The organism is Vibrio sp. SNU_ST1 (assembly GCF_030563405.1).
In the GTDB taxonomy this organism is placed as follows: domain Bacteria; phylum Pseudomonadota; class Gammaproteobacteria; order Enterobacterales; family Vibrionaceae; genus Vibrio.
In genome coordinates this window covers 3055342-3113012 of sequence record NZ_CP130748.1, presented here as the reverse complement: position 1 = coordinate 3113012, position 57671 = coordinate 3055342, and the positions used below count along the sequence as shown (strand labels likewise).

44 protein-coding genes, 5 tRNA genes, 9 rRNA genes and 1 riboswitch (1 of these 59 running past the window's edge) are annotated in these 57671 nt (G+C 45.5%); of the genes, 44 read left to right on the top strand and 14 right to left on the bottom strand.

Annotated features, from left to right (window positions below; translation table 11 throughout):
* Positions 1-4: 4 nt before the first annotated feature.
* Both Q5H80_RS13865 and Q5H80_RS13860 read right to left on the bottom strand, forming a co-directional pair.
* Entirely contained in the window at positions 5-601 is a 597-nt protein-coding gene (locus Q5H80_RS13865) for a tRNA-uridine aminocarboxypropyltransferase (protein WP_304565774.1), read from the bottom strand.
* Between the two features lie 2 nt (positions 602-603).
* Complete coding sequence (locus Q5H80_RS13860) at positions 604-2148, bottom strand: COG3650 family protein (RefSeq protein WP_304565772.1); 1545 nt, start codon at positions 2146-2148, stop codon at positions 604-606.
* Positions 2149-2187: 39 nt separating this feature from the next.
* On the opposite strand from Q5H80_RS13860, the gene Q5H80_RS13855 reads away from it, so the two are divergent.
* Positions 2188-2655: an EVE domain-containing protein gene (locus Q5H80_RS13855; protein WP_304565771.1), complete on the top strand. Its 468-nt coding sequence runs from the start codon at positions 2188-2190 to the stop codon at positions 2653-2655.
* An 88-nt stretch (positions 2656-2743) separates the two neighbouring features.
* Here Q5H80_RS13855 and Q5H80_RS13850 read toward each other — a convergent pair whose 3' ends face one another.
* Positions 2744-3571: a Cof-type HAD-IIB family hydrolase gene (locus Q5H80_RS13850; RefSeq protein ID WP_304565769.1), complete on the bottom strand. Its 828-nt coding sequence runs from the start codon at positions 3569-3571 to the stop codon at positions 2744-2746.
* 206 nt (positions 3572-3777) lie between these two features.
* Positions 3778-4758 (bottom strand): alpha/beta fold hydrolase, encoded by a 981-nt coding sequence (locus Q5H80_RS13845; RefSeq protein WP_304565768.1) that lies wholly within the window; start codon positions 4756-4758, stop codon positions 3778-3780.
* A gap of 81 nt (positions 4759-4839) precedes the next feature.
* Between Q5H80_RS13845 and rhtB the strand changes: the two genes are divergently transcribed.
* The 7 genes from rhtB to Q5H80_RS13810 all read left to right on the top strand — a co-directional run bounded on the left by rhtB (position 4840) and on the right by Q5H80_RS13810 (position 11428).
* A complete protein-coding gene (gene rhtB, locus Q5H80_RS13840; protein WP_029223014.1) occupies positions 4840-5457 on the top strand; it encodes a homoserine/homoserine lactone efflux protein in 618 nt (205 codons plus the stop codon).
* A gap of 45 nt (positions 5458-5502) precedes the next feature.
* A complete protein-coding gene (locus Q5H80_RS13835) occupies positions 5503-6723 on the top strand; it encodes an EAL and HDOD domain-containing protein (RefSeq protein WP_304565764.1) in 1221 nt (406 codons plus the stop codon).
* Positions 6724-6821: 98 nt separating this feature from the next.
* A complete protein-coding gene (locus Q5H80_RS13830) occupies positions 6822-7163 on the top strand; it encodes a metalloregulator ArsR/SmtB family transcription factor (protein WP_304569423.1) in 342 nt (113 codons plus the stop codon).
* A 39-nt stretch (positions 7164-7202) separates the two neighbouring features.
* Positions 7203-8204, top strand: a complete 1002-nt coding sequence (locus Q5H80_RS13825; protein ID WP_304565762.1) for an ArsJ-associated glyceraldehyde-3-phosphate dehydrogenase — start codon at positions 7203-7205, stop codon at positions 8202-8204.
* Between the two features lie 198 nt (positions 8205-8402).
* On the top strand, positions 8403-8912 hold the full coding sequence (locus Q5H80_RS13820; protein WP_304565760.1) for a cyclin-dependent kinase inhibitor 3 family protein: 510 nt from the start codon (positions 8403-8405) through the stop codon (positions 8910-8912).
* Positions 8913-9009: 97 nt separating this feature from the next.
* The gene (gene arsJ, locus Q5H80_RS13815) at positions 9010-10230 is read left to right on the top strand and encodes an organoarsenical effux MFS transporter ArsJ (protein WP_304565758.1); all 1221 of its coding nucleotides are present in this window, start codon (positions 9010-9012) and stop codon (positions 10228-10230) included.
* 184 nt (positions 10231-10414) lie between these two features.
* Positions 10415-11428, top strand: a complete 1014-nt coding sequence (locus tag Q5H80_RS13810; protein WP_304565756.1) for an acyltransferase — start codon at positions 10415-10417, stop codon at positions 11426-11428.
* Positions 11429-11488: 60 nt separating this feature from the next.
* Here Q5H80_RS13810 and Q5H80_RS13805 read toward each other — a convergent pair whose 3' ends face one another.
* On the bottom strand, positions 11489-11818 hold the full coding sequence (locus Q5H80_RS13805) for a DUF2500 domain-containing protein (RefSeq protein WP_009848228.1): 330 nt from the start codon (positions 11816-11818) through the stop codon (positions 11489-11491).
* Positions 11819-12062: 244 nt separating this feature from the next.
* Between Q5H80_RS13805 and Q5H80_RS13800 the strand changes: the two genes are divergently transcribed.
* The 4 genes from Q5H80_RS13800 to Q5H80_RS13785 all read left to right on the top strand — a co-directional run bounded on the left by Q5H80_RS13800 (position 12063) and on the right by Q5H80_RS13785 (position 15107).
* Positions 12063-12437 carry a DUF4145 domain-containing protein gene (locus Q5H80_RS13800; protein WP_304565752.1) on the top strand — a complete coding sequence of 125 codons (375 nt, stop codon included), beginning with the start codon at positions 12063-12065 and terminating at the stop codon, positions 12435-12437.
* Between the two features lie 925 nt (positions 12438-13362).
* Positions 13363-13983, top strand: a complete 621-nt coding sequence (locus Q5H80_RS13795) for a lysoplasmalogenase (protein ID WP_304565750.1) — start codon at positions 13363-13365, stop codon at positions 13981-13983.
* A 90-nt stretch (positions 13984-14073) separates the two neighbouring features.
* Complete coding sequence (locus Q5H80_RS13790; protein WP_009848231.1) at positions 14074-14310, top strand: YecH family metal-binding protein; 237 nt, start codon at positions 14074-14076, stop codon at positions 14308-14310.
* 212 nt (positions 14311-14522) lie between these two features.
* On the top strand, positions 14523-15107 hold the full coding sequence (locus tag Q5H80_RS13785) for a YhgN family NAAT transporter (protein ID WP_009848232.1): 585 nt from the start codon (positions 14523-14525) through the stop codon (positions 15105-15107).
* A 117-nt stretch (positions 15108-15224) separates the two neighbouring features.
* Here the strand turns inward: Q5H80_RS13785 and Q5H80_RS13780 are convergent, their stop codons facing one another.
* A complete protein-coding gene (locus Q5H80_RS13780; protein WP_009848233.1) occupies positions 15225-15491 on the bottom strand; it encodes a DUF1145 domain-containing protein in 267 nt (88 codons plus the stop codon).
* 10 nt (positions 15492-15501) lie between these two features.
* Entirely contained in the window at positions 15502-16104 is a 603-nt protein-coding gene (gene rsmD, locus Q5H80_RS13775; RefSeq protein WP_017061036.1) for a 16S rRNA (guanine(966)-N(2))-methyltransferase RsmD, read from the bottom strand.
* 230 nt (positions 16105-16334) lie between these two features.
* Here rsmD and ftsY point away from each other — a divergent pair, with 230 nt between their 5' ends.
* The 6 genes from ftsY to glpG all read left to right on the top strand — a co-directional run bounded on the left by ftsY (position 16335) and on the right by glpG (position 21999).
* The gene (gene ftsY / locus Q5H80_RS13770; protein WP_304565714.1) at positions 16335-17594 is read left to right on the top strand and encodes a signal recognition particle-docking protein FtsY; all 1260 of its coding nucleotides are present in this window, start codon (positions 16335-16337) and stop codon (positions 17592-17594) included.
* A gap of 77 nt (positions 17595-17671) precedes the next feature.
* Positions 17672-18349, top strand: coding sequence for a cell division ATP-binding protein FtsE (ftsE, locus tag Q5H80_RS13765; protein ID WP_009848236.1), 678 nt, complete (start codon positions 17672-17674; stop codon positions 18347-18349).
* The gene (gene ftsX / locus Q5H80_RS13760; protein ID WP_304565712.1) at positions 18336-19304 is read left to right on the top strand and encodes a permease-like cell division protein FtsX; all 969 of its coding nucleotides are present in this window, start codon (positions 18336-18338) and stop codon (positions 19302-19304) included. The genes ftsE and ftsX overlap by 14 nt, the downstream gene beginning before the upstream one ends.
* 177 nt (positions 19305-19481) lie before the next feature.
* Positions 19482-20339 carry an RNA polymerase sigma factor RpoH gene (gene rpoH / locus Q5H80_RS13755; RefSeq protein WP_029223159.1) on the top strand — a complete coding sequence of 286 codons (858 nt, stop codon included), beginning with the start codon at positions 19482-19484 and terminating at the stop codon, positions 20337-20339.
* A gap of 441 nt (positions 20340-20780) precedes the next feature.
* Positions 20781-21101: a thiosulfate sulfurtransferase GlpE gene (gene glpE / locus Q5H80_RS13750; RefSeq protein WP_009848240.1), complete on the top strand. Its 321-nt coding sequence runs from the start codon at positions 20781-20783 to the stop codon at positions 21099-21101.
* A gap of 55 nt (positions 21102-21156) precedes the next feature.
* Entirely contained in the window at positions 21157-21999 is an 843-nt protein-coding gene (gene glpG / locus Q5H80_RS13745) for a rhomboid family intramembrane serine protease GlpG (RefSeq protein ID WP_304565708.1), read from the top strand.
* Between the two features lie 87 nt (positions 22000-22086).
* Here the strand turns inward: glpG and Q5H80_RS13740 are convergent, their stop codons facing one another.
* Positions 22087-22494 (bottom strand): flagellar basal body-associated protein FliL, encoded by a 408-nt coding sequence (locus tag Q5H80_RS13740; protein ID WP_009848242.1) that lies wholly within the window; start codon positions 22492-22494, stop codon positions 22087-22089.
* Between the two features lie 162 nt (positions 22495-22656).
* Between Q5H80_RS13740 and Q5H80_RS13735 the strand changes: the two genes are divergently transcribed.
* Together Q5H80_RS13735 and ubiA are read left to right on the top strand one after the other, a co-directional pair.
* Positions 22657-23199 carry a chorismate lyase gene (locus tag Q5H80_RS13735; RefSeq protein WP_304565706.1) on the top strand — a complete coding sequence of 181 codons (543 nt, stop codon included), beginning with the start codon at positions 22657-22659 and terminating at the stop codon, positions 23197-23199.
* Entirely contained in the window at positions 23200-24054 is an 855-nt protein-coding gene (gene ubiA / locus Q5H80_RS13730) for a 4-hydroxybenzoate octaprenyltransferase (RefSeq protein WP_304565704.1), read from the top strand. It begins immediately after the preceding gene.
* 104 nt (positions 24055-24158) lie between these two features.
* Here ubiA and plsB read toward each other — a convergent pair whose 3' ends face one another.
* Positions 24159-26582 carry a glycerol-3-phosphate 1-O-acyltransferase PlsB gene (gene plsB / locus Q5H80_RS13725; RefSeq protein WP_304565702.1) on the bottom strand — a complete coding sequence of 808 codons (2424 nt, stop codon included), beginning with the start codon at positions 26580-26582 and terminating at the stop codon, positions 24159-24161.
* Positions 26583-26801: 219 nt separating this feature from the next.
* Between plsB and Q5H80_RS13720 the strand changes: the two genes are divergently transcribed.
* The 4 genes from Q5H80_RS13720 to dinF all read left to right on the top strand — a co-directional run bounded on the left by Q5H80_RS13720 (position 26802) and on the right by dinF (position 30352).
* Complete coding sequence (locus Q5H80_RS13720) at positions 26802-27164, top strand: diacylglycerol kinase (RefSeq protein WP_029223019.1); 363 nt, start codon at positions 26802-26804, stop codon at positions 27162-27164.
* Between the two features lie 94 nt (positions 27165-27258).
* Positions 27259-27879 carry a transcriptional repressor LexA gene (gene lexA / locus Q5H80_RS13715; RefSeq protein WP_009848249.1) on the top strand — a complete coding sequence of 207 codons (621 nt, stop codon included), beginning with the start codon at positions 27259-27261 and terminating at the stop codon, positions 27877-27879.
* A gap of 97 nt (positions 27880-27976) precedes the next feature.
* On the top strand, positions 27977-28855 hold the full coding sequence (locus tag Q5H80_RS13710) for a class I SAM-dependent methyltransferase (protein ID WP_304565698.1): 879 nt from the start codon (positions 27977-27979) through the stop codon (positions 28853-28855).
* Between the two features lie 141 nt (positions 28856-28996).
* Entirely contained in the window at positions 28997-30352 is a 1356-nt protein-coding gene (gene dinF / locus Q5H80_RS13705) for an MATE family efflux transporter DinF (RefSeq protein WP_304565695.1), read from the top strand.
* Between the two features lie 180 nt (positions 30353-30532).
* Here the strand turns inward: dinF and sthA are convergent, their stop codons facing one another.
* On the bottom strand, positions 30533-31933 hold the full coding sequence (sthA, locus tag Q5H80_RS13700; RefSeq protein WP_009848252.1) for a Si-specific NAD(P)(+) transhydrogenase: 1401 nt from the start codon (positions 31931-31933) through the stop codon (positions 30533-30535).
* A gap of 327 nt (positions 31934-32260) precedes the next feature.
* Between sthA and fabR the strand changes: the two genes are divergently transcribed.
* Entirely contained in the window at positions 32261-32902 is a 642-nt protein-coding gene (gene fabR, locus Q5H80_RS13695) for an HTH-type transcriptional repressor FabR (RefSeq protein WP_010438693.1), read from the top strand.
* Positions 32902-33273, top strand: a complete 372-nt coding sequence (locus Q5H80_RS13690) for a YijD family membrane protein (protein WP_017061049.1) — start codon at positions 32902-32904, stop codon at positions 33271-33273. The genes fabR and Q5H80_RS13690 overlap by 1 nt, the downstream gene beginning before the upstream one ends.
* Positions 33274-33346: 73 nt before the next feature.
* Here the strand turns inward: Q5H80_RS13690 and trmA are convergent, their stop codons facing one another.
* Entirely contained in the window at positions 33347-34456 is a 1110-nt protein-coding gene (gene trmA, locus Q5H80_RS13685; protein ID WP_304565650.1) for a tRNA (uridine(54)-C5)-methyltransferase TrmA, read from the bottom strand.
* Between the two features lie 154 nt (positions 34457-34610).
* Positions 34611-34814, top strand: a riboswitch (cobalamin riboswitch).
* Between the two features lie 39 nt (positions 34815-34853).
* On the opposite strand from trmA, the gene Q5H80_RS13680 reads away from it, so the two are divergent.
* Genes Q5H80_RS13680 through murI form a run of 3 tightly spaced genes read left to right on the top strand, consistent with a single transcriptional unit; the run spans position 34854 to position 38297 of the window.
* Complete coding sequence (locus Q5H80_RS13680; RefSeq protein ID WP_304565649.1) at positions 34854-36716, top strand: TonB-dependent receptor domain-containing protein; 1863 nt, start codon at positions 34854-34856, stop codon at positions 36714-36716.
* 48 nt (positions 36717-36764) lie between these two features.
* Positions 36765-37430, top strand: a complete 666-nt coding sequence (locus tag Q5H80_RS13675) for an ATPase (RefSeq protein WP_304565648.1) — start codon at positions 36765-36767, stop codon at positions 37428-37430.
* 60 nt (positions 37431-37490) lie between these two features.
* On the top strand, positions 37491-38297 hold the full coding sequence (murI, locus tag Q5H80_RS13670; protein WP_304569422.1) for a glutamate racemase: 807 nt from the start codon (positions 37491-37493) through the stop codon (positions 38295-38297).
* Here the strand turns inward: murI and Q5H80_RS13665 are convergent.
* On the bottom strand, positions 38260-38712 hold the full coding sequence (locus tag Q5H80_RS13665; RefSeq protein ID WP_304565647.1) for an RNA-binding protein: 453 nt from the start codon (positions 38710-38712) through the stop codon (positions 38260-38262). The two genes, murI and Q5H80_RS13665, sit on opposite strands and share 38 nt — an antisense overlap.
* 640 nt (positions 38713-39352) lie before the next feature.
* Here Q5H80_RS13665 and Q5H80_RS13660 point away from each other — a divergent pair.
* The 15 genes from Q5H80_RS13660 to Q5H80_RS13590 all read left to right on the top strand — a co-directional run bounded on the left by Q5H80_RS13660 (position 39353) and on the right by Q5H80_RS13590 (position 56145).
* Positions 39353-40907 (top strand): 16S ribosomal RNA (locus Q5H80_RS13660).
* Between the two features lie 91 nt (positions 40908-40998).
* Positions 40999-41074 (top strand) — tRNA-Glu (locus Q5H80_RS13655).
* Between the two features lie 320 nt (positions 41075-41394).
* Positions 41395-44287: ribosomal RNA gene (locus Q5H80_RS13650) — 23S ribosomal RNA — on the top strand.
* 90 nt (positions 44288-44377) lie between these two features.
* Positions 44378-44493, top strand: a 5S ribosomal RNA gene (gene rrf / locus Q5H80_RS13645).
* A gap of 426 nt (positions 44494-44919) precedes the next feature.
* A 16S ribosomal RNA gene (locus Q5H80_RS13640) occupies positions 44920-46474 on the top strand.
* 355 nt (positions 46475-46829) lie between these two features.
* Positions 46830-49722 (top strand): 23S ribosomal RNA (locus Q5H80_RS13635).
* Positions 49723-49841: 119 nt separating this feature from the next.
* Positions 49842-49957 (top strand): 5S ribosomal RNA (gene rrf, locus Q5H80_RS13630).
* Between the two features lie 394 nt (positions 49958-50351).
* Positions 50352-51906, top strand: a 16S ribosomal RNA gene (locus Q5H80_RS13625).
* 91 nt (positions 51907-51997) lie between these two features.
* Positions 51998-52073 (top strand) — tRNA-Glu (locus Q5H80_RS13620).
* Between the two features lie 2 nt (positions 52074-52075).
* A tRNA-Lys gene (locus Q5H80_RS13615) sits at positions 52076-52151 on the top strand.
* Between the two features lie 32 nt (positions 52152-52183).
* Positions 52184-52259 (top strand) — tRNA-Val (locus Q5H80_RS13610).
* Between the two features lie 419 nt (positions 52260-52678).
* Positions 52679-55571: ribosomal RNA gene (locus Q5H80_RS13605) — 23S ribosomal RNA — on the top strand.
* 101 nt (positions 55572-55672) lie between these two features.
* Positions 55673-55788, top strand: a 5S ribosomal RNA gene (gene rrf / locus Q5H80_RS13600).
* The 16S, 23S and 5S rRNA genes sit together here with 5 tRNA genes alongside, the layout of an rRNA operon.
* A gap of 67 nt (positions 55789-55855) precedes the next feature.
* Positions 55856-55932 (top strand) — tRNA-Asp (locus tag Q5H80_RS13595).
* Positions 55933-55980: 48 nt separating this feature from the next.
* Positions 55981-56145 carry a hypothetical protein gene (locus Q5H80_RS13590; protein WP_304565645.1) on the top strand — a complete coding sequence of 55 codons (165 nt, stop codon included), beginning with the start codon at positions 55981-55983 and terminating at the stop codon, positions 56143-56145.
* Positions 56146-56186: 41 nt separating this feature from the next.
* On the opposite strand, the gene pssA is transcribed toward Q5H80_RS13590, so the two are convergent.
* Positions 56187-57527 carry a CDP-diacylglycerol--serine O-phosphatidyltransferase gene (gene pssA / locus Q5H80_RS13585; RefSeq protein WP_304565643.1) on the bottom strand — a complete coding sequence of 447 codons (1341 nt, stop codon included), beginning with the start codon at positions 57525-57527 and terminating at the stop codon, positions 56187-56189.
* Between the two features lie 91 nt (positions 57528-57618).
* Positions 57619-57671 carry the end of a GNAT family N-acetyltransferase gene (locus Q5H80_RS13580; RefSeq protein WP_304565642.1) on the bottom strand. 379 nt of this gene lie beyond the right edge of the window, so the window shows 53 of its 432 coding nt (coding positions 380-432); its start codon lies off the right edge, out of view; its stop codon occupies positions 57619-57621.

The following is a 57671-nucleotide window of genomic DNA, read 5'->3' as shown; positions in this document are numbered from 1 at the left end:
TGGCCTATTTGAGGGCGTGGCCACATTTGTCGGCGTGGAATACTTTTAGATACTGTTGGTAGTAGTCATCAATGAGCTTGGCAGGTTCGCTTTCACCTAAAGATTTGAGCAATTCAATGCCCACTTCGCAAGTGCACAAATGGCCACTGTCTTGATTGCGGCGCAAGGTGTAAGAGGATTCGCTGGTGATGTCGAGATGAACTTGTGGGACTGCTTGTAACCACGAGCTCTTGTTAAGCATCTTCTTTGCTTCTTGCCATGTGCCATCCAAGATGATGAATAGCGGTTTACGATTCTGGGCTTGGGTCATCACAGCTTGCTGACACTCGATGCTTTGATCACTTGGGAATAAAAGAAACGGTTGTCGTGTTTCATCTTCAAGCAGTGCCATTAGCTTTGCTGGTGGTATTTTCCTTTGCCATACCAAGGACTGACACTGCTCAAGAGATTGCTGAAGCAGCTTTCCGGTGTTGGTGTCTCGCGACAGCTCATTCTCATGAGTCAATAGTACAAGATCGGTTTGGCTTTGAGCCGTCGGTATTAGGTGACAAACGCACTGGTGAGTGAAGCCACAATCAGGGCAAGCTTGTTGGTTACTCATGTTTACAGCTTCACTCCACTTTGTGCGGGTGAGATACTATCAGCAAACAAAATCACGTCGCTGATATCAGCATCATCTGCAACTGGAGCGACACTTGGGTTTAGCGGGTAGCTGACACCAGAGTAGGACAGTGTGTGTTTCGCAGGTGTTGCACCGCCGCCACTGACATTGAAGATCAAATCCTGCCATCCGTGGTTTTGCGATTTACCTAAGCGTATGTCGCCCTTAACCAGTGTCACTCGGCTATTGAAGCGCCAGTTATCTTGATGGTTTTCGAAAATCAGCAGTGTACAGCCACCAGAGCCACACCAATCGAGTTGGGCAAACAGCTCTTCTTTACCGTCACCGTTGAGGTCGTAGGTTAACCAGCGGTACTTGGTGTCGTCAGGTGAACTGTTGTTGATCTTAAAATACTCGCGGATCGCTTGGTCGACTTTTGGATCAAGTTGATCACTGGAGTTCACCTGTTTTGCGGTTAGATCAACATTAGCGGTGGTGTTTACTTGAGCTTGCGCACTCTTAGCTTCGAATAGCACTAGACCGCCATTGGCAATCGGATAGACCACGTTGCCCACTTTCTCTTTTTCAGCGGCGAGCTTACCGTTATCGAGCGTGAAGATGCGCTCAGAGATCAAGTACTGTTGCTGGTGGCGAGTCATAACCACTTGTACCTGATTTTGGTTCAGTTGCTGCCAGAAGCCCTGTTCAACAATAGAAGGGTCTCCATTGCTGTACGAGTATGTCGTAATGGCGCTGTGGTCATCGTTGAGCTCAAGGTTGATAGAGAATCCAGTATTCTGCGTTGAGCTCGCGAAGTAGAGCCCACTCCAGTCCAGCGTTGAGTCTTGGTTAGAGACCGTTGCACAGCCATTATAGTTACTGTCATTGAGGTTAAGCTTGGCATGCCATCCATAGATAGAATCACTCATGCCGTCGCTACAGCTCTCTTTCGTAAGGTTGAGTTTGCCTTGCGCTGTTTTACCTTCTAATTGGTAATCACGACTGCTTGGTGTAGTGCGGCTGGATTCAATATCCAGGAGCTGTGGTTGTTCGCCCATCTTGGTGTATTTGAGCTGGTCTTTATCGAAGGTTGCTGACCAGAAGGGTTCATTACCGAATACTCGTGTTGAACACAGTGGTTGGTCACAACGATTAGGGTTTTCTGCGGTTAGGATATTCACTTGTTCAACCACGAAACGCGCCGTGAAATCTGCGTTATACCCGGTTTGGCTCGGCACGGTTAGATGACCAATCAGCTCGCCGTATAAGGCTTGGTAAGGTCTCGTTGAGAGCCCTTGTGTTTCTAATGCGAGTTCTGGCGTTAAATCTAACCAGTATTGTTGTTGGCTACCGCAAGGGGTGAAGGTTCGGCTTTCATGGCCAACCACAACTTGACCACGCATGATGAAGGTTTGCGGTTGAATGCTCAGTGGCTCATCCAAGGTTGCTGGTGGTAGTTCTGGCTTTTGGGGGGCATCTGGCGCTGTGACACAGCCTTGTAGAGTGAATGCGACTAGCCATGTCACTGGGTTTTTCATTACCTTCATGTTATATCTTCCTCGGAGCAACCGTTAATTGGATTTATTATGGCATATTGGTTATTTAAAACAGAACCCGACACCTTTTCTATTCAGACTCTGAGAGTACAAACAACCTCTTGTTGGGAGGGTGTACGCAACTATCAGGCTCGAAACATGATGCGTGATGACGTCAAGCTTGGAGACTTGGTGATGATATACCATTCATCATGTAAAAAAGTTGGTGTTGCGGGGATCGCGAAAGTAACCAGAGAAGCCTATCCAGACCACTTTCAGTTCGACCCAGAGAGTGATTACTACGATCCTAAGTCTTCACCTGATAACCCGCGCTGGATAATGGTTGATGTTGAGTTTGTGCGAGTGACTGAGCGCTTGATTCCTTTGGCAACGCTTAAAGCCATGCCTGAACTGTCAGAAATGCCACTGGTTAAACGGGGCAACCGATTATCGATCATGCCGGTTACCGAACAAGAGTGGCAGGCAATATTAAGCAAAGAAATACTGGGTTCTCGATAGCGTTAGAGAGAGCTTTTTACGTAAGGTTCAAAAAAGGCAGCCAGTTGGCTGCCTTTTTATTTATTCAGATCTCTTCGACGAGACGAGATTAGAGCAGGTGCTTTTCTAGATAGTGAGCAACGGCGTCGTCTGCGTTGCTGCCAATCACTTCATTATCTGGTAGAGCTTTCATCACTTTTTCATGTGATGTGCCCATGATTAGACCTTTACCCGCCATCGCCAGCATCTCTGCGTCATTCATGCCATCACCAAAGGCAACACAGTTATCCAGTGTCAGGTTCAATGATTTCGCAACAGCGTCTAAGGCGTGGCCTTTAGATACTTCAGCGGCCATCACTTCTAAACACCAAGGTGTTGAGAAGGCGATGTTCAGTTTGTCTCCAAACGCATCTTTTAGCTTTTGCTCAAACGTAACAAGATATTCATGATCTTGTTCTGGGTGTGTGAAGAAGACCTTAGCAATGCCATCGCTTGGGGCATTATCAGCTTCAAATCGCTTGTAGCTAAAGCCAGACTCACTATGGAACTTGGCGAGCATTTCGTCTTCACGGTCGAGTAGCCAATCTTCATTCTGGTACATATGAATAAAGATATTTAGATCTTGGCGAACAATATCAATAACTGGTTGAACTAATTCCTGAGGTACGTCCTGGCTATACATCAGTTGATCGTTCTGGTCGTGCACGCGAGCACCGTTTGACGTGATCATGTATGCCGGAATCCCTGAGATTTGACGAATCCCTGCTACGTCGACGTGATGGCGACCCGTAGCGAAGATAAAGGTGTAACCTTGATCGTGTAACTTCTTAAGCGTTAGTTTGGTAAAGTCGCTTAGCTGATGGTTGGGAGCCAAAAGCGTACCATCTAAATCAGAAGCAACAATTTTCACGGAATCTTTAAGTGCAGGAATAGTCATTTAACCCTCATTGCAAAATGCTTAGCAAATATCAATACTAGCCGACGCTAGCATCGTTTTAACTACAATATCTCTAGGTGGAAATTGTATGCCAATTTCATGCAAGAAAAGAGGGCAAAGCTCACTTACTTCTCTTCCTCTTTAGTGCTTATCTTCTTGGTCGGTTACTCAGCTTATTAGCTTATTAGCTTATTAGCTTATTAGATCTAGGCAAAAAACTGATTGATAGCATCCAGTGTGTGATTACGGTATTTATCTTGCTCAAACAGCACCTCATGCCTAGAACCCTCAATCAATTTAAACTGGCAATCAGAGTTGGTTTTCTTCAGTTTAGATATGAACTTCACTTGAGCTCTGTTACTGACAATTTTCTCTTCTCCAGCCTGAATCAACAGCAGCGGAATCTTGATCTGACGAGTTTGTTGGATAGCCTGTTTAGCTGCCATTAATCCTTGCCATACCCAGCGCGTGCTTGGCCCACCCACTTGCAATGATGGAGATTCGTCATACAAACGACGGAACCACTGGTAACGAACTTTACTGTGACTTAGTAAGTTGTTTTCGAAAGGCTTCGAGTAATACGCTTGTTGACCAGGAGCATAAACAGGCTTGGCATGGTAAGCGGTGAGCACTTGTCCAACTATCATCGCGATAGGTTTCAAGTACCATTCAGTATTGATCCCAAACATCGGAGCGCACAGAGTGACTTTGTCAAACGGGTGGTTGGGATGAGTTTGCAAGTAGCGAGTGGCGATTGTACTGCCCATCGAATGTGCGAGCAGGTAGCGATTGGAATACTTGCTAAGATCAAAACTGGCAATAATGTCAGACATATCTGATACGTAATCATCAAACTCGTGAATGTGACCAATGTCAGAGTCTGTTACCATACGTTCCGACTGACCTTGACCTTGGTGGTCAAATGAATAAACGTCATAACCTTGCTGATAGAAATCATAAAAGAGCTCTTGGTATTTTAAGCAGCATTCGATGCGACCATTTGAAATAACAATAGCTTTGGTGTGTGTCGGAGACGTTAAGCTACACCAGTACAATCTTTTTTTACCAGATGATGTGATATAACCATCCTTTCGTTGTTGCCAAAGGGTGGAGATCGGGTGTTTAATCGCTTGCTCGAACTCAGGTTCTTGCGTGTATGAAAACAGGGTGGCACTGTGGTTTTCCATGGGAAATTACCTGAACTGATGCATGTGAGAGCGTCATCGCTACTAATGTTGTTAGATTAAAGAACTAGTAAGGAAATGCAAATGGATACTCATGTTTGGCTTGCTTATGTCGTCACGGCGATTTTGTTTAGTTTGGCACCGGGCTCAGGTACCGTTAACTCAATCAGCAATGGGCTCAGCTATGGAACCAAGAAGTCACTTGCGTCGATCGTAGGCTTACAGCTCGGTCTTGCATTTCATATTATGCTGGTGGGAGCGGGTATTGGTGCACTAGTGGCAAAATCCGCCTTGGCATTTACCATCATCAAATGGGTGGGCGTGGTTTATCTTCTATGGTTAGGCATTCAAAAGTGGCGTGATAACTCTAGCTTGGTGGCTTCAGAAGAAAAATCAACGCTATCGAGTGGCAAGCTGCTAAGAAATGCAGTGCTTATCAATTTGACTAACCCAAAATCTATCGTGTTCTTAGTTGCTCTGTTTCCGCAATTTATCGATCCGACACAACCGCAAGCACCGCAGTTGTTGGTGCTTGGAGTGACCACTGTATTTATTGATAGCGTGGTTATGTTGGGTTACACCTCATTAGCTTCACAAATGGGACGTTTTATTCGCTCAGATCGCATAATGGGTAAGATAAATAAAATATTTGGTGGTATGTTCATGGGCTGCGGCGCTTTGCTGGCTGCCGCCAAAGCTTAATGAAAGTAATAGAGTTATAGTTAAATCAATTAGAGTTATCAATAAATGACCGCTACGTACGTTGCTCGACAACCTATCTTAAACCGTAACAAGAACACGCTTGGTTATGAGCTGCTGTTTCGTGACGGTGATAGGAATGCCTACCCCGCGCATATTGAGTCTAATCGAGCAACGTATCGCCTGATCGTTGAAAACTTCTTGTCAGTTGGGCTTAACCCTTCGATCCCATCTTCACGCTGCTTTATTAATTTTCCGTATCAAAGCTTGATTCGTCGTCTTCCAATGAGCTTACCGAAAGATAAGGTCGTGGTTGAGATTCTTGAAACCTGCCAACCGACCGATGAGCTATTAGAGGTAATCAAAGAGCTCTATCAAGCAGGGTATATGATTGCCCTAGATGATTTTACTTCGACACCTGAGTGGGAACGTTTCCTTCAATATACGCATATTGTTAAGCTTGATATCATGCAGATGGGTTTGGATGCGGCGTGTGAGTTAGTCAAAAAGAACGAAGGGAAGAAGTATAGTTTTCTTGCTGAGCGGGTTGAAACGGAACAAGAGTTCCAACAAGCGAAAGAAGCAGGGTTTAAGTTTTTCCAAGGCTATTTCTTTAGTAAGCCCGAAATCATAAAGACTAAGTATATTAGCCCAGAGCAAGTGATAGCGATGGAGCTATTCCAAGAGGTCTGTAAGCCGGATGTCGACTTCCAACGTGTTGAAAGCATCGTCGCGAAAGATATTGCCTTATCCTATAAGCTTCTGCGTTTTGTGAACACTATGTCACCCCGCCTTGAGGTCACCATCTCTTCATTTCGTCAGGCCTTGGTTTATTTAGGGCAAGAGAAACTGAAAATGTTTGTCTCGCTAGCAGTAGCGTCTTATGTCTCTGACAAAAAGCCCAAAGAGCTGTATGGCCTGTCTTTGCAGCGTGCGCAGTTTTGCCAACGGATGTCTCGTTACCAAGTATTTAAAGGGCATACTGAACAAGCCTTTATGATTGGTTTGTTCTCATTGCTTGATGCGTTGCTCGATCTGTCGTTAGAGAACTTAATTGAACAATTACCGCTATGCACAAGTATTAAGGTCGCCTTGCTGCGCAGAGAAGGTCCATATGGCGCATTATTAGCGCTTGAAGAAAGTTTCGAACATGCTGATTGGCAAAAGATTGATGATCACTGTGCTGATTTAGGGTTGAACGTGGAACAAGTGAAAACAGAACTAACTGAAGCCCGACGCTGGAGCCATATTGTTACCAACAAACTCTGATACTTTTCGTTAAACTATTATGACAATGAAAACGCACGCCTTGACGTGCGTTTTTTTATAACTAAGATATATGCATGTCCATATATGAGTATGTAGCCATGCTTCCTCACCAATTTTTTAAATTACTGTCTGATGAAACGCGAGTGCGTTGCTTAATGATGATCGTGCGCCAAGAGTGCCTATCTGTTGGTGAGTTGACTCAGGCATTACAAGAAAGTCAGCCAAAGATTTCCCGCCATCTTGCGCAGTTGCGTTCAAACGGAATTTTAACTGACGTTCGCCAAGGGCAGTGGGTGTTCTACCGTCTGTCACAAGATTTACCGGGTTGGATGCTAAAGTTAATTGATGACCTTATCGCATCGAACTGTTTGAAAACTGAATACCAACAGGACATTGAGCGCCTAGAAGCCATGACTTCACGCCCTCAATGTTGCGTTTAATTTAATGTTTTTAGATTCACCACTAACTGAGAGAACACAATGACAGTTAAAGTAGGTATTAATGGTTTTGGCCGTATCGGCCGTCTAGCACTTCGCGCAGCATTCGATTGGGCTGATCTAGAATTTGTTCAAATTAACGATGTTGCTGGCGATACAGCGACACTGGCTCACCTTCTCGAGTTCGATTCAGTTCAAGGTCGTTGGAACCACGAAGTCGCTGTTGAAGGCGACGAGATGATCATCAACGATCAACGCATCAAAACCACCAAAGAGCGCGACATCGATGCGATCGATTGGTCTGACTGTGATGTGGTGATTGAAGCGACGGGTGTTCACCGTAAGACATCTTTCCTAAACAAATACCTTGAGCAAGGCGTGAAGCGCGTTGTGGTATCGGCACCAGTGAAAGAAGAAGGCATTGCAAACATCGTTGTCGGTGTGAACGATAATATCTTCGACCCAGCTGTACACAAAATCGTAACGGCAGCGTCTTGTACTACCAACTGTCTCGCGCCAGTGGTTAAAGTGATCAACGAGAAGCTGGGTATTGAAAATGCAGCCTTCACTACTATTCACGATCTAACCAATACGCAAACTATTCTTGATGCGCCCCATAAAGACTTACGCCGTGCACGTGCATGTGGCATGAGCCTTATCCCGACAACAACGGGCAGTGCTAAAGCGATTGTTGAGATCTTCCCAGAGCTTGAAAACCGCATCAATGGCCACGCGGTTCGTGTACCTCTAGCGAACGCTTCTCTGACTGACATCATCTTCGAAGTGAAGCAAGACACAACAGCAGAAGAAGTTAACGCGATGCTGAAAGAAGCGTCTGAGAATGAACTGAAAGGCATCCTTGGTTTTGAAGATCGTCCACTGGTTTCTATCGATTACAAAGGCGACCAACGTTCAACGATCGTAGATGCACTATCAACCATGTTAGTTGGTAAGCGCATGGTTAAGATCTACGCTTGGTACGATAATGAAATGGGCTACGCAACGCGCACAGCTGAGTTAGCACGCACAGTCGGCCTTGCTTAATACTCTTAATACTCTTAATACTTGAAGCTGCAAGCGTTGTTAACTGCGTAAGTTCACTGGAGCACCGGCCGCCCTAATCACATAGAACCCCTATGCTCATAGGGCGGAACTTCATTCCTTTGTAGGGAAAAGGTTGCCTAGCTGCAACTCCAATTATTTTGAGTATCGGTCTATATATAAAAGAATTTTAAGAGATTGATGACGATGACAAATTCTCAAGTACACCCAACATGGCAACTAGATCTAGAGCAAGGTGCGTTAGTGCTTACTCCGTGCCCAGGCACTAAGGAAGCTGACTTAGATGCATCTCTAGCGCAGCTTAAAGTGCAAGGCGTAGAAGCGATTGTGACAGCTTTAGACAGTGAAGAACTGGCAAGCAAGAATGTTTCTGAGCTAGGTGAGAAAGCGCAAGCATTAGGTATGCAATGGTTCGAAATCGAAATCGAAGACGATTGTGCACCGGGTGCTGATTTTGCTGCAAAATGGCAAGCAGCGAGCCCTGCACTACACCAAGTCGTGGATAACGGTGGCAAGGTAGCGATGCACTGCATGGGCGGTTCTGGTCGCACTGGCTTATTGGCTGCACACCTGCTGCTAGAGAAGAGTTGGGATCTGAGCAAAATTGTTCAAGAGGTGCAGGAACTGCGTCCGGGCGCATTCACTAAAGCCATTCAGGTTGAATACATTAATGGCGTAGCGAACGGCTAATAAACCATTGTTGTTATACAAGGGGCTTTTGGTATCTGGAGTGTTGAACTTATCATGATCCAAAAGCTCTTTTTGTTTAGATTGCAGAGATAGCTTTATGTTTTCAAATCTAAGTAAGAGCGTTCGCCAATACATGCTGGTGACCTTCAATTACTGGAACTTCACCATTACTGACGGTGCACTTCGTATGCTGGTGGTTCTGTATTTCTACGACCTTGGTTACAGTTCGTTAGAGATCGCCTCACTGTTCCTTTTTTATGAATTCTTTGGTGTGGTGACTAACCTAATTGGTGGTTGGTTAGGGGCGCGTCTTGGCCTCAATAAGACTATGAACATCGGCTTAGGGATGCAAGTTGTCGCCTTGGGCATGCTCGCTGTGCCAGCCGCAATGTTGACCATTCCTTGGGTAATGGCGGCGCAGGCCTTGTCTGGTATCGCTAAAGACCTCAATAAGATGAGTGCTAAAAGCTCGATTAAAACCTTAGTCCCGGATGAGCAGCAAGGTGCGCTTTATAAGTGGATTGCGATTCTAACCGGATCTAAGAATGCACTGAAAGGTGCCGGGTTCTTTATCGGTGGCTTACTGCTTTCGACGATTGGTTTCCAATACGCAGTGCTAGCGATGGCTGCTGTGTTGGCATTGGTGTTTGTTGGCAGTTTGGTAAGCTTAGAAGCAGGCATGGGCAAAGCGAAAACTAAACCTAAGTTTAAACAAATCTTCTCTAAGTCTGAATCCATCAATATCTTGTCGGCTGCGCGTATGTTCCTATTTGGTGCTCGTGATGTGTGGTTTGTGATTGCTTTGCCGATTTATCTAGGCAGTGTGTTTGGTTGGGACCACTCATGGGTGGGTGGTTTCTTAGCGGCTTGGACCATCGCATATGGTTTTGTGCAGGGTATTGCGCCTAAGATTACCGGTAAAGCGCAAGGCAAGGTGCCTGATGGTCATGCAGCGCTGTTGTGGGCGGGTGCATTGGCTATTGTGACTGCCGGTATTGCCTATGCGGTGCAAATTGGCTGGCAACCAGAGCTAGTTATCATCGGTGGTTTGATGGTATTTGGTGCCATCTTTGCGGTGAACTCATCACTTCACTCATATTTGATTGTGAGCTATGCGAAAGGCGATGGGGTGTCTCTTGATGTCGGTTTCTACTACATGGCGAACGCGATGGGTCGCTTGATTGGCACGATATTGTCGGGCTTGGTATTCCAAATAGCCGGTTTGTCTGCGTGTCTGTGGGTATCTTTTGCGTTCTTAGCGATAACGACGGTGATCTCTCTGCGTTTACCTAAAGTGTCGCAAATCTCAGCGGCATAAGCTTCAGCCGCATGAGCCTCATTTGTAAGAGTGAAAGTCGCATAAGCTTAAGTCGAATAACCTAGAGCCGAATGAGTTAAATTCGCGATAAGTACCTCCTTTAACACTAAGCTGACTTGGTATTTATTCCGGTCAGCTTTTTTATTGCTATAGTAGAATGATTGAATATTAATCAGGCATTTACATGAAGCAGCGAATTCTCTTTTTTGATTTAGCACGATGTGTCGCGGCCATAGCTGTTATCGCGATTCATGTTTTGGCGCCTTATCGCAATGAATTAAGCAATATTCCTTTCGGTGAGTGGCTGACCGCCATTACGGTGAATGGTTTCAGCCGCTGGGCAGTACCGGTGTTCATCTTGATTACTGGTGCATTGATGCTGAGTGATCAGCGCCCGTTTGACGCTAAATACTACCTCAAGCGCCGTCTGGGTAAGGTGCTGATCCCATTTATTGTTTGGTCGCTTTTCTATACCTACCTATCAGGTTGGTCGCTAATGGGTTTTGATGCCGACGTCAGTTGGGAGGTTTTGCTTAATAGTTATCACCACTATACCTACTATCACCTTGGTTTCTTCTATTACTTTATCCCACTCTACTTTGTGATTCCTTTTTTACAGATCATGGTCAGAAAGTACGGTGATAGATCTGTCTATGCCTTTACGGCGGTATGGTTGTTCACAACGTTATTGTTCTTATTGAAAATCGATGGCCCTTGGAGTCACGAATTGTGGTTGTACACCGGGTACTTACCGTTGGGTTACCTGCTGTATAAGATTGTTCCACTTAACAAGATGACTGTCGGCGTGAGTGTGTTACTTGGTGGGTTAGCGTTACTGACCACGGTTTACATGGTGGTTGACGCAAGTTTGGTAGCAGAAGAGTACACGGTAGGGCGTTGGTTATCTTACAAGACGTTGAACACCGTATTGGCGGCGAGCATGGTATTCATGGTGTGCCGTTATTATGGTGAAGGCTTGTCTGAGAAGAGTAATCAAGTGGTTGGTTTTATCAGTAAACACAGCTTAGGTATTTATCTGCTGCACCCGATTTTCTTATGGCCAATGAAAGAGTTCGGTTGGTATCAAGGACATCCAGCTTGGGTTATTCCCCTATGGATCGTGATCAGCGGAGCTGGCGCGTTATGGATGAGCTGCTTGGTCTCTAAGTCAGATAAAACACGTTGGTTATTGCCTTAGCGGTGGGTGCTAAGGCTTTCTGATGGATTGCTTAGAAGATACAGTTGAAGTACCTAATGTTTAGCGCTTCAATGCAAAGTGTAAGAACTTATCGCCTTGGTAGGTTAAGGTTCCTTTGTCGCCAGGGTTCAGGGCGTGGAAGTAGTGGATTCCGACTTGGAATTCTCGTTTTGGACCAACCACACCACGTTGAACGTAAATCCAATACTCTTGATCTTCTTGGCCTGGTTCTGCATCAGGAAGGTCGATGGATTGTTTGTCTAATACAGTGACGTTCACTTTCTTTTCTGGCGCATTTTCACCTTGTGAGTGCTTTCGATAGAAACCAAGAAATACCCAAGCCGCTAGACCGGCGAGTGCAAAGATGGCAAAAAAGAGTGAATTAGGCATGTAACCTCCATGTAGTCGTGATGGTTATTCTAATCTTTCAAGCAATAGGGATATGTGTTTCAAGCCGTTATTCGTGAACTGTTGTAAGCCAAGCTGATTATTTTTCGGCAGACATCACATTTAGAGGCCAGTTTGGGATAAAGCATTGTTATTTATTGTCTCTTTCTCTCGTAAATAACAGTGATTTTGTATAAGAATAGGGAAATGCTCGACTAGAATTATAGTGTGGAGTGGGAGGGCTAATATGACCGATATTGAAAAAGTGGTGACAAGAACTCGTAATATAGAGAAATTATTGAGGCTTCAATATCATGCCGAAGGCGAAGGATTGCATGAGCTTGTGTCAAGCTGTGAAGAAAGGCTACCGCACGATATGGTGAGTAAGCTGCGTTATATCGCAACGTGTCGTAATAAGGTAGTCAATGAGCATGAGGCTAAGTTGGAAGACCAACATAAGTTCATCATGATGTGTAACGACTGTGAGAAGGAGTTGACTCCACGTAGTGGTCGTTTTATTTGGCGAGTTGCAATCTTACTGATGATGGCAATGACTTTAGCTGCCGCTGGTTTCTATTATGCGAACTGGGATGTGTTAACACTGCATCTGTTTTCGAAGTAAAAAAATTGAACAAAAAAGGGACGCTAATGGCGTCCCTTTTTTTATCTGTAACTTGCTTAGTACATCATCGGTAGTGTCATTAGACCTACAACTACCGCGATCATTACAAGTCCTTGTCTTTGCGAAGATGAAATCATAACACTACTCCTAAATTTGGTTGTCTCTCGCTATGTTTTAAAGAATAGCACCACTTATGGCTTTAGATCAAGGATTACTTTCGAAACCTTTAAAAGTGATAGAAAACTATTGGGTTTTATATCAATTTTGCTATGTTTGCTGTGTATTTTGGTGTGTTCTTATTTTGTTCGCTATGGTTTTTTTTTGTTCTTATTTGTTTTAAGTTGTTGTTTTGTAATGGGTGTTTTGTGTAATTTATATTGTTAAAGGTTGTTAAACTGTATTAATGGGGCTTGGTGGTGCCTGGGTTTGTTTTATTGGGTTTTGTAGGTTTTAGGTTTGATTTTTGTGATGTTTTTTTGACAGGAAGCTTAGCGAAACCTGACAAAGTGGGTTTAAGAAAAGTAATTTACTTACTTTGTAAGTCTAGGTTTGTATAGTGTTGGAAGTTCCCTAATAAGTATGTTCTTGATTTTAACTGCTTGTTTTTAATGGTTTATTGTAATTTGTTTTAAATTTTTAATTGTGTGGTATTTGCATTGTATGGCGACATGTTGTGGATGTGACAAGCTAGAAGTGGTTGGAGTTGAAGTTTGAGTTCTCTAGCGTCAATTTATATGAGTTTTCCGATTAATGAGCCTATTTTTAAAAGAATAATCACTATCGCGGCGGGAATTATGACGACTTCAATCTAAAGAGGCTCTTTTTAGTGGAAGCGTAATCAAGATCCAATTTTGAAGGGCTGAGGCTTTACATCAACACCCGTGTGCCTAGACTGGCGACGATTAAAAGCAATAGGGCAAATGGTATGTGGAGTTGGTTGGCGGTTTCCTTGTCTGGTATTGGAGCAATAACAGGAACGAAACATGGGCATATCGGTCAGGCTTTATTGTATAAGGTCTTTACCTTTGTATTATTGGCGACTATTGCTCTAACTCAATCTGTTGTCGTTGATTTTACCTATTGGGTAGTGGCTGGGTTAGCGATCTCTGCGATCGCAGATGTGCTTCATACTGTTACTCAAAAACGTCTTCTGCATTTTGTTTGTTTCTTGTTGGCTCAACTTTGTTACAGCAAAGCATTTTGGTTACAGCTATCGGGAGAAATGGTCTGGTGGTTGTTCGCGCTGCTATTAGCTGCATGTATTGTTGCTTTCTTCCTATTACTCCCTCGTTTGGACAAGCTCGTCTTTCCAGTTGTTATCATGGGTATTGTGCTTATTCAGCTAGCTTGGGCTTCTGGTGAAGTCTGGTTACTTGAGCCTCTGCTATCACATGCTGTTGGTTTTGTTGGTTGCTGCGTGCTGCTGCTTTCCGCATTGGCATACGCCCTAAATTTCTATCGCAGCCCAATTAAGGGCGCTTACTTTTGGGTGACGGGCAGTTACTTTCTTGCACACGCTCTCATCGTAGCTTCCCTTACCATTTAGGGTAGAGCTCGCTTAATTCTGAGCTACATCAAGGCAGCTTAGATGAAAATTGGTACTCTACGTCTACTTCATTAAACATGAGATAGACTTATGACCACTGAAATCCACGCACACAACGTTTTAAATCTACTGAGTGAAAAGCCGCTGACTCGTGAAGAGTTGACGCAAGAGCTTGCTCAAACCTATGGCGCTGAAGCTCGCTTTCATACGTGTAAGCTGAACGGTCTGGATTTGGATGGCCTACTGAAGTTTTTTCTGAAAATGGAAAAGGTCGTGATCATTGATGACAAGCTTTGCACTAATCGCGAACGTGTTTGTAATCACTGATCTTGAATGACCATCAGTTCTTGTCGCCAGTGAACAGTGAACTGTGATTAGCGAGTGGATGCGATATTCTTGGCTCCACTCCGACCATTTCCCCCTCGTTTGGCTCTCATAAATACCCTTCTAATAACGTAAATTCCTAAGTTTGTTACTGTGTTCGAAAATCAATCTTGAGGCTGCTATACTCCGCGCACTTACGCTTTCGAGACAAACTTATGGAAATTTTATCTGCAGCGACCATGCTGTTTCTTATTATGGATCCACTTGGCAACTTACCAATCGTGCTTTCTATCCTTAAGCATATTGATCCGAAGCGTCGCCGTATTGTTCTTGTTCGTGAACTAATGTTTGCGCTGATTATCCTGCTGCTGTTCTTGTTTGCTGGCCAAAGCATTATGAACTTCCTGCATGTGCAGCCTGAAACCTTGAGTATCTCTGGCGGTATTATTCTTTTTATCATCGCGATTAAGATGATTTTCCCAAGTGCGGGTAGTATTACTGGCCTCGCGGCGGGTGAAGAACCGTTTATCGTGCCGATGGCGATCCCTATGATTGCAGGCCCGTCGGTGATTGCGGCATTGATTCTTTTGTCGACACAGCATCCTGACAACATGTTAGAGCTTTCAGGCGCAGTGATGCTGGCTTGGGGCGCAACCTTCTTTATTCTGATGTTTAATGGCTTCTTCCTGCGAGTACTGGGTGAGAGAGGCCTTAAAGCCATCGAACGTTTGATGGGCTTGTTGTTGGTTATGCTGTCGACGCAAATGTTCTTAGATGGTGTAAAGGGCTACATGGGCTAACATCAGTATCATCGCTGAATACAAAAGCGCCGCTCAAATGAGCGGCGCTTTTGTATCAACTGTTTCTGTCATGATGTTTTCTGTCACTAAGCGTTTTATATCTAAGCTTAAGCTTTATTACATCATGTGTTTGCGTCGGATATCGAGTAGGGCAAAGACGCCGAAAATCAATATTGACCACTTCTCCCAACGCGACATTTCGATCTTATCGCCAAAAGCACCGATGAAAATCAGCATCTGCAGGCCGTGCATGAAGAATAAGAATGCTGTCATGATATAAAGCGCAATCGCAGCATTACCCGGGAATGGGTAGAAAATATTGGCGATTAAGATAAACCAAACAAAGGCGATGGCTGCTTTTGCTAGTGGAAGCAAGAACTTCATTCAATAACTCCTATTCTTCAGTGATTCGATTGAACAGTCGGTAGCTCGACTGGCCAGTGGTCTTATCGCGATGTAATTCCCAGTTTTCTGGCATAGCTTCGAGTTTTAGCTCTTTCTCTGTCTCGACATAAATGATGGCGTTGTCTGCAAGCCAACCGTTACTCTCAAGCAGTTGTACTGTTTCTGCGAGTAAGCCTTTACGAAATGGAGGATCGAGAAAGACCATATCGTAAGGAGTGCCTGGCTTCTTAAGGAAAGAGATAGCATCAGTGTTGACCACATTGATGTTGTCTGCTTTGAGCTCTTTCGCGTTATCAGAAAGCTGTTTGGCCGCTTTTTGATTCATTTCGAGCAGTGTCACCATTTTTGCTTGGCGAGAAGCGGCTTCAAAACCTAGACCACCAGAACCGGCGAATACATCCAAGCAAGTCGAATGTGGGATATCTTGTGCCACCCAGTTAAAGAGTGTTTCTTTGACTCGGTCAATAGTTGGGCGTAACCCTTCTAAATCATGAACAGGCAGCTTTCTACCTCTCCATGAGCCACTAATAATTCGAACAAAGCCTCCGGATGGCTTTTTTTGTGATGTGTTTTGCTGGCGACGTCTTACCATAGATTTTTTGACCGCTAATAAAGTGATACTATACCGAGCCCAATTTAAGTGGGTTCGAGTATTAAATAAATTTACAATGACAAAGTGTATCAAGCTAAAAGCAAACTTATCACTGCTTTGTCATTTTTCTTTACTATTCGTTTGTGCAAGCTTGTATTGTATAACAATAGCAAAGAGTCGACGTGTATTAAGTCAATACAGCTAATTAGTAGATCTAGGAAACTCCTCTGATGACGGAAAAAAAGAAGCGCGGATTATTATCGTGGCTTGGTTTTGGTGAAGAAGAACAAAGCCCAAAAACTCAGAATGAAGCGAACGTAGAAAACGTTGAAGATCAAACTGAAGTTGAATCACAAGTTGAGACTGAACAGGTCGCACCTGAAGCTGAAGTCGCTAAGCCAACTGAAACTCAGTCAGTTGAATTTGAGCAAGCGCTTGAAGAGACTCAACAAGAGCAGCAACCTATCGCAGCAGAAGCAGAAGCAGAAGCAGAAGCAGAAGCAGAAGCAGAACAGGAAGAAGTGATGGCTCCTCAAGCTAAGGTTGAAGAAGTACAAGAGAAGCCGACAGAAAGCTTCTTTGCACGACTTAAGCGTAGCCTAAGCCGTACTAAAGCAAACATTGGTGCTGGCTTCTTTGGTTTGTTCAAAGGCAAGCAAATTGATGAAGACCTGTTTGAAGAACTAGAAGAGCAACTTCTGATCGCCGACGTGGGTATGAATACCACAGTTAAGATCATTGAAAACCTAACAGAAAAAGCATCCCGTAATGACCTAAAAGATGGTGAAGCGCTTTATGGTCTGCTCAAAGAAGAGATGTCAGAAATCTTGAGCCAAGTGGAACAGCCACTGGTTGTTGATACCACTAAAACACCTTACGTTATCTTAATGGTGGGTGTGAATGGTGTGGGTAAGACAACCACTATCGGTAAGCTGGCGAAACAATTCCAAAGTGAAGGCAAGAAAGTGATGTTGGCGGCGGGTGATACCTTCCGTGCGGCAGCGGTTGAACAACTTCAGGTTTGGGGGCAGCGTAATGATGTTCCGGTTATCGCTCAGCACACTGGTGCCGATAGCGCGTCTGTTATCTACGATGCGATTGAAGCCGCTAAAGCGCGTGGTGTTGATGTCGTGATTGCTGATACTGCAGGCCGTTTGCAGAACAAGAGCAACTTGATGGAAGAGCTACGCAAGATTGTTCGTGTAATGAAGAAGATCGATGATTCTGCACCGCACGAAATCATGTTAACGCTAGATGCAGGTACCGGTCAGAATGCGATTAGCCAAGCGAAGTTGTTTAGTGATGTGGCACCAGTAACGGGTATTACGCTAACTAAGCTAGATGGTACAGCGAAAGGTGGAGTAATTTTCTCAATTGCTGACCAGTTCCAGATTCCAATCCGCTACATTGGCGTGGGTGAAGGCATTGACGACCTGCGTCCATTTGAGTCGAAAGACTTTATTGAAGCACTATTTAGCCGCGAAGAGTAACGCGTGTAGCAAAGTGGTTTATCCTTAACCTGCTACCGTTTTAAATTTGATATGAGTGATCGTAAGAGGAATTTTCGGTGATCAAATTTCAGCAAGTGAGCAAAGCCTACCGAGGCGGACGACAAGCGCTCCAAAAAGTGGACTTTCATCTCAAACGAGGAGAGATGGCATTTTTAGGCGGGCACTCTGGTGCCGGTAAAAGTACCTTGCTGAAGTTGATCTGCGCGATAGAGCGTCCAACTGACGGACGTGTTTGGTTTAACGATCACGATATTACTCGTATCCCAGCCAAAGACATTCCCTTTTTACGCCGTAACATCGGGATTGTCTTTCAAGATCACCGCCTACTTATGGATCGCTCGATCTTCGATAACGTCGCTCTGCCTATGCGTATTGAATCTATTTCTGAAAACGAAATTAAACGTCGAGTCAGCGCCGCGTTGGACAAAACCGGTTTATTAGACAAAGCCCGTTGTTTACCAAGCCAGCTCTCTGGAGGTGAACAACAACGGGTCGGTATTGCTCGCGCTGTGGTTAACCGTCCAACTCTGCTTTTAGCGGATGAGCCCACCGGTAACCTAGATCCTGAACTATCGAGTCGTGTATTACGCTTGTTTGAAGAGTTCAACCGTGCTGGTGTCACGATCATGCTAGCGACGCACGATATCGGGTTAGTAAACACTCGCCCTCAATATCGTCATCTGGAATTAAACCAAGGCTTTTTGAGTGAGGTTGAAGATTATGGCCGCGAATAAGCGCATTAAGAAACCTCAATCCAATCGAGCAGCAAACCGGGCTTCAAGCGACGGTTTCTTTGTTGTTCATTGGAAACAAGCCAAGTCATCGTTCTCGCAAATGTGGCAGCGTCCGTTGGGTAACTTGCTGACGCTTGCGGTGATTTCAATGGCTTTAGCTATGCCCGCTTGTTTGTACCTACTGGGCAAGAACGTTGGTGAAGTGGCGCAAGATGTCACCAGCCCGTCACAAATTAGTGCCTATGTAGAGGATGGTATCCCTGAGCCGAGAGTCATGGTGCTCAAGGATGAAATCGAAAGTTGGGATCAAGTAGATCTGGTTGAGTACATTTCTCCGCAGCAAGGTCTTGAAGATCTTAGCCAGTATTCTGGTTTTGAAGATGCCCTAACCATCCTAGACGATTATTCACTGCCAGGTGTGCTTGTGATTACGCCAAGCGTACACAGCGATGCCCTAATTAAAGAACTGGCAGGCACAGTTAAACAACAAGAATTAGTCACCGATGTTCGTTTAGATGAAGACTGGTTAGCTCGACTGGATGCTATCAAAGCACTTGCAGCTGTCATCGTGATTACCTTAACGGTATTGATGCTGGGCGCAGTATTTCTGATTATCGGCAACACATTACGATTTAATGTGTTGGCGCATAAGGAAGAGATTCAAACTATGAAGCTGATTGGTGCTACCGACAGTTACATTCTTCGGCCATATTTGTATGCTGGAATGTGGTTTGGTGTGTTAGGTTCGATTAGCGCGTGGGTAATGACGGCATTGATTACCGTATTACTGAACAGCGCAGTGGATGACTTGGCTCAGCTGTACGATAGCCACTTCCGCTTAATAGGCCTGAGTTGGGATGAATCTTTACTGCTTTTGATCGTCGGAACCTTGCTTGGTAGTGTAGCTGCGAAGCTTTCTGCACAGCGTCATCTAAAAGAAATTGAACCAGTTTAGGTGAATAGAGTCATATTTATACGAAAAATAGGCAGTTCTTAACCAGTTTTTGCCTTGTATAGACGAATTGATTATGCATAATTACTTCCCCCTCCTTGAAACCTGTTCATTTTAGGTTCAAGATTGTCGGGTTTTAATAGATGTATTACTCCAGATCAGAGATTGATGAGGAACCGAATGGCAAACCAAGCGTATCAAATGGCTTTAGTCACACAAGATAGTTTAGATAGCTATATCCGCTCAGCGAACAGTTACCCAATGCTGACGCCTGACGAGGAACGTGGACTTGCAGAGCGATTACATTACAAAGGTGAGATCGACGCTGCGAAAGGCTTGATCCTTTCACACCTACGATTCGTGGTGCACGTTGCAAGAGGCTACTCTGGCTACGGGCTGCCAATGGCTGATCTTGTCCAAGAAGGTAACATCGGCTTGATGAAGGCTGTTAAGCGCTTTAATCCAGAAGTTGGTGTCCGTCTAGTCTCTTTTGCTGTTCACTGGATCAAAGCTGAGATTCATGAATACGTATTGCGTAACTGGCGTATCGTTAAGATCGCAACGACTAAAGCACAGCGTAAATTGTTCTTTAACCTTCGTAAGTCTAAAAAGCGTTTAGGTTGGTTCAATAACGGTGAAGTTGAGACGGTTGCGCGTGAACTGGGTGTTGAGCCTTCAGAAGTTCGTGAAATGGAATCTCGCTTAGCGGCACAAGACGCGACGTTTGAAGCGCCTATGGATGACGACGACGGTGGTTCTGCTTACACAGCTCCAGTTTATTACCTAGAAGATAAAGCGTCAGACGTTGCTGAGACGGTTGAAGCGGCTAACTGGGAATCACATACTAATAATCGCTTAGGTCTCGCATTGAAGAGCTTAGACGAGCGTAGTCAACATATTGTTCGCTCACGTTGGTTAGACGACAACAAAGCAACACTGCAAGACTTAGCGGATACCTATAGCATTTCTGCAGAGCGTGTCCGCCAGTTAGAAAAGAATGCGATGAAGAAATTGAAGCAAGCTGTTGGCGACTTCTAATAGCATTTAATTTTTAATAGTATTTGGTTTCTCATAGTAGCAAGCAAATAGCTTAATTTTGAAAAGGCCGAGATCGAGAGATCTCGGCCTTTTTGTTTTGGATCGATTTCTCAACTTTTGCGATCGAAATTTGCAAAATGATTTTGTGGATAACTCTGTGAGGAATTTATTCGTCAGCTGTCTAAAAGCAGGGTGTAGTAAGGCTTTGACAGGGTTTTTTGAGTGGGGATATGTTTCAGTTAACCCACAGTTAGATCAGGATTATTACTACATGTTGTGGATCTATTTTTAAAAAGGCACTTTATTCACGCAATTCACAGATTTATCCACAAATGGTGTAAAAGTGATCGCTGGTGGATAACCTTATTAAGTGGGTGTGATTGTTAGCCTTGGGATAGGTTACAATGGCAGCAAAGTAAATCAGTATAAAAAGAGAAAGTCATGGACCAGTTTAAACATATCGACGTTAAAGGCGCTCAAGCCCTTATTGAACAAAGTGAAGCTCGACTTGTCGATATACGAGATCCGCAATCTTTTGCGGTAGCCCATTCAGAAACCGCCTACCACCTGACTAACGATACAATGGTGTCGTTTATGGATGAGGTTGAGTTCGAACAGCCTATCTTAGTGATGTGTTACCACGGTATTAGTAGCCAAGGCGCGGCACAATATTTAGTGAACCAAGGCTTTGAAGAGGTATATAGTGTTGATGGCGGTTTCGAAGCTTGGCATCGTGCTGAACTTCCGGTGATTGCGGGTTAATAGCTTTATCACTTAAACGCTTCAAGCATCTCCATAGTATGAATAGGAAGTAACAATGATTAGACTGATGGTGTTAGACAACCCACGTCTTGCCCAAGCATTTATTGATTATATGGCCTCTCGTCAGATCCCTATTCAGATCTCTCCAGAGGGAGAAGGGCGTTTTGCTTTGTGGCTTCTTGATGGTCAATTTCAGGTTGAAACCGAAGCTGAGCTGAATCGTTTTCTTGCTGAACCCAATCATAAACGCTATCAAGCGGCGTCTTGGGATATGGCTGAGACTAGAAAGAGTAATTTCCATTACCACACGCCAAGCTTTTTGGGCATGATTAAAGCAAAAGCAGGTCCTGTGACACTGAGCCTAATGTTGGTGTGTGTGGTGATTTTTGCGCTGCAACAGATTGGTTTTGGCCAAGCTATTTTCAATGCCCTGCATTTCCCAGCGGTTAATGGACAGCAATGGCAGCTGTGGCGTTGGTTGAGCCATGCCGTTCTGCATTTCTCTGTTATGCACATCGCATTCAATATTTTGTGGTGGTGGCAGCTAGGTGGGGACATTGAGAAGAAACTAGGCAGCCTCAAGCTACTTCAGATCTTTGCTGTCTCTTCTGCGCTTTCAGGTGCTGGTCAGTATTGGGTTGAAGGGGCGAACTTCGGTGGTTTGTCTGGTGTTGTGTATGCCTTGGTTGGTTACTTATGGGTTGTTGGTGCGAAGGCGCCACAACTTGGTTTAGGTATCCCAAGACAGATTGTCGGCTTTATGTTGGTGTGGTTAGTGCTTGGGTACATGCAGCCATTTATGGCGATCGCCAATACTGCGCATTTAGCTGGCCTAGCCGCTGGTGTCATTATTGGCTTTATCGATGCGATGAAAGCACCGAGCTCGGCAAGAAGCTAACTCATTTTTTCTAGTGAGTAGCCAAACGATAGAGACAAAAAAGCGGCCAGATGAGCCGCTTTTTTATTGGGATTCATTTTTACATCATTACTGATAAAGATATTTGGTAAACAATAAGTCAGCAATGAGAGTTTTACCTGTTTCAGGAAGTAAAATCTTATTGAGGTGCTCAACTAAGGACTTTCTCAAATCTTCACGACCGGATAGAGACTTAATTGTCTCTTCATTTTGTTTGCCGAGTAATTCAATCACCGCATCACGAATCAATGGCTGATGATGCTCAATGGCTTCTAAGTCATTACTATTTGCGACCATTATGTCGAGACGGACCTGAATATAGCCCAGTTTTTTACCTTTAGTGTAAAAATTGGTGGTGAGATCGGGCTCTAGCGTGAAGTAGGCTAGTTTGGGTGTCGATTCTTCTTCTGCGAAACTTGATGCTGAAAACAGTAGATTAATCGCAATAAATAGTTGGGCTACATAACGTTTGTGCATATTTGAGACTTTTCTTTAGTTTATTCGCGATATTCGAAACGCATTAGTCTTGTTACAATGAGCGGTCTAAATCTAAATACGTTTACAATTCGAAGGACGCTTTAATTTTATTCGAAAGTTGAAGCTTTATTGTACGTGTAAAGTCACCTATTGAATACTAGTATGAATCAGTCAATATCATTGTATCTAAATTCATTAATGAATGTAGATTGGCAAAGCACAGAAAAATTTAATTTTCCTAATGAAACCACCAAAGAGTGGCTTATGGAACAAGGATCGCTTTCCCGTAAGTTGGGCAAGTGCTGCAAGCACCTGTCTGTTGAGTTGCTTCATAATCAAGTTGTGGAACGATCAATTCTGCAACAGGACGAAGAACATCTTTTATCATCACATGATTGCTTACTGCGTAAAGTGATTTTAAAGGGTGATGATGAGCCGTGGGTGTTAGGTCGAACCTTAATACCTCGAATTACCCTAGAAGACCATCAGCACTCTGACCTTTCTCAGCAAGGGGATGTCCCGCTTGGATTAACTGTTTTCAGTGCTGAGAATGTGGAGCGAGATGCGCTACAAGTCGGTTGGGTTATCGCTGGTGATGAGCGATTACTCGCGCGTCGTTCTCGATTATGGATGAATCATAAACCTATGCTTGTGGCCGAACTTTTTTTACCAACATCCCCCATTTACTCTAAGGAGAGTGTGTAAATGCTTGCCATCAAAGCGAAGGCGTACTGGCAATTGACGCGAATGAATCGCCCGATTGGTACTCTGTTACTCCTTTGGCCGACCTTGTGGTCGCTGATTATTGCTGCGAAAGGCATGCCTGATTTTGATGTCTTGGTTGTTTTCATACTCGGTGTAGTGTTAATGCGATCGGCTGGCTGTGTGATTAATGATTTTGCTGACCGTAAAGTTGATGGTCATGTCAAACGCACCAAGCAACGTCCATTACCTTCAGGTTTGGTTTCCAGTAAGGAAGCCATTGTGCTCTTTCTAGTGTTGGCTGTGGTTTCTTTTTTGTTGGTACTCACCATGAACCCGCTGACCATTAAGCTCTCTTTTATTGGGGTTGGCCTAGCGTTCATTTATCCTTTCATGAAGCGCTTTACACACCTTCCACAGTTGTTTCTCGGATTGGCTTTCAGTTGGGCAATACCAATGGCTTGGGCGGCGCAAACCAATGAACTGCCAAGCATTGTGTGGTTTATCTTCGTGATTAATGCGTTGTGGACGATAGCCTACGACACGCAATATGCGATGGTTGACCGAGATGATGACTTGAAGATTGGCATCAAGTCGACGGCTATTCTGTTTGGTCGTTTTGATAAGCTTATTGTTGGCGCGCTGCAGTTAGTTACACTGGCGATGTTGATTGCATTGGGCATGCACTACCAACTCGGTGATACTTTCTATTGGGCACTATTAGTTTCGGGAAGCTTGTTCGTGTATCAACAGCATCTGATGCGTCACCGCGATCGAGACCTTTGCTTCCAAGCCTTCCTGAACAATAACTATGTTGGAATGGCGGTGACTGTAGGCTTATTCATTACCTTCTGGTAAGCATCAGCTTTACAAGTAAACGAACGTTAAAGAAAAAGGCACCCATTGGGTGCCTTTTTTGATCGTGTTCAGTCTAGTGATTAAAGTGAATGTTAACCAAGAGATTATTCTGCTTGGTGGATACTCTCTTGAATCGTCAAACGTACTTCAGGGTAAAGCATTGAGTAGAGAAGTTTAGCGAATTGCTGAGTCTTTTCTAAATCACAGTTACCATCGTTATCCAGATATTGCTGCTGTTTCAGAGTTGCGAACATCGACGCAAACACGCCTTTATCGAAGAACTCTGGTGCGTTGATGCCTTGTAGGCGACCAAGTCGCTGTGCGATGTCTTGGCTCTTCTGCTCAAGGTCTGACTTATCTAGATCAGGATTCTCTGCCAATAGGTTCAGAGCAATCGAGTAGCGCTGGAGCGTTTCTGAGATCGTTCGGCCTAGTAGCATCAGAGCTTGGCTGTTCGACTGATTGATACTTACTTGGTTGTCAGACACAACAAGCATACCTTGGCTAACAAGTTCATCAATGATGTTCGCCACCACGCTTTCAAGCTGATCTTCGTCGTAGCTTAAGAACAACTCTTTTTTTAAGAATGGGTAGATGGCAGCAACGTTCTCTTGAATAGCGTCGATCGATAAACCGTGTTGACGAATGGTCATCTGAGCGATTAACGACGGTAATGCAAACAAGTGAATGATGTTATTACGGTAGTAGGTCATCAAAATAGACTGGTGGCGGTCTAGCGAGATAATGTCACCCATTGAGTCTGATTCAATCAAGAACTTATTCAGTGATTCAGCATGTTTTACCAGATCTTCAGCGTTGTCTTGTGGCATGGTGAACGTATCAGAGTAAGGTACGTTCTTTAATAAAGACAGGTAGCAGTTGATCTGAGAAACCAAAGAGTCACGAGACAATGCACGCTGTCTTGAAGCCAATAGCGCCGTTGCACAAAGAGTCAGGGCATTGGTCGCTGCCGCATCGTTAATGTGCGTCATCATTTTGGTTGCCAAGTCATTAACCACCGGGTTCATCCATTGTGGTTTGCTGGTTCCCATTGGGTCGATATCTTTAGTCCACTCAGGTGCATGTTCGTTCAGATATTGGTTAAGCTGAATTGGCTCACCGAAGTTCACGTAGCCTTTACCAAAGTTACGCAGCTTACGAATTGTACGAATCACTAGGCTCGCGTTTTCTTTCTCTTTACGCTTACCTCGAAGTTCTTTCGCGTAGGTCGCGACTTCCATTACGTGCTCATAGCCGATGTATACAGGAACCAAAGTCACCGGACGATTCATGCCGCGCAGCATTGCTTGGATTGTCATCGCTAGCATGCCGGTTTTCGCCTGCAATAGACGACCTGTACGAGAGCGACCACCTTCACTGAAGTATTCTACCGAGTAACCTTTAGCGAATAATTCCGCTAGGTATTCGCGGAAAATAGTCGAGTACAACTTGTTGCCTTTGAAGCTACGACGAATAAAGAACGCACCGCCGTGACGGAAAATAGGACCGGCAGGGAAGAAGTTCAGGTTGATACCTGCTGCGATGTGCGGAGGCACCATGCCTTCATGATAAAGCACATAAGAAAGAAGCAAGTAATCCATGTGGCTGCGGTGACAAGGTACATAGACGATCTCGTGACCATCCTGAGCCAGCTTACGAACGGTTGAAGCGTTGCTGATGTGCAGGCCTTGGTACAACTTATTCCACAACCAACCAAGAATCTTCTCACCACGTTTGATTAGCGAGTAAGAGAAGTTCGCAGCAATCTCGTCCATGATATCTTGAGCTTCTTTGCTCGCTTTCTCTATGGAAATATTTTTTGATTCAGCTTCATCTTCTATCGCCTTTTTGATTGCTTCTGACTTTAGCAGGCGGTCGAACAGAGCTTGGCGGCTTGGTAGGTTAGGGCCCGATGCCGCAAGCTTTTGACGAGAGAAGTGAATGCGTGCCACGCGCGCCAGTTTATGCGCGATGGTGCTGTCGGTGCCGTGTGAGTTAGCCATGTATCGTAGAGATACCACTGGGCTAAAGCGAACCAGACAGTCACGACCTGCTAGCAATACAGCTTTCGATTTCTCTAGGCCGTTCATTGCTTGTAGGTAAGGCTTCTGGTTATTCTCTTTACCAGGCTTACGCCCCCACAGAACGGTTGCTGGGATAACTTGAACGTCGAGCTCAGAGTCTTCAGCATGCAGTGAAAGCAGTTCAGAAAAGACTTCAATTGATGAGCTTGGTACATAATCATCGTCTTGCAGAAGAGTTTTGCGAGAAGAGATAAAAACGTAGCGTTGCAGTGATTTGCCATTGATTTCAAGTTTGCTCAACGGATCAGGCAACCCTAGTTCAAGTGCATGTTTTTGCAATGTAAGAATGTCTACACTTGAGCGAAACGGTAAGGCGTATACAATCGGTTTGCTCAAATCAATGTTCAAATCCTCTACAGGGTTTGAAGGGATTGATGTGCTCTTTACCAATAGGGATAAAGGTAGCTTCATTAATGAACGTGAAAAAGATTGTCCAGAAGACATATAGGTTCACTGCCTCAATAGTTATTTCAATGTGCTCAAGCGTATCTCTATTTCTATAATGAAAGGATAAATCCTATGAGTGAAATAGGGATAAGCCTAGGCGTAAATTTAATCGATGCAAGAATACCAGAAACTGGTCTAACCTTTTAATGGAAATAGTCATATTGCCGTTAAGTTTGTGGAAAATCATTCATCGACTGATTGAGTATAGGGTTAAAAATGACCAAAAAATCAAACACCGGATTCAAACGTATCGTCAAAGCGGCGGGCTTTTCATGGCAAGGCATCACAAGCTCGTTTAAAAACGAGGCTGCATTTCGACAAGAAGTCTTCATGGCCGCAGTGCTTATTCCGTTGGCGTTCTACTTAGATGTAAACCAAGTTGAGCGAATCTTGATGATTTCAGCAGTCGTGTTGGTGATGGTTGTCGAGTTGATCAATACCGCGATTGAAGCGGTCGTTGATCGAATCGGTAGCGAACATCATGAGCTTTCTGGGATGGCGAAAGATGTTGGCTCAGCTGCCGTTTTTATCTGTTTAGTATTAGCTGGTTACGTGTGGTTAGAGATCTTGTTTTTGTAATTCGCTAAAAATGAACTAAAAACAACCAATTGCTTTGCTTTTGTTCAGTTACTGGATATACTCACAGTCAACTGTATAAAAAGACAGGTGAATCATGAAGCCGTTAACGCCCCGCCAGCAACAAGTTTTTGACCTTATCAAAAGTAAGATCGAAGATTGCGGTATGCCACCGACTCGTGCAGAAATCGCACGTGAACTTGGCTTCCGCTCTGCAAATGCTGCAGAAGAACATTTGAAAGCTCTTGCTCGTAAAGAAGCGATTGAGATTATCCCGGGTGCGTCTCGCGGTATTCGTATTTTGCTTGAAGATGCAGCGAACGAAGAGCAAGGTTTACCATTAATCGGTCAGGTTGCCGCTGGCGAGCCTATTTTGGCTCAAGAGCATGTAGAAATGCATTACCAAGTTGACCCAGGTATGTTTAAGCCACAAGCTGACTTCTTACTTCGCGTAAATGGCGAAAGTATGAAAGACATCGGTATTATGGATGGCGATTTACTGGCCGTGCATAAAACACAAGACGTGCGTGATGGACAAGTTGTCGTGGCTCGCGTCGATGATGATGTAACGGTGAAACGCCTAGAACGTAAAGGTTCAACAGTGCTGTTACACGCTGAAAATGAAGAGTTTTCTCCTATCCATGTCGATCTGGAATCTCAACACTTGTCTATTGAAGGACTTGCGGTTGGTATTATTCGTAACACGGACTGGATGTAGTCAGTGCAAACAGCTTATTGATATTTGCTCTCAATAACTTGTTATTGTAATTGATATTCATTATCATCTTCTTTGTCGAGATACAAGGAAGATGATGATGCCAAACCCAACCAAACCTCAAATGAAGCCGCTTGTTCCTAAGCTGCGCTCCTCTGATCAAAAGGCTTCTTCTGATCGAGGGTCTGCACATCAAGAATTTCAAGTTCCGACCAACCTTGTCCAACATCTTTGGTTTCGCAGTCGCGAAAGTCTTGCCGATGATGGCCTCGTTTATGACCCTATCGCAGCACAAGCCTGCAAGCGTTGCCAACTAGCACCTGAATGTCTGACTGGCGAACTCGATCAGCAACAACTTCTTTACGCAACACTGACTCAACTTTGTGACTCTCAAGTTCAACAATTTCTATCTCACAACCCAGATGCTTGGATCATCAATGTTGGGGCTGGGCTCGATACTCGTTTCTATCGTTTAGATAATGGCCGCTGTCATTGGGTTGAATTGGATGTAACCGAGAATCTACTTTGGCGACAACGCCTGTTTCACAAGAATGAACGTTACCGTCTAGAGTGTGGATCGGTGGATGACCTGACCTGGTTGGATGAACTTAATATTCCAGAACAAGCTTCGGTGATGGTGGTGTGTGAGCATGCTCTACTGGATTGCAATGAACAACAGACGGCGAACTTTATTCAGTCTTTGAGCCGTTATTTTACCCACGCACATGCGTGTTTAGTGTTAGCTGGAGATAAAAGCTCTAGTGCTCTGGGGCAAAAGCTTGGTTCTGGAAAATACGCACATGGCTTATCTTCTCCGATAGATAGCGTCCTTAATTGGCTGCCATGGGCTCAGTGGGTAAAAGCGTTTTCTCCACTTGACCAGCAGTGTAATCGTTGGAAATTGTGGCAGCGACTTCTTTGTAAAATCTCTCAGGTCAAAAAGCGTTTAACGCCGCAGTTAGTGCTTGTTAAGTGGTAGTGCTAGCGGTTTTGTTGGCAGATATCTGAATAGTTGCCTCGTTATAGGTATTCGTTATCGATAAAAGGCAAGCACCTCCCCACAACATAGTGAAAGCCCATTCACTAGGTTAAACTATCGCCTCTAATCTAAGAGGTGATCGTGAAGTTATTTAATCCCCAAACTATTTTTCAAACGTTATCCAATCAGGCGATGCACAAAAAAGTGCTGTTGCTCGCGATCCCGATGGTTCTTTCCAATATTACGGTTCCACTGTTGGGCTTAGTCGATGCTGCGGTTATCGGTCATCTGGAACATTCTTGGTATTTAGGTGGTGTGGCGCTGGGTGGCACAATGATCAGCGTGACCTTTTGGCTGCTCGGTTTCTTACGCATGTCGACGACCGGGCTAGCCGCTCAGTCTTATGGGGCTGACGATGGCAAGCGGCTTGGCTTGGTTTTCGTGCAAGGTGTGACCATGGCTTTAGGGTTCGCAGGCGTCTTTTTACTATTACACAGCTTTGTTGCGGATGCGGTTTTCTCGCTGAGTAGTGCCAGTGATCAAGTGAAACACTATGGTCAGCAATATTTCTCGATCCGAGCATGGAGTGCACCTGCTGCGCTAACTAACTTTGTAATTTTAGGTTGGTTGCTCGGAACCCAAAATGCTAAAGCGCCAATGTGGATGGTGATCATCACCAATATCATCAATATCGTTTTGGATATCGTTTTTGTTATAGGTTTAGGGTGGCAAGTGGAAGGCGCAGCATTGGCATCTGTAATGGCTGATTATGCCGGTCTAACATTTGGCCTGATTTGTGTTTACCGAATCTGGGTGAAGAAGCAGTTACCATCGCCATGGGATCTGCTTAAGAAAACCAGCCAAGGTTTGAGTCGTTTCGTAAAACTGAATCGCGATATATTTCTCCGGTCACTATGCCTACAAGCGACTTTTACTTTTATGACTTTCCAAGGTGCAAGCTTTGGTGATGATGTTGTGGCCGCAAATGCGGTGTTGATGAGCTTCTTGATGATTATCTCTTATGGGATGGATGGCTTTGCCTATGCTATGGAAGCCATGGTGGGTAAAGCGATTGGCGCGAAAGATAAATACGAGTTAAACCAATCATTGATTGGCACCTTCTTCTGGAGTTTCAATATCTGCTTGGTGCTTACTATTGTGTTTGCGATTGCAGGGGCTAGCTTGATTAATATGATCACCACAATCCCAGCAGTGAAGGCTCAGGCTGAAGTTTACCTACCGTGGTTGATTGCGATGCCGCTCATTTCTATGTGGTGCTTCTTGCTGGATGGTATTTTCGTTGGGGCAACCAAGGGCAAGGATATGCGCAATAGTATGTTTGTTGCGACCTGCAGTTTCTTCGTAATTTTCTACTTAGCATCAGCTTTTGATAACCATGCGCTGTGGCTAGCAATGTTGAGCTTTATGGCGATGCGTGGCATCGGTCTCGGTGTTTTATTTATTTCTCAGTGGAAGAAAGGTGAGTTTCTCGCTTAGCTAGCTTAGTTCAGGGAACAAAAAATAGAGACAGTGCAGGTAAAGTAGCATTTAGAATGACATGATTTTAATGCTGGTATGACGCAATAATTCAGTGTCTTAAATAAAAACAGCAAGCTCATGGCTTGCTGTTTATGTATTTGGCCTACAGGTGGTCAAATAGTCCTATTGGTTCTTTGTTTAGAACAAACGGTTAAGTCCGTTAAGCGCTGCGACGCGATACGCCTCGGCCATCGTCGGATAGTTAAAGGTAGTATTCACAAAGTATTCGATGGTGTTGGCTTCACCTTTTTGTTCCATGATCGCCTGACCAATGTGAATTATTTCAGCGGCACGTTCACCAAACACGTGGATACCTAAAATCTCTTTAGTTTCACGATGGAAAAGTATCTTCAAGCTACCAATATCTTTACCTGCAATTTGAGCGCGAGCTAAGTGCTTGAATGAAGAACGTCCCACTTCATACGGTACTTTAGCTGCAGTAAGCTCTTGCTCGGTTTTACCGACAGAGCTGATCTCAGGAATGGTGTAGATACCTGTTGGGATGTCTTCGATAAGGTGTCTTTCTGCTTCACCTTTCACCACGGCTTGGGCCACAAATCGACCTTGGTCATAAGCAGCACTTGCTAGGCTAGGATACCCAATCACATCACCGACAGCGTAAACATGTTCAACACTGGTTTGGTAGTTGCTGTTGACTGATACTTGTCCACGAGAGTCCGCTTCTAAGCCAACCGCACCAAGGTTCAGTTTATCTGTATTGCCCGTTCGACCATTGGCATACAGTAGGCAATCGGCACGCATTTTTTTACCTGACTCTAGGTGAATGATTACACCATCATCAGTTCCTTCAATTTTCTCAAAGGTCTCATCGTTACGAATAACAACGCCACTGTTCCAGAAGTGGTAAGAAAGTGCATCTGAGGTTTCGTTATCTAAGAAGGACAACAGGCGATCGCGAGTATTAATGAGATCGGTTTTAACGCCTAAACCGCGAAATATAGAGGCATATTCACAGCCGATAACACCAGCACCATAGATGATGATGTGCTGAGGATCGTGTTTAAGAGAAAGAATCGAATCGCTGTCGTAGACACGTTCATGCATGAAGTCGACGTTGTCTGGCTGATAAGGACGAGAACCTGTCGCGATAACAAATTTGTCTGCGCTGTAGTGTTCTTCAGTACCGTCGCTTTGCATTACGGAGATCGTGTGGGTATCGATAAAACGTGCAGTACCGAAGACTAACGTGCATTGGTTGCGATCGTAGAAACCTTGGCGCAAGCGAGTCTGTTTGTCGATGACCGATTTAGCATGCCCCAGAATATTGGAAAATGTTGAGTGGATACTTTTATTGTTCTGACAAAACAGAGGGTTACTGTTGAATTCAATAATACGACTTACGGCATGACGCAGTGCTTTGGAAGGAATAGTCCCCCAGTGGGTACAACCACCACCAACGCTGCTCTCTTTTTCAATGATAGCAACGTTCAACCCGGCTTTGGTTAATCCCATCGCTGCCCCTTCTCCTCCGGGGCCACTACCAATTACGATTACATCAAAGTGGTTGGAGTGCGACATAGATATCTTCCTTGTTATATTTGATTAACATTGCTTTAGCGAGATTTTAACTGATTCTGTTCTTGGGTACATGAAAAGGGCATCAGAGAGTCGGTGAGATCACGTCATGCTACTGAAAAAATAATATTTGGTATGTCGTATGTCTCCAAATGACGGTGCGGATATTGAAATGTTTTCTTTGAACGTATTTACTTCGATACGTGAACAAAGAGGAGTGTTTAGTGTCTTATATAACCAGAGTGCCTTATATAAGTAAGTGATTCGCGTTATATTGAATAGAGTATTAGACATGCCTGTTTAGGCTGTAAAAGAAGATGTTGATAAAGTATGAAACCAATGGGCATTCGCGCACAGCAAAAAGAAAAGACTCGTCGTAGCTTAATTGATGCGGCATTTAGCCAACTCAGTGCCGATCGTAGTTTTTCTAATCTAAGCTTGAGAGAAGTCGCTCGTGAGGCTGGAATAGCTCCGACTTCCTTTTATCGTCATTTCAAAGACATGGATGAGCTTGGCTTAACCATGGTTGATGAAGGTGGTTTATTGTTGCGTCAACTGATGCGTCAAGCTAGGCAACGCATAGTAAAAGAAGGCAGCGTGATTCGCACATCGGTTGAAACCTTTATGGAATTCATTGAAAGCAGTCCAAACGTATTCAGACTGTTATTGCGGGAGCGCTCAGGAACTTCATTTGAGTTTCGTGCTGCGGTAGCTCGTGAGATACAGCACTTCTCTGCTGAGTTAACCGAATATTTAATCACAACAGGAATGACAAGAGACGAAGCTTTTACTCAAGCGGAAGCCTCCGTCATCTTGGTTTTTAACTCAGGGGCAGAAGCATTAGATTTAGATCGACGTCAGCGAGATGAATTAGCTGAACGTTTGATCATGCAATTGCGAATGATGGCCAAAGGGGCTTTTTGGTATCGTAAAGAACGTGAACGTAACCGATTAAAAGGCGGGATTGAATAATGTCGAATGAAAATAATACTGTAAACCGTGGTTCTGAAAGAAAGACACTCGTACTTGCTGTTATTGCCGGTGTGTGTGGTGATGCTCTGTTATCTTGGGTAACAATGAGCGAAGTGGGCTTCTCTATTTTCCCACTGATTGCTTTAGTCTTGGCGGTACAAGCACTTTACCAAGAATACCTAACGAATCCAGTATCTGAAGATATTCCATTAGTGGGTTTAGCTTGTTTCTTTGTAGGTGCATTTGGCCATTCGGCTTTTGTGAAAGCACAACACCCTGATGCAGGCTCAAACTTCTTTGCGATTATTGTAGCGATGCTGCTACTCGCTTGGGTAGGTAAGAAGCTAGGCTTTATCGGTAAAACCGCGTAAACCAACGTATAAATAAAAAACGAGCCAATTGGCTCGTTTTTTTGTATCTGCTGTATGTCTTAGGGAGCGAGATTTACGCCTTACGCTCTAGGAATACACCGGCTTCCATGTGATGCGTGTAAGGGAACTGGTCAAATAGAGCAAAACGAGTGATGTCGTGTGTTTCGCTTAGAATGTCTAGATTCTCTTTCAATGTCTCAGGGTTACAAGAGATGTACATGATACGCTCGTAGCCTTGAACCATCTTACAAGTATCAACATCCATACCTGAACGCGGTGGATCAACAAAGATAGTGTTGCAGTTGTAGCTCTTAAGATCGATGTTCGCTTGCTGTAGACGACGGAATTCACGCTTGCCTTCCATTGCTACGGTAAAATCTTCCGCAGACATGCGGATGATCTGAACATTATCAATCTTGTTCGCCGCAATGTTGTATTGAGCAGACTCAACAGATGGCTTCGCTAACTCTGTTGCCAGTACACGCTCAAAGTTCTGTGCCAGCGCTAGTGAGAAGTTACCGTTACCACAGTAAAGCTCAAGCAAGTCGCCTTTGCTGTCTTGAGTACAGTCGACTGCCCACTCCAGCATTTTCTCTGCTACTTTACCGTTTGGTTGAGTAAAGCTGTTCTCAACTTGCTGGTAGATGTAGCTATCACCATTCACATCTAGCTTTTCAATGACGTAGTCGCGATCCAGTACTATTTTCATCTTACGCGCACGGCCAATCAGGTTTAGGTTAAAACCTTCATCATTCAATTGTTGTTTTAGCGCTTTAGCGTCTTGAATCCACTGCTCACCTAATTGGCGGTGGTAAAGCAGTGACACCAAAACCTCGCCGCTTAAAGTCGAAAGGAAGTCTACTTGGAATAATTTGTGGCGTAGAGAGTGGTTGTCCTTCATTGCATCCGTTAATAGAGGCATTAGGTCGTTGATCAGGCGGCTAGCTGCTGGGAACTGGTCGACACGGTATTTTTCTTTAGTTTCTTGATTGAACATGACGTAATACATATCGTCACCTTCATGCCACACGCGGAACTCTGCACGCATGCGGTAGTGTTGTTCTGGAGATTCATACACTTCCAGCTCAGGCACATTATATTCTGAGAACATTTCAGTAAGACGCTCAGTCTTTTCTGCCAGTTGTTCTTGGTAGCGTTGCGGGTTTACTTCTAAATTCGCCATTGTTATGCCTTTTGCTGTCGTGCTTTTAAATCAAGAGCGCAGATTTTATTCAATCACAGGCGCTTGTCCAGTGTTGAGGGCCATTCAGTCTAAATAGACGATGAAAACTATAGCTTATAACTATCTTAGACTAGACAAATGATTCATAGGTCAATACTATTTCCGGCAAGCTGGTGCCATGTGGATGTATAGATGGCTGAAGAGGGAATCTGGTGTAAATCCAGAACTGACGCGCAGCGGTAAGAGAGAACGAGTATTCAAAGACACTGCAAATAGCATTTTGTGGGAAGTCGAATATTAGGTAACCATAAGGTTGTGCTCTTGAGTCCGAATACCTGCCAGCGGCCAAACCATAAAATGTGGTTTGGTAGGACTTTACGCGATTTAGGATCACAACATGAACAAATCCCTTTTAGCGGTTGCTGTAGCATCGCTGCTTTCACCTATCTCCAATTTACACGCCCAAGAAGCATCTACCGACGAAACAATGGTGGTTACGGCTAACCGCTTTGAACAAGTTGATGGTGCGGTATTAGCGCAAACCGTTGTCATTACCAAAGAAGATATTTCTAAACTTCAAGCGAATAGTCTTCTTGAGGTTTTTCGTACGCTGCCTAGTGTTGAAGTTGCTCAATATGGTGGCCGTGGTCAAAGTGCATCATTTTATGTACGTGGTGGTAGCTCCTCTCAAGTTCTAGTTCTTATGGATGGCACTCGCTTACCAAGAGCTATGATGGGAGGCGTTGACTTTAACTCTCTGCCAGTTAACTCAATTGAAAGAGTTGAATTCATTCGAGGTGCTCGTGCTTCTATATATGGTTCAGAAGCAATTTCTGGAGTAATCAATATTATTACCAGAGCTGATGTGAGTGAAAATGCAGTTAAAGTATATGGTGGCTACGGTACAAATAACCATTACGTAACGTCTTTAGCGGCCCTGCATAAGATAGATGAGAGCCAACACATTAAAGCCGTCGTTGGTTATGAAAAAGATGACGGTTTCAACGTAAAACCTCTAGTGGGTATTAATGATGGTGATGAGCATGGTTTTGAGTCATATAATGTAAATATCGGCTACCAAAATCAGTTAACCAAGGAAGTTAATGCTTTTGTAAATGTTGTTGCTTACGATAACGAAGGCGAATATGACAGTAGCAGTAAAGCATCGTCTTGGAATGGTGTTACTTATCCTGCTGTTCATAAAGAAAAGGTTGGTAGAACTGAGTTTCGCTCAATTAACACAAATGTGGCTTACAACGAAGACAGCCTCACTTCAACTCTTGACCTTACTTATGCAGAGCAAGATAACTATGATTACGTCGTAGGTAAGGGTAAAAAAAGTGGAGGCATCACATCGATCAACCAAATTAATGCTGCTTGGCTAAATTCATACCGAGTAAGTGAGCAGTTGGCTTTGGGGGGGGGGTTAGATTACCGTCGTGAAGAGTTAGGTGAGGGCTATACAGGTTCTAGTTACTACAAGCCAGAAGAGAACCCGCGTGAAAACTATGGTGTAAGTGTTATTAGTCAATACACTCTAGATAGTTGGACACTGGAAGCAAGCGCTCGAAATGATGATAATAGCCAGTATGGAAATACAACAACGTGGCAAGCGGCTGCAGGTTGGGCGTTTCTAAATAACTATGAGATTAAAGCCAGCCATGGCACAGCCTTCAGAGCACCTACCTTTTTAGATCTATACTACCCAGGTTATGAAGCCCCTAATCTAAAAGCAGAAGACTCTCAGAATACCGAGCTGACGTTAGAAGGTTCATATCCTTCTTTAGATTGGTCTATTACAGGTTTCATCAATAAGATTGATAATATGTTGATGTGGCAAGGTTCAGGCATGACTAATATTGGTGAGGCTGAAATAAAAGGTATTGAACTAGGTCTAGGTTTTGACACCTCAATCGTTACGCACCAGTTCTACCTTGATTGGAAAGATCCAGTAGATAAGTCGAATGGAAAGGAACAACAATTAGCATACCGCTCTAAACAAGGTGCTAAGTGGAATTCTTTTGCTGAATTTGGTGATTGGATTTTAGGTTCTCAGTACCTTTACCAAGGTGAACGCTTTAAAGGGACAACACGATTAGCAAGTTACAGCCTTTGGAACTTTACTGCTGAATACGCAGTTTCTTCAGACCTTAAAGTGAAAGGTAAACTGAGTAACGCATTTGATAAAGACTATGAAATGTATAGTGGCTACGCGACACCGGGTCGTGAATACTTCGTATCAGCGTCTTACCAGTTCTAATTAACAACTAAACCGCCTTCGGGCGGTTTTTTCTTATTGGATATATCAATGAAAAAGAAAGTCGTCATAAGTTGGTCGTCAGGTAAAGACTCAACGTTAACGTTAGAGCGTCTACTTGAAAGCACCGAGTACGAAGTTGTTGCTCTCTATACGACGTATGTTGGAGATGAAGTTCCTTTCCAGGTAACTCCTATTGAGGTAGTTGCAATGCAATCTCGATTGGTCGGTTTACCATTAATCATGATTGAGCTACCGGAAGTCTTCCCAAGTAATGAGGTTTACCAAAGTACGATTGTCTCGGCACTTAAAGGTTCTGGCTTATCAATCGATGCGGTTGCGTTTGGAGATATGTTCTGTAATGGCATTGCCGATTACAGAAGAAGTTATATAGAACCAGCTGGTTGGGAGTGTGTGTTTCCCCTAATGGGAGAGAGTAGTCAGGCACTTGCGAGTGAAATCATAGACAGAGGAATCGAAACCTTTCTCGTCACGGTCGATAGCGATGCATTAGACATGAGCTATTGTGGGAAAGAATACACGTTTGAGCTAATCGAAAGTTTACCGAGTCACGTCGACCCATGCGGCGAAGATGGTGAGTTCCATACTTTAGTCACGTCAGCGCCATGCTTTAAAGGAAAGCTTAAGATAGAGCTGGAAAATGTAGAGCATGGTGAGCGCTTTGTGCATCAACGCTACCGAGCTTGCATTATGTAGAGTGATGATTGGCGAAAACTAAGTGAAGGGGTATCATTGCAACGGAACTTATTAAAGGTAATGGTTGTGTCGGAAAGCATACAAAAAAACATATTGATCTTTGATTCTGGAGTTGGCGGTCTGTCCGTATATAAAGAGGTAAGCCAGTTACTACCGAATCATAACTATACTTATGTATTCGATAACGAGGCTTACCCATACGGTGAGCTCGAGCAGCAAGTCCTCATTCAGCGAGTCCAAAGTATCGTCGCCAGTTTTGTGGCGAGTCACGCTATTGATATCGTGGTGATAGCTTGTAATACGGCCAGTACGATAGTCCTGCCTACACTTCGCGCTAATAACCTTATCCCTATTGTCGGTGTTGTCCCGGCAATCAAACCTGCCTCGTTACTGGCTAATAAAGCGGTTGGCCTTATTGCTACTCCCGCGACGATTACTCGTGAATACACGCACGAGCTCATCAAAAACTTCTCGAGTAATAAAAGAGTAGAGCTGTTAGGTTCTACCCGGCTGGTGGATATGGCCGAAGATAAACTCAGAGGTGAGGCGATTAACCTTGAAGAGCTGCAGCAAATCCTTCAACCAATGATCAACACAATTGATGTGGCTGTTTTAGGGTGCACTCATTTTCCACTGATCAAATCAGAGATTCAGCAAGTGCTAGGTAAAAACGTTATGTTGATTGATTCAGGTAAGGCTATTGCTAAGCGGGTTCAAGATTTATTGGATTTAGAGAGCAGTACAGAAGAAGGGGGAGTGCGTGAGGCTTTTTGTAGTGCACTTCCTAAAAAAGAAAGTGCACTAAATAGTATGCTGAAGCAGTTAGGGTTTAGCTCAGTTCAGCTTCGTCCGTTTCTGGATGTTTAGGATCGTTTGCAACGCGTACTTTTAAAGTACGTTGCATGTAATCTTTATCGTTAAGTTCTGAAATAGCATGATTCACATCATTACTTGCCATAACAACAAATCCAAAACCTCTTCTTTTACCAGTACGTTTGTCTTTCATTAAACGTACAGCAAATACTTCACCATATTCAGAGAACAATTCACGTACATGTGATTCATTCGCTTTGTATGGAAGGTTACCCACATAAAGTGTTTTTGTTGAAGCCTTAGGTTCTGACTCTGATTTTGAGTTGGTGTTTGAAAAATTAACAACAAAAGCGGAAGCCAAGACACCAAGGATAAAGGTAATTGCAGGCGATATATCTACCTGAGAGAAAACAATGCCGCCCAATACAGCTAGCGCGACAATTAACAACATCGATTTTTTTGAGTTCATATCGGAATACTACATATTAATAAACGAAATATACGCATCTACCATTAACAAAATAGACACATGAATCTTACGTTCATGGCTTCCATTTTGCCAATGTATTGCTGTGATACGTCTCAAATGTTTAGTTTTTATTCGAAAAATGCGGATGTGGTGGCTTTTTAGGCGAACGAAGCTTTTATTTAAAAAAGCTCTTGTGCTCTATGTCGAACTCTCTATAATGCCGCCTCACCGACAAGGAGTGAGACGAAAGTCACGTAGCGAAATCGGTAGAGAATAAGAGTTTGAAAATAACCCTTGACTCTCTAAGTGGTGCGGGTATAGTACGCACCCCTAGCGACTGAGATGTAAATCACAAAACGCTAGAGCTCTTTAACAATTTAAACCTATCAATCTGTGTGGGCACTCGTTGATGAATATCAAAACGTTTTATCGTTAGATAAAACAGATTCTTCGGAATCAAACTTGATTTCAATGAACTGAGTGACCAATACAAAATTAAGTTTACTTAATTTTGGCACAGTCAATTCATTACCATTCTGTTCCTATTTATTTAAGAAGAGAGGGGTAATAGCTTTAAAATTACACTCTTTATTTATAAAGAATAGTTTTGAAGTCAGTATTCGTTGAGTCACAAAATCTTAAATTGAAGAGTTTGATCATGGCTCAGATTGAACGCTGGCGGCAGGCCTAACACATGCAAGTCGAGCGGAAACGACACTAACAATCCTTCGGGTGCGTTAATGGGCGTCGAGCGGCGGACGGGTGAGTAATGCCTAGGAAATTGCCTTGATGTGGGGGATAACCATTGGAAACGATGGCTAATACCGCATAATGCCTACGGGCCAAAGAGGGGGACCTTCGGGCCTCTCGCGTCAAGATATGCCTAGGTGGGATTAGCTAGTTGGTGAGGTAATGGCTCACCAAGGCGACGATCCCTAGCTGGTCTGAGAGGATGATCAGCCACACTGGAACTGAGACACGGTCCAGACTCCTACGGGAGGCAGCAGTGGGGAATATTGCACAATGGGCGAAAGCCTGATGCAGCCATGCCGCGTGTATGAAGAAGGCCTTCGGGTTGTAAAGTACTTTCAGTTGTGAGGAAGGGTGTGTAGTTAATAGCTGCGCATCTTGACGTTAGCAACAGAAGAAGCACCGGCTAACTCCGTGCCAGCAGCCGCGGTAATACGGAGGGTGCGAGCGTTAATCGGAATTACTGGGCGTAAAGCGCATGCAGGTGGTTCATTAAGTCAGATGTGAAAGCCCGGGGCTCAACCTCGGAACTGCATTTGAAACTGGTGAACTAGAGTGCTGTAGAGGGGGGTAGAATTTCAGGTGTAGCGGTGAAATGCGTAGAGATCTGAAGGAATACCAGTGGCGAAGGCGGCCCCCTGGACAGACACTGACACTCAGATGCGAAAGCGTGGGGAGCAAACAGGATTAGATACCCTGGTAGTCCACGCCGTAAACGATGTCTACTTGGAGGTTGTGGCCTTGAGCCGTGGCTTTCGGAGCTAACGCGTTAAGTAGACCGCCTGGGGAGTACGGTCGCAAGATTAAAACTCAAATGAATTGACGGGGGCCCGCACAAGCGGTGGAGCATGTGGTTTAATTCGATGCAACGCGAAGAACCTTACCTACTCTTGACATCCAGAGAAGCCAGCGGAGACGCAGGTGTGCCTTCGGGAGCTCTGAGACAGGTGCTGCATGGCTGTCGTCAGCTCGTGTTGTGAAATGTTGGGTTAAGTCCCGCAACGAGCGCAACCCTTATCCTTGTTTGCCAGCGAGTAATGTCGGGAACTCCAGGGAGACTGCCGGTGATAAACCGGAGGAAGGTGGGGACGACGTCAAGTCATCATGGCCCTTACGAGTAGGGCTACACACGTGCTACAATGGCGCATACAGAGGGCAGCAAGCTAGCGATAGTGAGCGAATCCCAAAAAGTGCGTCGTAGTCCGGATTGGAGTCTGCAACTCGACTCCATGAAGTCGGAATCGCTAGTAATCGTGAATCAGAATGTCACGGTGAATACGTTCCCGGGCCTTGTACACACCGCCCGTCACACCATGGGAGTGGGCTGCAAAAGAAGTGGGTAGTTTAACCTTTCGGGGAGGACGCTCACCACTTTGTGGTTCATGACTGGGGTGAAGTCGTAACAAGGTAGCCCTAGGGGAACCTGGGGCTGGATCACCTCCTTATACGAAGATACTTACGATGAGTGTCCACACAGATTGATTAGGTTTAGAAAAGTAAAGAGACGAAGAACTCCCAAGTTCTTCAATATCCAGTGTCCCGTTCGTCTAGAGGCCTAGGACACCGCCCTTTCACGGCGGTAACAGGGGTTCGACTCCCCTACGGGATACCATCTTTAAGCGTTCTTTGAAGCAAAAAGCCGATGAGAATATTTAAAAATGATTACTTCGTTATGAAGTGATTTGCTCTTTAACAATTTGGAAAGCTGACTGATTTGATTACTTACGAGTAATTCAAATCAAATTTAAAAGTTCTCAATGTTTATCTTTCATTAGATAAACACAACAAACACATTTAAGTGTCTTGTATTCGAATCAAACTTAGTTTGATTCACAATTGAGTCCGGCAAACAGTCATTGAGAATTAACCCTTCTTAATGACAACCAAAAACCTTGGTTAGTTGCCATACACTAAGACCCTTTCGGGTTGTATGGTTAAGTGACTAAGCGTACACGGTGGATGCCTTGGCAGTCAGAGGCGATGAAAGACGTAATAACTTGCGATAAGCCCAGATTAGGTAGTAATAACCTTTTGAGTCTGGGATTTCTGAATGGGGAAACCCACGTGCATAAGCACGTATCCTGTTGTGAATACATAGCAACAGGAGGCAAACCGGGGGAACTGAAACATCTAAGTACCCCGAGGAAGAGAAATCAACCGAGATTCCGAAAGTAGCGGCGAGCGAAATTGGATTAGCCCTTAAGCTTTTAATGATGCAGGTGAAGAGTCTGGAAAGTCTCGCAATAAAGGGTGATAGCCCCGTAACCGACACATCATAATCAGTGAAAACGAGTAGGGCGGGACACGTGATATCCTGTCTGAATATGGGGGGACCATCCTCCAAGGCTAAATACTACTGACTGACCGATAGTGAACCAGTACCGTGAGGGAAAGGCGAAAAGAACCCCTGTGAGGGGAGTGAAATAGAACCTGAAACCGTGTACGTACAAGCAGTAGGAGCACCTTCGTGGTGTGACTGCGTACCTTTTGTATAATGGGTCAGCGACTTAATTTTAGTAGCAAGGTTAACCGTTTAGGGGAGCCGTAGGGAAACCGAGTCTTAACTGGGCGTACAGTTGCTAGGATTAGACCCGAAACCAGGTGATCTAGCCATGGGCAGGTTGAAGGTTGAGTAACATCAACTGGAGGACCGAACCGACTAATGTTGAAAAATTAGCGGATGACTTGTGGCTAGGGGTGAAAGGCCAATCAAACCTGGAGATAGCTGGTTCTCCCCGAAAGCTATTTAGGTAGCGCCTCGGACGAATACTACTGGGGGTAGAGCACTGTTAAGGCTAGGGGGTCATCCCGACTTACCAACCCTTTGCAAACTCCGAATACCAGTAAGTACTATCCGGGAGACACACGGCGGGTGCTAACGTCCGTCGTGGAGAGGGAAACAACCCAGACCGCCAGCTAAGGTCCCAAAGTATAGCTAAGTGGGAAACGATGTGGGAAGGCTCAGACAGCCAGGATGTTGGCTTAGAAGCAGCCATCATTTAAAGAAAGCGTAATAGCTCACTGGTCGAGTCGGCCTGCGCGGAAGATGTAACGGGGCTAAGCTATACACCGAAGCTGCGGCTACGTACCTTAGGGTATGTGGGGTAGGGGAGCGTTCTGTAAGCCGTTGAAGGTGGTCTGTAAGGGCTGCTGGAGGTATCAGAAGTGCGAATGCTGACATGAGTAACGATAAAGGGAGTGAAAAACTCCCTCGCCGGAAGACCAAGGGTTCCTGTCCAACGTTAATCGGGGCAGGGTAAGTCGACTCCTAAGGCGAGGCCGAAAGGCGTAGTCGATGGGAAACGGGTTAATATTCCCGTACTTCTTACAATTGCGATGGGGGGACGGAGAAGGCTAGGTGGGCCTGGCGACGGTTGTCCAGGTTCAAGTATGTAGGCGGAAAGTTTAGGTAAATCCGGACTTTCTTAACGCTGAGATACGATGTCGAGCTACTACGGTAGTGAAGTCATTGATGCCATGCTTCCAGGAAAAGCCTCTAAGCTTCAGATTGTAAGGAATCGTACCCCAAACCGACACAGGTGGTCGGGTAGAGAATACCAAGGCGCTTGAGAGAACTCGGGTGAAGGAACTAGGCAAAATGGTACCGTAACTTCGGGAGAAGGTACGCTCTTATCAGTGAAGTCCCTTGCGGATGGAGCAGACGAGAGTCGCAGATACCAGGTGGCTGCAACTGTTTATTAAAAACACAGCACTGTGCAAAATCGTAAGATGACGTATACGGTGTGACGCCTGCCCGGTGCCGGAAGGTTAATTGATGGGGTTAGACTTCGGTCGAAGCTCTTGATCGAAGCCCCGGTAAACGGCGGCCGTAACTATAACGGTCCTAAGGTAGCGAAATTCCTTGTCGGGTAAGTTCCGACCTGCACGAATGGCGTAATGATGGCCACGCTGTCTCCACCCGAGACTCAGTGAAATTGAAATCGCTGTGAAGATGCAGTGTACCCGCGGCTAGACGGAAAGACCCCGTGAACCTTTACTACAGCTTGGCACTGAACATTGAACCTACATGTGTAGGATAGGTGGGAGACTATGAAACCGCGTCGCTAGATGTGGTGGAGTCGTCCTTGAAATACCACCCTTGTAGTTTTGATGTTCTAACGTTGGTCCCTGAATCGGGATTACGGACAGTGCCTGGTGGGTAGTTTGACTGGGGCGGTCTCCTCCCAAAGAGTAACGGAGGAGCACGAAGGTGGGCTAAACACGGTTGGACATCGTGTGGTTAGTGCAATGGCATAAGCCCGCTTGACTGCGAGAATGACAATTCGAGCAGGTGCGAAAGCAGGTCATAGTGATCCGGTGGTTCTGAATGGAAGGGCCATCGCTCAACGGATAAAAGGTACTCCGGGGATAACAGGCTGATACCGCCCAAGAGTTCATATCGACGGCGGTGTTTGGCACCTCGATGTCGGCTCATCACATCCTGGGGCTGAAGTCGGTCCCAAGGGTATGGCTGTTCGCCATTTAAAGTGGTACGCGAGCTGGGTTTAGAACGTCGTGAGACAGTTCGGTCCCTATCTGCCGTGGGCGTTGGAAAATTGAAAGGGGCTGCTCCTAGTACGAGAGGACCGGAGTGGACGAACCTCTGGTGTTCGGGTTGTCATGCCAATGGCATTGCCCGGTAGCTAAGTTCGGAATCGATAACCGCTGAAAGCATCTAAGCGGGAAGCGAGCCTTGAGATGAGTTTTCCCTGGCACTATAAGTGTCCTAAAGGGTTGTCGTAGACTACGACGTTGATAGGCAGGGTGTGTAAGTGCTGCGAGGCATTGAGCTAACCTGTACTAATTGCCCGTGAGGCTTAACCATACAACACCCAAGGGGTTTTGTGGACTCAAAGACAGACCTTGAATGAGTTTGAAGAGACTTTTAAATTAGCTTTCCGAATTTTAAAATTTGCTTGGCGACCATAGCATTGTGGACCCACCTGACTCCATGCCGAACTCAGAAGTGAAACACAATAGCGCCGATGGTAGTGTGGGGTTTCCCCATGTGAGAGTAGGACATCGCCAGGCTTTAATTTCGACTTTGTCTACAAAGTAGACAAGTCACCATAGAATTCTAAGTTTCTTAGAGTTTTATGTTGACTTTCAAAGTGGAAAGCGTATTATACGCGTCCTGCTTGAGTGCTAAGGCACTGAAAGCGTTCTCTTTTTAGAGAACAAGCTCTTTAACAATTTAAACCTATCAATCTGTGTGGGCACTCGTTGATGAATATCAAAACGTTTTATCGTTAGATAAAACAGATTCTTCGGAATCAAACTTGATTTCAATGAACTGAGTGACCAATGCAAAATTAAGTTTACTTAATTTTGGCACAGTCAATTCATTACCATTCTGTTCCTATTTATTTAAGAAGAGAGGGGTAATAGCTTTAAAATTACACTCTTTATTTATAAAGAATAGTTTTGAAGTCAGTATTCGTTGAGTCACAAAATCTTAAATTGAAGAGTTTGATCATGGCTCAGATTGAACGCTGGCGGCAGGCCTAACACATGCAAGTCGAGCGGAAACGACACTAACAATCCTTCGGGTGCGTTAATGGGCGTCGAGCGGCGGACGGGTGAGTAATGCCTAGGAAATTGCCTTGATGTGGGGGATAACCATTGGAAACGATGGCTAATACCGCATAATGCCTACGGGCCAAAGAGGGGGACCTTCGGGCCTCTCGCGTCAAGATATGCCTAGGTGGGATTAGCTAGTTGGTGAGGTAATGGCTCACCAAGGCGACGATCCCTAGCTGGTCTGAGAGGATGATCAGCCACACTGGAACTGAGACACGGTCCAGACTCCTACGGGAGGCAGCAGTGGGGAATATTGCACAATGGGCGAAAGCCTGATGCAGCCATGCCGCGTGTATGAAGAAGGCCTTCGGGTTGTAAAGTACTTTCAGTTGTGAGGAAGGGTGTGTAGTTAATAGCTGCGCATCTTGACGTTAGCAACAGAAGAAGCACCGGCTAACTCCGTGCCAGCAGCCGCGGTAATACGGAGGGTGCGAGCGTTAATCGGAATTACTGGGCGTAAAGCGCATGCAGGTGGTTCATTAAGTCAGATGTGAAAGCCCGGGGCTCAACCTCGGAACTGCATTTGAAACTGGTGAACTAGAGTGCTGTAGAGGGGGGTAGAATTTCAGGTGTAGCGGTGAAATGCGTAGAGATCTGAAGGAATACCAGTGGCGAAGGCGGCCCCCTGGACAGACACTGACACTCAGATGCGAAAGCGTGGGGAGCAAACAGGATTAGATACCCTGGTAGTCCACGCCGTAAACGATGTCTACTTGGAGGTTGTGGCCTTGAGCCGTGGCTTTCGGAGCTAACGCGTTAAGTAGACCGCCTGGGGAGTACGGTCGCAAGATTAAAACTCAAATGAATTGACGGGGGCCCGCACAAGCGGTGGAGCATGTGGTTTAATTCGATGCAACGCGAAGAACCTTACCTACTCTTGACATCCAGAGAAGCCAGCGGAGACGCAGGTGTGCCTTCGGGAGCTCTGAGACAGGTGCTGCATGGCTGTCGTCAGCTCGTGTTGTGAAATGTTGGGTTAAGTCCCGCAACGAGCGCAACCCTTATCCTTGTTTGCCAGCGAGTAATGTCGGGAACTCCAGGGAGACTGCCGGTGATAAACCGGAGGAAGGTGGGGACGACGTCAAGTCATCATGGCCCTTACGAGTAGGGCTACACACGTGCTACAATGGCGCATACAGAGGGCAGCAAGCTAGCGATAGTGAGCGAATCCCAAAAAGTGCGTCGTAGTCCGGATTGGAGTCTGCAACTCGACTCCATGAAGTCGGAATCGCTAGTAATCGTGAATCAGAATGTCACGGTGAATACGTTCCCGGGCCTTGTACACACCGCCCGTCACACCATGGGAGTGGGCTGCAAAAGAAGTGGGTAGTTTAACCTTTCGGGGAGGACGCTCACCACTTTGTGGTTCATGACTGGGGTGAAGTCGTAACAAGGTAGCCCTAGGGGAACCTGGGGCTGGATCACCTCCTTATACGAAGATAGTCACGATGAGTGTCCACACAGATTGATGGTTTAGATTTAGTTAAAGCCAGAGCTTTAATTAATAACGTAAGTTATTGATTAAAGCTTTTTGCTTTATGCTCTTTAACAATTTGGAAAGCTGACTGATTTGATTACTTACGAGTAATTCAATCAAATTTAAAAGTTCTCAATGTTTATCTTTCATTAGATAAACACAACAAACACATTCAAGTGTCTTGTATTCGAATCAAACTTAGTTTGATTCACAATTGAGTCCGGCAAACAGTCATCAAGAATTAACCCTTCTTGATGACAACCAAAAACCTTGGTTAGTTGCCATACACTAAGACCCTTTCGGGTTGTATGGTTAAGTGACTAAGCGTACACGGTGGATGCCTTGGCAGTCAGAGGCGATGAAAGGCGTAATAACTTGCGATAAGCCCAGATTAGGTAGTAATAACCTTTTGAGTCTGGGATTCCTGAATGGGGAAACCCACTTACATAAGTAAGTATCCTGTTGTGAATACATAGCAACAGGAGGCAAACCGGGGGAACTGAAACATCTAAGTACCCCGAGGAAGAGAAATCAACCGAGATTCCGAAAGTAGCGGCGAGCGAAATTGGATTAGCCCTTAAGCTTTTAATGATGCAGGTGAAGAGTCTGGAAAGTCTCGCAATAAAGGGTGATAGCCCCGTAACCGACACATTATAATCAGTGAAAACGAGTAGGGCGGGACACGTGATATCCTGTCTGAATATGGGGGGACCATCCTCCAAGGCTAAATACTACTGACTGACCGATAGTGAACCAGTACCGTGAGGGAAAGGCGAAAAGAACCCCTGTGAGGGGAGTGAAATAGAACCTGAAACCGTGTACGTACAAGCAGTAGGAGCACCTTCGTGGTGTGACTGCGTACCTTTTGTATAATGGGTCAGCGACTTAATTTTAGTAGCAAGGTTAACCGTTTAGGGGAGCCGTAGGGAAACCGAGTCTTAACTGGGCGTACAGTTGCTAGGATTAGACCCGAAACCAGGTGATCTAGCCATGGGCAGGTTGAAGGTTGAGTAACATCAACTGGAGGACCGAACCGACTAATGTTGAAAAATTAGCGGATGACTTGTGGCTAGGGGTGAAAGGCCAATCAAACCTGGAGATAGCTGGTTCTCCCCGAAAGCTATTTAGGTAGCGCCTCGGACGAATACTACTGGGGGTAGAGCACTGTTAAGGCTAGGGGGTCATCCCGACTTACCAACCCTTTGCAAACTCCGAATACCAGTAAGTACTATCCGGGAGACACACGGCGGGTGCTAACGTCCGTCGTGGAGAGGGAAACAACCCAGACCGCCAGCTAAGGTCCCAAAGTATAGCTAAGTGGGAAACGATGTGGGAAGGCTCAGACAGCCAGGATGTTGGCTTAGAAGCAGCCATCATTTAAAGAAAGCGTAATAGCTCACTGGTCGAGTCGGCCTGCGCGGAAGATGTAACGGGGCTAAGCTATACACCGAAGCTGCGGCTACGTACCTTAGGGTATGTGGGGTAGGGGAGCGTTCTGTAAGCCGTTGAAGGTGTGCTGTAAGGCATGCTGGAGGTATCAGAAGTGCGAATGCTGACATGAGTAACGATAAAGGGAGTGAAAAACTCCCTCGCCGGAAGACCAAGGGTTCCTGTCCAACGTTAATCGGGGCAGGGTAAGTCGACTCCTAAGGCGAGGCCGAAAGGCGTAGTCGATGGGAAACGGGTTAATATTCCCGTACTTCTTACAATTGCGATGGGGGGACGGAGAAGGCTAGGTGGGCCTGGCGACGGTTGTCCAGGTTCAAGTATGTAGGCGGAAAGTTTAGGTAAATCCGGACTTTCTTAACGCTGAGATACGATGTCGAGCTACTACGGTAGTGAAGTCATTGATGCCATGCTTCCAGGAAAAGCCTCTAAGCTTCAGATTGTAAGGAATCGTACCCCAAACCGACACAGGTGGTCGGGTAGAGAATACCAAGGCGCTTGAGAGAACTCGGGTGAAGGAACTAGGCAAAATGGTACCGTAACTTCGGGAGAAGGTACGCTCTTATCAGTGAAGTCCCTTGCGGATGGAGCAGACGAGAGTCGCAGATACCAGGTGGCTGCAACTGTTTATTAAAAACACAGCACTGTGCAAAATCGTAAGATGACGTATACGGTGTGACGCCTGCCCGGTGCCGGAAGGTTAATTGATGGGGTTAGACTTCGGTCGAAGCTCTTGATCGAAGCCCCGGTAAACGGCGGCCGTAACTATAACGGTCCTAAGGTAGCGAAATTCCTTGTCGGGTAAGTTCCGACCTGCACGAATGGCGTAATGATGGCCACGCTGTCTCCACCCGAGACTCAGTGAAATTGAAATCGCTGTGAAGATGCAGTGTACCCGCGGCTAGACGGAAAGACCCCGTGAACCTTTACTACAGCTTGGCACTGAACATTGAACCTACATGTGTAGGATAGGTGGGAGACTATGAAACCGCGTCGCTAGATGTGGTGGAGTCGTCCTTGAAATACCACCCTTGTAGTTTTGATGTTCTAACGTTGGCCCCTGAATCGGGGTTACGGACAGTGCCTGGTGGGTAGTTTGACTGGGGCGGTCTCCTCCCAAAGAGTAACGGAGGAGCACGAAGGTGGGCTAAACACGGTTGGACATCGTGTGGTTAGTGCAATGGCATAAGCCCGCTTGACTGCGAGAATGACAATTCGAGCAGGTGCGAAAGCAGGTCATAGTGATCCGGTGGTTCTGAATGGAAGGGCCATCGCTCAACGGATAAAAGGTACTCCGGGGATAACAGGCTGATACCGCCCAAGAGTTCATATCGACGGCGGTGTTTGGCACCTCGATGTCGGCTCATCACATCCTGGGGCTGAAGTCGGTCCCAAGGGTATGGCTGTTCGCCATTTAAAGTGGTACGCGAGCTGGGTTTAGAACGTCGTGAGACAGTTCGGTCCCTATCTGCCGTGGGCGTTGGAAAATTGAAAGGGGCTGCTCCTAGTACGAGAGGACCGGAGTGGACGAACCTCTGGTGTTCGGGTTGTCATGCCAATGGCATTGCCCGGTAGCTAAGTTCGGAATCGATAACCGCTGAAAGCATCTAAGCGGGAAGCGAGCCTTGAGATGAGTTTTCCCTGGCACTATAAGTGTCCTAAAGGGTTGTCGTAGACTACGACGTTGATAGGCAGGGTGTGTAAGTGCTGCGAGGCATTGAGCTAACCTGTACTAATTGCCCGTGAGGCTTAACCATACAACACCCAAGGGGTTTTGTGGACTCAATAGAAAGACCAGACCTTGAATGAGTTTGAAGAGAAATAACTTTTATAGCTCTATTAAATAGAGAAGCAGCTTTCCGAATTTTAAAATTTGCTTGGCGACCATAGCATTGTGGACCCACCTGATTCCATGCCGAACTCAGAAGTGAAACACAATAGCGCCGATGGTAGTGTGGGGTTTCCCCATGTGAGAGTAGGACATCGCCAGGCTTTAATTTCGACTTTGTCTACAAAGTAGACAAGTCACCATAGAATTCTAAGTTTCTTAGAGTTTTATGTTGACTTTTAAAGTGGAAAGCGTATTATACGCGTCCTGCTTGAGTGCTAAGGCACTGAAAGCGTTCTCTTTTTAGAGAACAAGCTCTTTAACAATTTAAACCTATCAATCTGTGTGGGCACTCGTTGATGAATATCAAAACGTTATTACTTAGGTAGTAACAGTTACTTCGGTAACAAACTTGATTTCAATGAACTGAGTGACCAATACGTTTAACTACTTGTAGTTATTCGGCACAGTCAATTCATTACCATTCTGTTGGAATGGTAATAGCTTTAAAATTACATAGTAGTTTTGAAGTCAGTATTCATTGAGTCACAAAATCTTAAATTGAAGAGTTTGATCATGGCTCAGATTGAACGCTGGCGGCAGGCCTAACACATGCAAGTCGAGCGGAAACGACAACATTGAATCTTCGGAGGATTTGTTGGGCGTCGAGCGGCGGACGGGTGAGTAATGCCTAGGAAATTGCCTTGATGTGGGGGATAACCATTGGAAACGATGGCTAATACCGCATAATGCCTACGGGCCAAAGAGGGGGATCTTCGGACCTCTCGCGTCAAGATATGCCTAGGTGGGATTAGCTAGTTGGTGAGGTAATGGCTCACCAAGGCGACGATCCCTAGCTGGTCTGAGAGGATGATCAGCCACACTGGAACTGAGACACGGTCCAGACTCCTACGGGAGGCAGCAGTGGGGAATATTGCACAATGGGCGAAAGCCTGATGCAGCCATGCCGCGTGTATGAAGAAGGCCTTCGGGTTGTAAAGTACTTTCAGTTGTGAGGAAGGGGGTAACGTTAATAGCGTTATCTCTTGACGTTAGCAACAGAAGAAGCACCGGCTAACTCCGTGCCAGCAGCCGCGGTAATACGGAGGGTGCGAGCGTTAATCGGAATTACTGGGCGTAAAGCGCATGCAGGTGGTTCATTAAGTCAGATGTGAAAGCCCGGGGCTCAACCTCGGAACTGCATTTGAAACTGGTGAACTAGAGTGCTGTAGAGGGGGGTAGAATTTCAGGTGTAGCGGTGAAATGCGTAGAGATCTGAAGGAATACCAGTGGCGAAGGCGGCCCCCTGGACAGACACTGACACTCAGATGCGAAAGCGTGGGGAGCAAACAGGATTAGATACCCTGGTAGTCCACGCCGTAAACGATGTCTACTTGGAGGTTGTGGCCTTGAGCCGTGGCTTTCGGAGCTAACGCGTTAAGTAGACCGCCTGGGGAGTACGGTCGCAAGATTAAAACTCAAATGAATTGACGGGGGCCCGCACAAGCGGTGGAGCATGTGGTTTAATTCGATGCAACGCGAAGAACCTTACCTACTCTTGACATCCAGAGAAGCCAGCGGAGACGCAGGTGTGCCTTCGGGAGCTCTGAGACAGGTGCTGCATGGCTGTCGTCAGCTCGTGTTGTGAAATGTTGGGTTAAGTCCCGCAACGAGCGCAACCCTTATCCTTGTTTGCCAGCGAGTAATGTCGGGAACTCCAGGGAGACTGCCGGTGATAAACCGGAGGAAGGTGGGGACGACGTCAAGTCATCATGGCCCTTACGAGTAGGGCTACACACGTGCTACAATGGCGCATACAGAGGGCAGCAAGCTAGCGATAGTGAGCGAATCCCAAAAAGTGCGTCGTAGTCCGGATTGGAGTCTGCAACTCGACTCCATGAAGTCGGAATCGCTAGTAATCGTGAATCAGAATGTCACGGTGAATACGTTCCCGGGCCTTGTACACACCGCCCGTCACACCATGGGAGTGGGCTGCAAAAGAAGTGGGTAGTTTAACCTTTCGGGGAGGACGCTCACCACTTTGTGGTTCATGACTGGGGTGAAGTCGTAACAAGGTAGCCCTAGGGGAACCTGGGGCTGGATCACCTCCTTATACGAAGATACTTACGATGAGTGTCCACACAGATTGATTAGGTTTAGAAAAGTAAAGAGACGAAGAACTCCCAAGTTCTTCAATATCCAGTGTCCCGTTCGTCTAGAGGCCTAGGACACCGCCCTTTCACGGCGGTAACAGGGGTTCGACTCCCCTACGGGATACCATTGGGTCGTTAGCTCAGTTGGTAGAGCAGTTGACTTTTAATCAATTGGTCGCAGGTTCGAATCCTGCACGACCCACCATTCTTTCTCCGCGAAGGAATTAAAACTATCGTGGGCGATTAGCTCAGTTGGGAGAGCACCTGCCTTACAAGCAGGGGGTCACTGGTTCGAGCCCGGTATCGCCCACCATTCTCTAAATATTCTTGGTTATAGTCATATCCAAACCACTTCTTTTGTCGTTGGTTGGTGTGTTTGACCCTGAGAGTCTTTAGAAAATGTGAATTTTAGAACACTGGTTCTTAAAGTCTCATGCTCTTTAACAATTTGGAAAGCTGACTGATTAACTGACTTACGAGTCATGTTAATCAAATTTAAAAGTTCTCAATGTTTATCTGCTCTTAGTTAATAAGAACGGTATAAACACAACAAACACATTTAAGTGTCTTGTATTCGAATCAAACTTTAGTTTGATTCACAATTGAGTCCGGCAAAGAGTTATCAAGAATTAACCCTTCTTGATGACAACCAAAAACCTTGGTTAGTTGCCATACTAGTTTGTTTTCACTTTTCAAAAGTGAAAGTAAAACAGAGACCCTTTCGGGTTGTATGGTTAAGTGACTAAGCGTACACGGTGGATGCCTTGGCAGTCAGAGGCGATGAAAGACGTAATAACTTGCGATAAGCCCAGATTAGGTAGTAATAACCTTTTGAGTCTGGGATTTCTGAATGGGGAAACCCACGTGCATAAGCACGTATCCTGTTGTGAATACATAGCAACAGGAGGCAAACCGGGGGAACTGAAACATCTAAGTACCCCGAGGAAGAGAAATCAACCGAGATTCCGAAAGTAGCGGCGAGCGAAATTGGATTAGCCCTTAAGCTTTTAATGATGCAGGTGAAGAGTCTGGAAAGTCTCGCAATAAAGGGTGATAGCCCCGTAACCGACACATCATAATCAGTGAAAACGAGTAGGGCGGGACACGTGATATCCTGTCTGAATATGGGGGGACCATCCTCCAAGGCTAAATACTACTGACTGACCGATAGTGAACCAGTACCGTGAGGGAAAGGCGAAAAGAACCCCTGTGAGGGGAGTGAAATAGAACCTGAAACCGTGTACGTACAAGCAGTAGGAGCACCTTCGTGGTGTGACTGCGTACCTTTTGTATAATGGGTCAGCGACTTAATTTTAGTAGCAAGGTTAACCGTTTAGGGGAGCCGTAGGGAAACCGAGTCTTAACTGGGCGTACAGTTGCTAGGATTAGACCCGAAACCAGGTGATCTAGCCATGGGCAGGTTGAAGGTTGAGTAACATCAACTGGAGGACCGAACCGACTAATGTTGAAAAATTAGCGGATGACTTGTGGCTAGGGGTGAAAGGCCAATCAAACCTGGAGATAGCTGGTTCTCCCCGAAAGCTATTTAGGTAGCGCCTCGGACGAATACTACTGGGGGTAGAGCACTGTTAAGGCTAGGGGGTCATCCCGACTTACCAACCCTTTGCAAACTCCGAATACCAGTAAGTACTATCCGGGAGACACACGGCGGGTGCTAACGTCCGTCGTGGAGAGGGAAACAACCCAGACCGCCAGCTAAGGTCCCAAAGTATAGCTAAGTGGGAAACGATGTGGGAAGGCTCAGACAGCCAGGATGTTGGCTTAGAAGCAGCCATCATTTAAAGAAAGCGTAATAGCTCACTGGTCGAGTCGGCCTGCGCGGAAGATGTAACGGGGCTAAGCTATACACCGAAGCTGCGGCTACGTACCTTAGGGTATGTGGGGTAGGGGAGCGTTCTGTAAGCCGTTGAAGGTGTGCTGTAAGGCATGCTGGAGGTATCAGAAGTGCGAATGCTGACATGAGTAACGATAAAGGGAGTGAAAAACTCCCTCGCCGGAAGACCAAGGGTTCCTGTCCAACGTTAATCGGGGCAGGGTAAGTCGACTCCTAAGGCGAGGCCGAAAGGCGTAGTCGATGGGAAACGGGTTAATATTCCCGTACTTCTTACAATTGCGATGGGGGGACGGAGAAGGCTAGGTGGGCCTGGCGACGGTTGTCCAGGTTCAAGTATGTAGGCGGAAAGTTTAGGTAAATCCGGACTTTCTTAACGCTGAGATACGATGTCGAGCTACTACGGTAGTGAAGTCATTGATGCCATGCTTCCAGGAAAAGCCTCTAAGCTTCAGATTGTAAGGAATCGTACCCCAAACCGACACAGGTGGTCGGGTAGAGAATACCAAGGCGCTTGAGAGAACTCGGGTGAAGGAACTAGGCAAAATGGTACCGTAACTTCGGGAGAAGGTACGCTCTTATCAGTGAAGTCCCTTGCGGATGGAGCAGACGAGAGTCGCAGATACCAGGTGGCTGCAACTGTTTATTAAAAACACAGCACTGTGCAAAATCGTAAGATGACGTATACGGTGTGACGCCTGCCCGGTGCCGGAAGGTTAATTGATGGGGTTAGACTTCGGTCGAAGCTCTTGATCGAAGCCCCGGTAAACGGCGGCCGTAACTATAACGGTCCTAAGGTAGCGAAATTCCTTGTCGGGTAAGTTCCGACCTGCACGAATGGCGTAATGATGGCCACGCTGTCTCCACCCGAGACTCAGTGAAATTGAAATCGCTGTGAAGATGCAGTGTACCCGCGGCTAGACGGAAAGACCCCGTGAACCTTTACTACAGCTTGGCACTGAACATTGAACCTACATGTGTAGGATAGGTGGGAGACTATGAAACCGCGTCGCTAGATGTGGTGGAGTCGTCCTTGAAATACCACCCTTGTAGTTTTGATGTTCTAACGTTGGTCCCTGAATCGGGATTACGGACAGTGCCTGGTGGGTAGTTTGACTGGGGCGGTCTCCTCCCAAAGAGTAACGGAGGAGCACGAAGGTGGGCTAAACACGGTTGGACATCGTGTGGTTAGTGCAATGGCATAAGCCCGCTTGACTGCGAGAATGACAATTCGAGCAGGTGCGAAAGCAGGTCATAGTGATCCGGTGGTTCTGAATGGAAGGGCCATCGCTCAACGGATAAAAGGTACTCCGGGGATAACAGGCTGATACCGCCCAAGAGTTCATATCGACGGCGGTGTTTGGCACCTCGATGTCGGCTCATCACATCCTGGGGCTGAAGTCGGTCCCAAGGGTATGGCTGTTCGCCATTTAAAGTGGTACGCGAGCTGGGTTTAGAACGTCGTGAGACAGTTCGGTCCCTATCTGCCGTGGGCGTTGGAAAATTGAAAGGGGCTGCTCCTAGTACGAGAGGACCGGAGTGGACGAACCTCTGGTGTTCGGGTTGTCATGCCAATGGCATTGCCCGGTAGCTAAGTTCGGAATCGATAACCGCTGAAAGCATCTAAGCGGGAAGCGAGCCTTGAGATGAGTTTTCCCTGGCGCTATAAGCGTCCTAAAGGGTTGTCGTAGACTACGACGTTGATAGGCAGGGTGTGTAAGTGCTGCGAGGCATTGAGCTAACCTGTACTAATTGCCCGTGAGGCTTAACCATACAACACCCAAGGGGTTTTGTGGACTCAATAGAAAGACCAGACCTTGAATGAGTTTGAAGAGAAATAACTTTTAGATAAGCTTTCCGAATTTTAAAATTTGCTTGGCGACCATAGCATTGTGGACCCACCTGATTCCATGCCGAACTCAGAAGTGAAACACAATAGCGCCGATGGTAGTGTGGGGCTTCCCCATGTGAGAGTAGGACATCGCCAGGCTTTAAATTAAATCTTTAGGTTGACCGACCTGGAGATATGGACGCTCACTTAGTGAGTTGACCACTGCGGAGTGGTAGTTCAGTTGGTTAGAATACCGGCCTGTCACGCCGGGGGTCGCGGGTTCGAGTCCCGTCCACTCCGCCACTTATACTAAGCCCAAGTCAAAAGACTTGGGCTTTTTACGTTTGGAGTTTGACAACTAAGTCGCCTTCTTCAAAATATCTCGCTATCTCGCTATCTCGCTATCTCGCTATCTCGCTATCTCGCTATCTCGCTATCTCGCTATCTCGCTATCTCGCTATCTCGCTATCTCGCTATCTCGCTATCTCGCTATCTCGTAGATACAAAAACGCCTAGCGTTTGCTAGGCGTTGATAAATAGTGTTTCTAATCCATCGACTACAGTATTTGCTTCAGCACTCTATCTGCTTTCACACGAGTGATTTTACGAATCAACTTTTGAACTTCCATCGGGTAGCTCTCTACCTTGTCCAATTGCTTATAAGTACAAATAAGTTGAGTGTGTTGAAGGATATTATCTACTTCAGCTTGGAACTTATCTGTTAGGTGATGGTAGTTATCTTGGATAAAGATACCGTTCTCAAGATCAAGTTTCCACGCGCGAGGGTTTAAGTTATTACCTGTAAGAAGCATGTAGCGCTTGTCGACCCAAATTCCCTTTAGGTGGAAGCTATTTGAATCGTGTTGCCAAAGTCGAATCGAAAGATTACGACCAGCAATATGAGCTTCATTAGCTTTAGCAAAACGACGCAGGTTCAATTCGTATAGGTATGGCAGACCACCAATCGTTTTAAATTCTTCTTCTGGAGAGATAAAGAAATCATTTGCTGTCTTATCACCTACAACAATGCTGACCTTTACGCCACGTTTAAGCGCTTTCTTCACTTCTTTAGCTAGGCTAGGTGGGAAGTTGAAGTAAGGCGTACAAATGAAGATCTCGTCTTTAGCCTGAGCGACAAGTTGATTGATTCCCTGATTCAGACGGTTACGTCTCTTGCCGATACCTACCAATGGTGTCACAGCGACTTGTTCGGGAGAAACCTCTTGACCATCGAATTGATATTGAGATCTTGCTAACGATGCTCGGAACTGACGAATTGCAGGTTTTAGATCTTTAGTAATTGGCTTGTTTTTATCAGCCAAGTTATATACAGCGCTGTCCGCGACCATCTGCTCGTGTACGTAGGTAAACATCGAATCAGCAAGCATTGCGTTGTTTAAAACGTGGTAGCGGTCGAAGCGATAGCGGTCATGGTAATTCAGATAGATATTGTTAAGGCTTGCACCACTGTATATCACGTTGTCATCGACGATGAAGCCTTTTAAATGCAGTACGCCAAAGACCTCTTTACCGCGAACAGGAATGCCATAAACAGGTACAGAGTGCTGGTATTTCTCTTCGAACTCTTTATACATGGCTGCATTGCCTTCAGAAGACTCCGCGCCAATCAATCCACGTTGAGCTCTGTGCCAATCGACACACACACTCACATCTAATTCTGGATTATTTTGCTTTGCTTCATATAAGGCAGTTAGGATCTCACGGCCAGCCTCATCATCTTCAAGGTACAAAGCGACTAAACTAATACGAGTTGTTGCGCGAGATATCTCATCAAGTAAGCGAGCTCTAAACTCTTGCGCTGATAGTAGTACTTCAAACTTGTCAGGATTCTGCGCTATGGTTGGCAACTGTATGAATGGATTCCTACTGGCAATCATATTGACTGTTTTACCTTAAAAATATGCAAAATTGCGAACCTCTAATTTTACCAAAGGGATAGCATCAAATACTAGATAATCGAGGCATTCTCTAACAATTTTGCTGATAATGCATAGGAATGAGATCTTTTCCGCTATTCGAAT

Excerpts from the sequence above, each read along its gene's own strand:
- Q5H80_RS13865 (WP_304565774.1), bottom strand. The coding sequence starts at position 601 with ATGAGTAACCAACAAGCTTGCCCTGATTGTGGCTTCACTCACCAGTGC.
- Q5H80_RS13860 (WP_304565772.1), bottom strand. The coding sequence starts at position 2,148 with ATGAAGGTAATGAAAAACCCAGTGACATGGCTAGTCGCATTCACTCTA.
- Q5H80_RS13855 (WP_304565771.1), top strand. The coding sequence starts at position 2,188 with ATGGCATATTGGTTATTTAAAACAGAACCCGACACCTTTTCTATTCAG.
- Q5H80_RS13850 (WP_304565769.1), bottom strand. The coding sequence starts at position 3,571 with ATGACTATTCCTGCACTTAAAGATTCCGTGAAAATTGTTGCTTCTGAT.
- Q5H80_RS13845 (WP_304565768.1), bottom strand. The coding sequence starts at position 4,758 with ATGGAAAACCACAGTGCCACCCTGTTTTCATACACGCAAGAACCTGAG.
- rhtB (WP_029223014.1), top strand. The coding sequence starts at position 4,840 with ATGGATACTCATGTTTGGCTTGCTTATGTCGTCACGGCGATTTTGTTT.
- Q5H80_RS13835 (WP_304565764.1), top strand. The coding sequence starts at position 5,503 with ATGACCGCTACGTACGTTGCTCGACAACCTATCTTAAACCGTAACAAG.
- Q5H80_RS13830 (WP_304569423.1), top strand. The coding sequence starts at position 6,822 with ATGCTTCCTCACCAATTTTTTAAATTACTGTCTGATGAAACGCGAGTG.
- Q5H80_RS13825 (WP_304565762.1), top strand. The coding sequence starts at position 7,203 with ATGACAGTTAAAGTAGGTATTAATGGTTTTGGCCGTATCGGCCGTCTA.
- Q5H80_RS13820 (WP_304565760.1), top strand. The coding sequence starts at position 8,403 with ATGACGATGACAAATTCTCAAGTACACCCAACATGGCAACTAGATCTA.
- arsJ (WP_304565758.1), top strand. The coding sequence starts at position 9,010 with ATGTTTTCAAATCTAAGTAAGAGCGTTCGCCAATACATGCTGGTGACC.
- Q5H80_RS13810 (WP_304565756.1), top strand. The coding sequence starts at position 10,415 with ATGAAGCAGCGAATTCTCTTTTTTGATTTAGCACGATGTGTCGCGGCC.
- Q5H80_RS13805 (WP_009848228.1), bottom strand. The coding sequence starts at position 11,818 with ATGCCTAATTCACTCTTTTTTGCCATCTTTGCACTCGCCGGTCTAGCG.
- Q5H80_RS13800 (WP_304565752.1), top strand. The coding sequence starts at position 12,063 with ATGACCGATATTGAAAAAGTGGTGACAAGAACTCGTAATATAGAGAAA.
- Q5H80_RS13795 (WP_304565750.1), top strand. The coding sequence starts at position 13,363 with ATGTGGAGTTGGTTGGCGGTTTCCTTGTCTGGTATTGGAGCAATAACA.
- Q5H80_RS13790 (WP_009848231.1), top strand. The coding sequence starts at position 14,074 with ATGACCACTGAAATCCACGCACACAACGTTTTAAATCTACTGAGTGAA.
- Q5H80_RS13785 (WP_009848232.1), top strand. The coding sequence starts at position 14,523 with ATGGAAATTTTATCTGCAGCGACCATGCTGTTTCTTATTATGGATCCA.
- Q5H80_RS13780 (WP_009848233.1), bottom strand. The coding sequence starts at position 15,491 with ATGAAGTTCTTGCTTCCACTAGCAAAAGCAGCCATCGCCTTTGTTTGG.
- rsmD (WP_017061036.1), bottom strand. The coding sequence starts at position 16,104 with ATGGTAAGACGTCGCCAGCAAAACACATCACAAAAAAAGCCATCCGGA.
- ftsY (WP_304565714.1), top strand. The coding sequence starts at position 16,335 with ATGACGGAAAAAAAGAAGCGCGGATTATTATCGTGGCTTGGTTTTGGT.
- ftsX (WP_304565712.1), top strand. The coding sequence starts at position 18,336 with ATGGCCGCGAATAAGCGCATTAAGAAACCTCAATCCAATCGAGCAGCA.
- rpoH (WP_029223159.1), top strand. The coding sequence starts at position 19,482 with ATGGCAAACCAAGCGTATCAAATGGCTTTAGTCACACAAGATAGTTTA.
- glpE (WP_009848240.1), top strand. The coding sequence starts at position 20,781 with ATGGACCAGTTTAAACATATCGACGTTAAAGGCGCTCAAGCCCTTATT.
- glpG (WP_304565708.1), top strand. The coding sequence starts at position 21,157 with ATGATTAGACTGATGGTGTTAGACAACCCACGTCTTGCCCAAGCATTT.
- Q5H80_RS13740 (WP_009848242.1), bottom strand. The coding sequence starts at position 22,494 with ATGCACAAACGTTATGTAGCCCAACTATTTATTGCGATTAATCTACTG.
- Q5H80_RS13735 (WP_304565706.1), top strand. The coding sequence starts at position 22,657 with ATGAATCAGTCAATATCATTGTATCTAAATTCATTAATGAATGTAGAT.
- ubiA (WP_304565704.1), top strand. The coding sequence starts at position 23,200 with ATGCTTGCCATCAAAGCGAAGGCGTACTGGCAATTGACGCGAATGAAT.
- plsB (WP_304565702.1), bottom strand. The coding sequence starts at position 26,582 with ATGTCTTCTGGACAATCTTTTTCACGTTCATTAATGAAGCTACCTTTA.
- Q5H80_RS13720 (WP_029223019.1), top strand. The coding sequence starts at position 26,802 with ATGACCAAAAAATCAAACACCGGATTCAAACGTATCGTCAAAGCGGCG.
- lexA (WP_009848249.1), top strand. The coding sequence starts at position 27,259 with ATGAAGCCGTTAACGCCCCGCCAGCAACAAGTTTTTGACCTTATCAAA.
- Q5H80_RS13710 (WP_304565698.1), top strand. The coding sequence starts at position 27,977 with ATGCCAAACCCAACCAAACCTCAAATGAAGCCGCTTGTTCCTAAGCTG.
- sthA (WP_009848252.1), bottom strand. The coding sequence starts at position 31,933 with ATGTCGCACTCCAACCACTTTGATGTAATCGTAATTGGTAGTGGCCCC.
- fabR (WP_010438693.1), top strand. The coding sequence starts at position 32,261 with ATGAAACCAATGGGCATTCGCGCACAGCAAAAAGAAAAGACTCGTCGT.
- Q5H80_RS13690 (WP_017061049.1), top strand. The coding sequence starts at position 32,902 with ATGTCGAATGAAAATAATACTGTAAACCGTGGTTCTGAAAGAAAGACA.
- trmA (WP_304565650.1), bottom strand. The coding sequence starts at position 34,456 with ATGGCGAATTTAGAAGTAAACCCGCAACGCTACCAAGAACAACTGGCA.
- Q5H80_RS13680 (WP_304565649.1), top strand. The coding sequence starts at position 34,854 with ATGAACAAATCCCTTTTAGCGGTTGCTGTAGCATCGCTGCTTTCACCT.
- Q5H80_RS13675 (WP_304565648.1), top strand. The coding sequence starts at position 36,765 with ATGAAAAAGAAAGTCGTCATAAGTTGGTCGTCAGGTAAAGACTCAACG.
- murI (WP_304569422.1), top strand. The coding sequence starts at position 37,491 with ATGGTTGTGTCGGAAAGCATACAAAAAAACATATTGATCTTTGATTCT.
- Q5H80_RS13665 (WP_304565647.1), bottom strand. The coding sequence starts at position 38,712 with ATGAACTCAAAAAAATCGATGTTGTTAATTGTCGCGCTAGCTGTATTG.
- pssA (WP_304565643.1), bottom strand. The coding sequence starts at position 57,527 with ATGATTGCCAGTAGGAATCCATTCATACAGTTGCCAACCATAGCGCAG.